The following is a 57190-nucleotide window of genomic DNA, read 5'->3' on the forward strand; positions in this document are numbered from 1 at the left end:
CGTCGAACTTGATGCGCCGCCATGCGGGATGCGCGCGTTCGACCAGTTCGTGCTCCGACACGCCCGGCGGCGGCGCGTGCAATATGCGTATGGACTCGTCGAACGGCGCCAGGCCATAGCGCTCGCGCACCGCGGGTGGCAGCGTGTCGGCAAGGTCGGCCTGCGCCAATGCTTGCCCGATGGCCTTGCGCAGCACGGTCTGGTGCAGGCCTTCGGTGGTCGGATAGACCGGTGTCAACGCGGTGGCCAGCGGCGCATCGGCGCTGGCCATGCGCGGATGCACCATTTCCCGTCCGAACAGGCCGCCGCGTATTTCGCCGCGCGCGCGCAGCCGGCGGCCCACCGCCAGCTGGCGCTGCTGGCTGGGATAGAAATTGAGCCAGCGCAATTGCAGTTCGCCGCTGTCGTCGGCGATGGCCGCCGTCAACTGGCGGCGCGGCCGGTACTGCACCTCGCAGCGCGTGATTTCGCCTTCGACCTGGGCGGCGAACCCGGGGCGCAGCGTGGCAATCGGCGTAATACGGGTTTCGTCCTCGTAGCGCAGCGGCAGGTGCAGGATCAGGTCGGCCGGTTCCACCAGCCCCAGGGCGTGCAGGCGGCGCGTGATGGCATCGCCGCGCGGCGGCGACGCGGCCTGCGCCGCGGATGCGCGCGCTTTGCCCGGGGCCGTGGCGGCAGGCATGGTGTCGTGGGATACCGTTCAGGAACTGCGAAACGTGCCCTTCAGAGAACGACGACGGCTTCCACCTCGAACTGGGCGCCCTTGGGCAGGCTGGCCACGCCCACCGTGGAACGCGCGGGATAGGGCTGGGGAAAGATATCGGCCATGATGGTGTTGACCGTGCCGAACTTGCCCAGGTCGGTCAGGAACAGCGTGAGCTTTACCACGTTTTCCTTGGTGCCGCCGGCGGCCTCCGCCACCGCGAGCATATTGGCGAAGGCCTGCTTGACCTGCCCTTCGAAGCTCTCGGACACCAGTTCGCCGTTATGGGGTTCCAGGCCGATCTGGCCCGAGAGGTAGACCGTCCTAGCGCCGGTCACGGCGACGGCCTGCGAATAGGGTCCGACGGCCTTCGGGGCGTCCTGGGTGTGGATGATCTCTTTGTTCATGTTGGCTCCGGCGCGGAAAGACATAGGAAAACTTCTATCGAAGTTTAATCATCCATAGGCTACCGTGAAAGCCCTGCATGGTGCGCGATCGACGCGATATGTTCACGCTCTCGTAACAATGTTTCATATAAAGTCTGGGCGGCCAGGGGCAGCGTGCGGCCGGTGCGCTTGACCAGATAGAGCGCCCGCGTGGGCACCTTGCCGGCCAGCGGGCGGATCGCCACGCCGGGCCGCTGGAAGTGGAACAAGGTCATCTCCGGCACGATGCTGACCCCCAGCCCCGCCGCCACCAGGCCGGTGACGGTGGCCAGGTGTTCGACCTCCACCAACGGGCGCAGCTTGCGCCGGCCCAGGGCGGCATCCAGGTGCTGGCGCACGCTGCTGTTGCGGGCCAGCTGGATCAGCGGCCATTTGGCCACCTGCGCCAGCGTCGCGGCCGGCCGGGCGGCCAGCGGGTGATCGGCGCGGCACACCAGGTGAAACCGGTCCGCATGCAGGAATTCGCTGTCCAGTTCCGCCATATCGGCGCGCCGCGAGGCCACGGCGAAGTCGACCTCGCCGTCGCGCACCATATCCAGGCAGGGGTCCAGCAACGCATCGCGCAGCGTCAGGGCGATACCGGGGTAGCGCCGGTGGAAATCGGCCAGGATATCCGGCAGCCAGCCCGCGGCCAGCGATGGCAGGGCCGCAAGCGCCACGCGGCCGCGCCGCCGCGCCGCATGGTCGCGCAGGTCCTCCATGACCAGTTCGAAGTCGGCCAGCAACCGCCGCGCGGACGTTTCCAATATGCGGCCCTCCGCCGTCAGTTCGACATGCCGCGTGGTGCGGTCGAACAGCCGCATGCCGGCGTCGTCCTCGATGGCGCGAATGAGGGCGCTGAAAGCGGGCTGCGTCAAATGGCAGCGCTGCGCCGCCCGCGTGAAGTGCCTTTCCTCCGCCAGGGCGACGAAGGCGCGCAGATGCCGGGCCGACAGATTCATGGCATTTCTCTATCAATTGATCTTTTATTTCTATTTTACGTATGAACGGCGCCTGCCTATAGTGGCCGTGGAGACCCCACATCAGCCATGCCGGATATGCCTTCACCCTCCCCCGCCGCGCCTCCTGCCGCCGCGTCCACGCTGTTGATCGGCTGCGCCTCCGGCTTTTCCGGCGACCGCACCGACGGCGCCGGACCGGTCGTCGATACGCTGGCCGCGCGCGGCGGTGGCACGCTGATCTTCGAAACCCTGGCCGAGCGCACGCTGGCCCTGGCCCAGCTGGCGCGCCAGCAGGACACGCGCGCCGGTTACGAGCCGCTGCTGGACGAGCTGGTCGGCCCCGTGCTGGCGCGCTGCCATGCGCACGGCATACGCATCGTCAGCAACTTCGGCGCGGCCAACCCGCCAGGCGCCGCGCGGCGGATAGCCGAACTGGCGCGCGCGCAGGGCCTGCCCGCGCCGCGCATCGCGATCGTCCACGGCGACGACCTGTCCTCGCCGGCGCAGCGCGCCCTGCTGCGCGAACAACTGGGCCCGCGCATGGACGACATGGACATCGTCAGCGCCAACGCCTATCTGGGCGGCACGGAGATCGCCGACGCGCTGCGCGCGGGCGCCGACATCGTCGTGGCGGGCCGGGTGGCCGATCCTTCGCTGACGGTCGGCCCCGCCCTGGCCCACTTCGGCTGGCGCGAAGACGACTGGGAAAAACTGGGGCGCGCCACCATGGCCGGCCATATGCTGGAATGCGGCACCCAGGTCACGGGGGGCTATTTCTGCGTGCCGGGCCTCAAGGACGTGGACGGCCTGCATGAAACCGGCTTCCCCATCGCGGAGATCTCGGCCAACGGCGACTTCGTCATCGGCAAGGCCGCGCATACGGGCGGCCGGGTGGACGCGCGCACCGTCAAGGAACAACTGCTGTACGAAGTGCACGACCCCGCGCGCTACCTCACGCCGGACGTGGTGGCGGACCTGAGCCGCGCGCAAGTGATGGAGCTGGGCGCCGACCGCGTCCAGCTGCGCGGCATCACCGGCCACGCGCGGCCGGATACCCTGAAGGTCAACGTCTGCCATCGCGGCGGCTGGCTGGCCGAAGCCGAGATCTCCTACGCCGGCGTGCAGGCCGAAGCGCGCGCGCGGCTGGCCGCGGAGATCGTGCGCCGCCGCCTGCAAGACGCGCTGCGGCTGCGCATCGACCTGGTCGGCGCGGTCAGCATCCTGGACAACGACGACGGCGCGCTGCGCGCCGCCCTGCCGGACCGGCACGCGCGCGATGTCAGGCTGCGGGTGGCCGGCGCGCATGCCGATCGCGCCGTCGCGGAACGCGTACTGCGTGAAGTCACGGCCCTGTATTGCTGTGGGCCGGCAGGCGGCGGCGGTGTACGCACCGCCTTGCGGCCGCGCCTGAACATGGTGTCCTGCACCATCGACCGCGGCGCGGTGCGCGGCGGCTGGCGCATGTACGATCCGGCGGAGGACGAGCAATGAATCCGGGGGCGCGGGACGACGATGAGCCTGCCGTGCGCGGCGCCGGCGATCTATCCACCGGGCAAGGACAAGCGATGAATCGATCCCTCGTGCCGCTCTATCGCCTGGCGCACAGCCGCTCCGGCGACAAGGGCGATATTTCCAACCTGAGCCTGATCGCATGGGATCCGGCGTGCTACGACGTCATCGCCGCCTACGTGACGGCCGAACGCGTGCGGGAATGGTTCGCCTACCGCCGGCCGCACGCCGTGACGCGCTACCTGCTGCCCACGCTGCATGCGATGAACTTCGTGCTGGAAGGCGTGCTGGATGGTGGCGTCAACGACGCGCTGAACCTGGATGCCCACGGCAAATCCCTGTCCTTTCAGCTGCTGGACCTGCCGGTTCCCGTGCCCGCGGAAATGGCGGCGCGCCTGCCGGACGTGCCGGGCGACCCGTGGCCTTTTCAGTCCCTTGCGCGGGACGGATCGACGGGCGGATAAAGCAGGCCGATGCAGGCAGGGGCCGGCCGCGCAAACACGTTTGCGCCCCGGGCCGCCACCGGAATCGAGCCGTGAACCCACAAGCAGCAAACCAACCACAACACACGAAAAACCAAGGAGACACACCATGAAAATCCGTACCCTGCCGGCCCTGGCCGCCGTGATCGCCGCCGGCTGCGCGCCGCTGGCGGCATCGGCCGACGACTTCCCCAGCCGTCCCGTCACCTTCGTCGTTCCCTTCGCCGCCGGCAGCGCCACCGACCAGATCGCCCGCGCCCTGGCCCAGGGCGTCACCGAGCAGACCGGCCAAGCGGTGGTGATCGAGGACAAGCCGGGCGCCAGCGCGATGATAGGGGCGCAGGATGTGGCGCGCGCCAAGCCGGACGGCTACCGGGTGCTGATCACCACCAACACCACCCATGCGGCGAACGAACACCTGTACAAGCACCTGCAATACGATCCGGTCAAGGACTTCGCGCCGCTGACCTTGCTGGGCAAGGGCAGCCAGATCATGGTGGTGAACCCTTCTTTCCCGGCGAAGACGGTGGGCGAGTTCCTGGCGATGGCGCGCAAGGAGCCTGGCAAGCTCAGCTTCGGCAGCGGCAGCTCCAGCAGCCGCATCGCCGGCGAACTGCTGCAGCAGATGGCCAACGTGAAGCTGCTGCATGTGCCCTACAAGAGCAACCCGCTGGCCGTGACCGACCTGCTGGGCGGCCAGATCAGCACCATGATCACCGACATGGCCACCGGCCTGCCGCAGGTCCAGGCCGGCAAGCTGCGGGCCCTGGGCGTGACCACGCTGAAGCGGTCGCCGCTGGCGCCGGACGTGCCGACCATCGCGGAATCGGGCGTGCCCGGCTATGAAATGGGCTACTGGTTCGCCGCCTATGCGCCGGCCGGCACGCCGGCCGACGTGGTAAAGCGGCTGAATGCGCTGTTGGTCAAGGCCACCGAAGGCCCCGCTGCCAAGCAGTTCTACGCCAGCACGGGCACCGACCCGGCGACGTCGACGCCGGCCGAACTGGCGACCTTCCAGAAAGCCGAATCGAAAAAATGGCAGACCATCATCAAGCAGGCAGGCATCGAACCTGAATAGGCCCGCCTATCGCCGGCCCGGATGACCGCGGTCGCACGGCCCGAGGAGAGGGATATCCGTGCGACCTTCCCGGCCACGCGCGAGAGACTATTTTTCGACGAAGGCCCGTTCGACCACATAGTCGCCCGGCTGCCCTACGCCGGGAGAAACGGTGAACCCGCGCTTGTCCAGCATGGCGCTGATATCCGCCAGCATGTGGGGGCTGCCGCAGATCATGGCGCGGTCGGTTTCGGGGTTCAGCGGGGGCAGACCGATGTCCTGGAACAGCTTGCCGCTTTCCACGAGGTCCGTGATCCGGCCCTGGTTGCGGAAGGGTTCGCGCGTGACCGTCGGGTAATACACCAGCTTGCCGTTGACCATGTCGCCGAAAAACTCGTTGGCCGGCAGTTCGTTCTGGATGTAGTCGGCGTAGGCCAGCTCGCTTTTCCAGCGCACGCCGTGGACCAGGACGACTTTTTCGAATCGTTCGTAGACGTCCGGGTCCTTGATGATGCTCATGAAGGGCGCCAGGCCGGTACCCGTGCCGAACAAGTACAGGTTCTTGCCGGGCTTCAAGTCATGGACCACCAGCGTGCCTACCGGCTTGCGACTGACCAGGATGGTGTCCCCTTCCTTCAGGTGCTGCAGGCGCGACGTCAGCGGGCCATCCGGCACCTTGATGCTGAGGAATTCCAGGTTTTCCTCGTAGTTGGCGCTGGCGATGCTGTAGGCACGCAGCAAAGGCTTGCCTTCGACTTCCAGGCCGATCATGACGAAATGGCCGTTATGGAAGCGCAGCGCCGCATCGCGGGTGGTCTTGAAGGAAAACAGGGTGTCGTTCCAGTGGTGCACGCTCAGGACGCGCTCGGTATTGAAGGCTGCCATAGTGATCGAAAAAGACACGCGGCGACGTCGTTCGAGGGCGCGGCCGCCGGACGGGGAATAAAGGATCCGTCCAACAGTGAGGGATAACCCGATTTTATACGGTTTTATTGATAAGGGTTCTCAACTGAGTCGGTTTTGCGCGGTTTATAGAGACAGATTCGTTGTAAGCAAATAACCGGCTGTGCCGTTTCCGACGGTCCTATATACCTTGCCGGCATGGCTGGCCGCGCCCTTTTGCCCCGAGCCACCGCGCGCCGCCAGCCTTCCGCCCCCAGCGATTTACTCCGGCTTGATGTCGCCCTGCTGTATCACGCCCTTCCACTTGGCGATGTCCGCCGCGATACGCGCCGCGAATTCCGCGGGCGTGCTGCCGACGGGCACGAAGCCCAGGGATGCCAGCTTGTCGTGCAGTTCGCCGTTGCGGGCGGCCGCGGAAATCGTGCTTCCCAGCTTATCGATGACCGGCGCCGGAACGCCCGCGGGCGCGACCAGGCCGAACAGAGGCGCGGTGTCCACGCCGGGATAGCCGGCCTGCGCCATCGTCGGCACGTCCGGCAGGGACGGCACCCGCGCCGGGCTGGTGACGGCGATCGCGCGCAGCCGGCCGGCCTTGATGTGTTCGAGCAGCGTCGGCACCGTGGCGAAGGCGAACTGTATCTGTCCGCCGAGCAGGTCGGTGAAGACGGTGCCGCCGCCGCGGTACGGGACATGGACCACCTTGATGCCGGCCTGCTGGCGCAGTTGTTCACCGGCCAGGTGCGGCGCGCTGCCGACGCCCGCCGATCCAAAGGAAAGCGCGCCCGGATCGGCCTTGGCCAGCGCGACGAAGGAAGCCATGTCCGTGGCCTTGACCGAGGGGTGGACCACCATGACGAAGGGCGCGGTCGCGATCAGCGAGATGGGCGCGAAATCCTTGACGGTGTCGTACTGCAGCCGGCTGCCGAGCAGGCCCGGATTGATCACGAAGGCGGTGTCGACCATGCCGAGGGTGTAGCCGTCGGCGGGCGCCGTCGCCACCGCGCGCGTGCCGATCACCGTGCCGCCGCCGCTGCGATTTTCGACGATGAAGGACTGGCCGTATGCCTTGGCATAGACCTCCGCCGCGAAGCGGCCCAGGGTATCAGTGGCCGCGCCGGGCGGATAGGGCACGAACATGCGCACGGGCTTGTCGGGATAGGCGCCGCCCTGCGCAAGCGCGAGCCGGGGCGACAGCGCGCCGGCCAGCATCAGCGCGCCGCCACCGGCGGCGAAGCGTCTGCGTGAAAGATCCATGGTCTTGTCTCCTCGAATTCTTTGGATGATTTATTCGCAAGTCCTGCTAAATCCCGCTACGCGGGCGTCCGCGGACGCCGGTCATGCGGCGTAGCGCCCCGCTGCCAGGTCCGCTTCGGGATCCGCGCCCAGGCCCGGCCCCTCCGGCACCTGCACCCAGCCGGCCGTCACGGGCACCGTCGCGCCATACGGCACATGCGCGAGCGCCACATACAGCCTTTCCAGCGATGCCTCGGTGCGCTGCGCCGCGAGCAGATGCAGGCTGGCCAGGTAGCCCGGCCCGAAGAACGCCACCTGCGGTGCGCACGCCACCGGTCCGCCCTCGCATTGCCGCGACAAGGCCCAGCTCGCGGTAAGGCCCAGCTTGATCACGCTGGGCTGCACGTACCGGGCGCCGCCCCGGGCTATCAGCGTGGACAGCTCGAACGCGCTGCTGGCGTTCTCGCCGACGGCCAGCGGCACGGGACTGGATGCCTGCAATCGCGCCAGGGCGTCGTGGTCCTCCGGCGGCCACAGGGGCTCCTCGATCCAGTGCGGCGCATAAGCCGCCATCTGCCCTATCGCGGCTGGCGCTTCGGCGGGAAGCCAGGCGCAGTTGGTATCGACCATCAAGGGCACCTCGCCGCCGGCCGCGTGGCGCGCCGCCTTGACGGCATCGGCGGTACGCTCGTGCAGCTTGACTTCGGTATAGCCCTCTTCCAGCGCCTGCGTGACCACCCGGTCCAGCATTGCCGCGTCGCCGTAGTACTGCAGCAGCGAGGCATAGGCGCGGATGCGCGAACGCTGCTTGCCGCCCAGCAGCTGGTGGACGGGCACGCGCTCGCGCTTGCCGCGCAGATCCCAGAGCGCGATATCCAGCCCCGCGATCGCGTGCACGACCGGACCGGAACGGCCCAGGTTGTGCAAGGTCCGCTGCACGGCGGGCACCAGCGCTTCGTCGGCCGCGTCCTTGCCATGGGCCAGCGGCGCGATCAGCGTTTCGAAAACCGCGACGATGGCGCGCGGTTCCACGCAATAGGATTCGCCCCAGCCCACGGTGCCGTCGGCGGTTTGCACGCGCACCAGCGCGCTGTCCAGCTTGTCGCGCGGGCGGCCCGCGAACAGCGGCGGCGCGGTCCAGTGATGGAAAGGCAGCCGCATCGGGATGCACTGCACGGAAACGATGGTGTTGGCGGCCATGTTGCTCGTCTCGGGAAAGGCGCCAGTCTCCCAGCCGCCCACCCTATGGTCAAATAGATAGGTTGTCTGGGTTCATATGGATTTCTTATGGTGAGCGCCCCATGGTGACGCGCCGGGAACTGGCCCTGCTGCGCGCGATGTACCAGCACGAAACGGTGACGGCCGCGGCCGCATCGATCAACATGACGCAGCCGGCGGCCAGCGCCCTGCTGCGCGACCTGGAAATCCGGCTGGGCTTCGCCCTGTTCAGCCGCGAGAACCGCCGGCTGCACCTGACCAGCCAGGGCCGCGCGCTGTTGCCCGAAGTGCTCAACGCGCTGGCTGGCATCGAAGCCGTGGACCGGCGGGCCCGCGACATCCGCCATGGCTCGACCTCGCGCCTGGCGATCGGCGCCGTGGCGATCTCGGCCTCCAGCCTGTTCCCCGCGGCGCTGGCCCGGCTGCGGCGCATGCATCCCGACGTGGCGGTCACCGTGCGGTCCGGGACCGCGCTGGAGATCATCGACATGGCCGTGGACCATCGCGTCGACCTGGGCATCATCATCGGCTCGGGGCAGGATCCGCGCGTGGACATGCGCACGCTCAGCAAGCTGAGCCTGTTCTGCATCATGCGCCCGGACCATCCCTACGCCGCGCGCAAGCGGCTGACCTTGAAGGAAGTCGCGCGCGAACAGCCCATCGTGCTGGGCACCGCCCTGCCCGCCGGACGCGCCACCGCCCGCGCGCTGGAGGCCGCCGGCATGGCCCATATGCCCACGGTGGAAGTCATGCAGTCGTCCGCCGCCTGCGCCCTGGTCGGCGCGGGCGTAGGCATCGGCATCGTGGAAAGCCTGGGCGCCGTCTACGCACGGCGCCAGGGGCTGGCCGCCCGGCGCTTGATGCGGGTGGACGACCTTGCCCTGAGCCTGGTGTGGCCGCGCCAGCGGGGGATGAGCCAGCCGGCCGAGGACATGAAGGCTTGCCTGACCGACGAAGCCCGCAGGCTGGGCCTGGACCAGGACTCGCCGCCGCAGCCCTAGCCCATGGCGGCCCACCGAACCAGGCGCGGACGCGGCGGTGCCCGCCGGCGCGCCTTGCCGCGACACTGCATTGGTAGCGGCATGCATACGGCGACGACGGAACCTTACGAAAAGTTGAACAAATTCCCGAACCTTGTTATCTTCCCCAGCCTCTGACTGAGAATAATTTTCGTTAACAGTCTGCCGGGCGCATCGCGGGCGATCCGGCCGGCCACGCTGGAGCTGACCATGAAATCCCCCCGTTTCGCCTTGCATCACCTGTTCGGCGCGCTGTGCCTGGCGGGCGCCGCCCATGCCGCCCCGGCGCTGGCCGCCGAGGAAGTCACCCTGTACACCACGCGCGAGCCCAAGCTGATCCAGCCGCTGCTGGACGCCTACACCAAGGAAAGCGGCGTCAAGGTGAATACCGTCTTCGTCAAGGACGGGCTGCTGGAGCGGGTCAGGGCCGAAGGCGACAAATCGCCCGCGGACGTGTTGATGACGGTGGACATCGGCAACCTGCTGGACCTGGTGGATGGCGGCGTAACGCAGGCGGCCCCGTCCAAGACGCTGGAATCCGTGGTGCCGGCCAACCTGCGCGGCGCGGGCGGCAGTTGGTATGCGCTGTCCCTGCGCGACCGCGTGCTGTATGTCGAAAAAGACCTTCCCGTCGGCACCTTCCACTATGAAGACCTGGCCGACCCGAAGTGGAAAGGCAAGGTATGCATCCGCTCGGGCCAGCACCCGTACAACACCGGCCTGATCGCCGCCATGATTGCCCACGACGGCGCCCAGGCCACGGAAAAATGGCTGCGCGGCGTCAAGGCCAACCTGGCGCGCAAGGCAACCGGCGGCGACCGCGACGTGGCGCGCGACATCCTGGGCGGCATCTGCGACATCGGCCTGGCCAATGCCTATTACCTGGGCCACATGAAGAACGCCGAACCGGGGTCCGACGCGCGCAAATGGGGCGATGCCATCAAGGTCGTGCGGCCCACCTTCGCCACGGCCAGGGACGCCGGCACGCATGTGAACATCAGCGGCGCGGCCTTGGCCCGGCATGCGCCGCACAAGGCGCAGGCGGTGCAGCTGCTGGAATACCTGGTGTCGGCACCCGCGCAGGCCCTTTATGCGCAGGCCAACTACGAATATCCCGTGCGCGAGGGCGTCAGGCTGGACCCGGTGGTGGCCAGCTTCGGGCCGCTGAAGATCGACGCCTTGTCGGTGGCGGACATCGCCAAGTACCGCAAGCAAGCGAGCGAGCTCGTCGATAAGGTGGGCTTCGACAACTGATGGCCTGGTCATGGGGCGCGGCCCTGATCGCGCTGATCGTCTGCGCGCCGATGGCGGCGCTGGGGTGGCAGGCGCTGGGCGCCGATGCCGGCCATTGGTCGCACCTGGCGCAATACGTGCTGCCGCAGGCGGCCGCCAACACCGGGCTGCTGCTGCTGGGCGTGGGCGCGCTGACCGCGGTGCTGGGCACGGGCAGCGCTTGGCTGGTCAGCGCCTATGAATTCCGCGGACGGCGCGTCCTGAGCTGGGCGCTGCTGCTGCCGCTGGCCGTGCCCACCTACATCGTCGCCTTCGCCTACCTGGACCTGCTGCATCCCATCGGGCCGGTGCAGGGTGCCATCCGCGCGCTGCTGGGCTACGACAGCCCACGGCAGTTCCGGCTGCCCGAGCTGCGCTCGCTGCCGGGCGCCATTTTCGTGCTCGGGTGTGCGCTGTATCCCTATGTCTACCTGACGACGCGCGCCATGTTCATGACCCAGGCCGCCAATGTGCTGGAGGCCGCGCGCACGCTGGGCGCGGGCCGCGCCGCGGCGTTCTGGCGCGTCGCCCTGCCCCTGGCGCGTCCCGCCATCGCGGTGGGATTGAGCCTGGCCCTGCTTGAAACCCTGAACGACATCGGCGCCTCGGAATTCCTGGGCGTGCAGACGCTGACCGTGTCCGTCTATACCACCTGGGTTACGCGATCGGACCTGGCCTCGGCGGCGCAGATCGCCTTGACCATGCTGGCCATCGTGGTCGCCCTGCTCCTGGTGGAACGGCATGGACGCCGGCGCCAGCGCTACGCCGCCGCACAGCGCATGCGGCCGATGCAGCCGGTGCGGCTGCGCGGCTGGCGCGCCGCGCTCGCGGCCGCGCTGGGCGCGGTGCCCGTCACGCTGGGCTTCCTCGCACCCGCCCTGTACTTGCTGTGGGAAACGCAGAAGCGCCTGCACCTGGTCGGCGGCGTATCGCGCCAACTGGCGGCGGCAGCGGGCAACACGCTGGCCATCGCCGCCGTCGCGACCGCCGTCACGCTGGCATGCGGCATGGTGGTGGCCTGGGCGGCGCGCGCGACGCGAGAGAGCGGCCGCCGGCGGCTGGCGCAGCTATATGCACGGGTGGCCGGCCTGGGCTACGCGGTGCCCGGCACCGTGCTGGCGATCGGCCTGCTGACACCCTTCAGCCTGGTCGACCGCGCGCTCTCGGCAACGCTGGGCACCGCCGGCATGGTGTGGATGGGATCGGCGGTGGCCCTGGCATGCGCCTATGCGATCCGCTTCCTGGCGATCGCTACGGGCGGACTGGAAGCCGGCCTGGCGCGCATCCCGCCGTCGCTGGAACAGGCGGCACGCCTGCTGGGCGAAAGCCCCGGCGGGACGCTGCGCCGCGTACATTTGCCGCTGCTGCGACCGGCGATCGCGGGGGCCGCCCTGCTGGTCTTCGTCGACGCCATGAAGGAACTGCCCGCCACGCTACTGCTGCGGCCCATGAACTTCGATACCCTGGCGACCTGGCTGTACGCCGAGGCCGCGCGCGGCACCTACGAGGAAGGCGCCGTGGCGGCGCTGGCCATCGTCGCGGCCGGCTTGATCCCGGTGATCCTGCTGGCACGCGGACAGGAGCGACTGCGCGCGGCGCGTACGCCCCACCCCCACCCTCGAACCATGCCGGACGGCATCGCATCATGACCGCATCGCTGGAACTGGATCGCCTGAGCCTGGCCTACGACACGCCGCGCGGCGCGGTGCGCGTGGTCGACGAATTGTCCCTGACCCTGCCCGGCGGCCATATCGGCTGCCTGCTTGGCGCTTCGGGCTGCGGCAAGACCACGGTGCTGCGCGCCATCGCGGGTTTCGAGCCGCCCGTCGGCGGGCGCATCCTGCTGGACGGCACGGTGCTGTCCAGCGCCGCGCACTGCGTGGCGCCAGAACGCCGCCGCGTGGGCATGATGTTCCAGGACTACGCGCTGTTTCCGCATCTGAACGTCGCCGGCAATGTGGGTTTCGGCCTGCGCCGGCTTGCGCGCGAGGAGCGCGTCCAGCGTGTCGCCGAGATGCTGGAACTGGTCGGGCTGGCGCGCGCGGCCGACAGTTATCCGCACGAACTTTCCGGCGGCCAGCAGCAGCGCGTCGCGCTGGCCCGCGCGCTGGCACCTTCACCTGAGCTGCTGCTGCTGGACGAACCGTTTTCCAACCTGGATGCGGATGCGCGCGAACGCCTGGCCTTCGAAGTGCGCGACATCCTCAAGCAAACCGGCCACACGGCGATACTGGTCACGCACGACCAGGCGGAGGCCTTCGCCATCGCCGACCGCATCGGCATCATGGCCGAAGGCCGCGTCGCGCAGTGGGACACGCCGTACAACCTGCGCCATCACCCTGCCACGGCATTCGTGGCGGATTTCATCCGCCGCGAAGCGCTGGCCGAACGCCGGGCCGCAGCGTATGCGCGCGGCGCACGGCCGGCCGTGGCCGCGGAATGATCGCGGACCAACGCGGCACGGACGAAGCGCCACGGCACCCGCCGGAGCGCCATCGGCCGGCCGTGTGCCGTCCAACGGAGGCCCGGACAGGACCGCGCCTATTCGCCGATGCCGGCATGCGGGATCCGGGCAGGCCCGTCACACGTCGGTGTACACCTTCATGGCCGTGGGCTTGTCCTGCGGGCGGTCCTCGGAAATCTGGATGATCTCGCAGGGCCGCGATTCCGGCTCCGGCATGCCGGGCAGCCACACCCAATAGTGATTCGTCGGCAGCCCGTTGACGGCCGCGACGTAATGGGTACCGCGCGCATCGATGGCATGGATCGTCACGCGGCTGATCAGGCCGCCCTTGAGCGCACGCATGTCGTCCACGGCTTCCTTCACGGCGCGTTCCACGCTCATGCCCATTTTCATGTACAGCACGACCGCGCGCGCCGTGCCCGCGCGTATGGTCATTTCGCCCGCGCCGGTGCAGGCGCACGCGCCGTAGCGGGTGTCGGCGTAGGCGCCGGCGCCGATGATGGGGCTGTCGCCCAGGCGACCCGGATACTTCCAGCCCCATCCCGACGTGCTGGTGCCGGTCGCGATGTGGCCTGCCGCATCGAGCGCCAGGAAAACCGTCGTGTCCTTGCCGATTTCCGGGTCAACGGCGTTCTGGCAATACGGGGTCAGCGGCACGTCCGGCCAGTTGGCGCGATCCGCGGGGCTGACCTCACCGTCAAACCATCGCTGGTACGCCTTGCGGGAATGGTCGGCCAGCAGTTCGCCCCGCTCTTCGCCGATTTCGGCCGCGAAGCGCGCCGCGCCGTCGCCGATCAGCAGTTCGTGCGGCAGGCGTTCCATCACCTGGCGCGCGACGCTGACCGGGTGGCGGAATCCCTTCAAGCCGCCGACCGCGCCGGTGCGCAGCGTGGACCCGTCCATCACCGACCCGTCCAGCTCCACTTCGCCCAGCAGATTGGGCCAGCCGCCGCGGCCGACGGTGCGCACGGTTTCATCGTCCTCGACCAGGCGCACGCCCGCCTCGATTGCGTCCAGCGCGGCGCGACCTTCCCGCAACAGCCGCGCGGTGGTGCCGATGCCGGACTTGCCTTCGTTGTTCGTCAAAATGATCATCAAAGCCATCCCTTGCTAAACCGTTGCTGGAATTCCGTCACGGGCCGTCGATGAAAATGCCATCCCGGGCCATGGCGGAAAGCCCATCACCGCCTTTGCGGTCATCCCGATCACAGTCCCTTGCAGGATTCCATCACAGGCCGTTGCGGAAATCCCTGTTCCAGAAATCCAGCATCTGGCCCTTGTGTTTCATCACCAGCGCGAAGTCCACGGGAACGATGCGTTCCAGCTCCGCGCCGGAAAAGCCGACGGCCTGCTGAAGCTCGGGCGGCAAGGCGGCGTTGGACACCGTCGGCGCATAACCCATGGTCTCGGCGAATGCCCGCTGCGCGCGCGGATCCAGCATGGCGTTCAGATACGGGAACGCGCAGTCCTGCGCCTTGCTGCCCACGGCGATGCCGGCCTCGAAGGTGGCGGGCAGCGCGCCCTCTTTCGGAAAAACGTAGTCGACCGGCAATCCCGCCTTCTTCCACTGCAGGGTGCGCGCCTTCCACGTCACCGTCACGTCGATCTCACCGCTCTTCAGGGCCGCGGCCAGGGCGTCCACCGACGGATAGACGTGAGGCTTGTTCTCCCGCAGCTGGCGCAGGAAAGCCTGTCCTGCCTCGAGATCGCCGACGGGCTTGCCCGTGGCCAGCGCGCCGGCCAGCGTCAGATAGTCGTACTGGTCGTCCACCAGCCCGACCTTGCCCTTGTAGGCGGGGTCCAACAGGACGGCCAGGCCGTCGGGACGCGTCTTGACGCGGCTGGTGTCGTAGACCAGCACCAGCGCGCTGAAGATATGCGGGATCGCATAGCCGCGCCGGAACTGCGGGATCACATGCGCCAGGTTGGGGATATGGGCCTCGTCCAGCGGGACGGTCGTTCCTTCCGCCTGCATCTGGAACATGTCGTTGTCGCGCAGCAGGGCGATGTCCAGCGTGCTGCGGCGCGCGTGTGCTTCCGAGCGCATCTTGGTCTGCCGCACCAGCGCGCTGCCCACGTCATAGACGACGGTGACGCCGGCGGGCTCGACCAGCGGGTTGATGTTTTCCTGCAGCAGGCGCTGGTAGTCGCCGCCCCAGGTGCCCACCACCACCCGGCCCGTACATGCGCCGGCCGCCTGCGCCCTGCCCGCCAACGGTCCCAGCGCCGAGGCGGCCGCAAGACCGCCCGCCGTGGCCAGGAAGCGGCGGCGACGATGATTCGTGTTATTCATTTATGTCTCCTCCTTGATGAAATCAAGCAGCCCCGCCCGGTTCATCCGGTGCGGGGCTTTTCTTTTTTTTCCGGCGCGACTTCTTGTGGCGGCGCGTCCGGTCTTGTTTACATACGCGGCGGCATTCTAGCGCGCGGGCTCCGCTGACGGGCCCAGCTCATGGGCCCAGCTCACGGAGCCAGCGCACGGGTCTGCCGCACGGGTCTAGCGCGCGGGCAACGGCGCCAGCGGCGCCCAGGCGGGCGCGGGTATGAATTCGGTGGTGTCTTCGGGCACGGTCTGTCCGAACCGGTTGCGCACCCAGTCTTCGCGCGCCTGCTCGATGCGATCGCGGCGGCTGGACACGAAGTTCCACCACAGGTAGCGGGGACCATCCAGCGGTTCGCCGCCCAGCACCGCCACGCGCGCGGCCGACACCGCCTTCAGCGTCACCGGCTTGCCGGGGGCAAAGACCACCAGGCGGCCGGACGCGAAGCGCTGGCCGTCGATTTCGACTTCGCCGCGGGCGATGTAGGCGGCCCGCTCTTCATATTCCGCGTCCAGTTGCAGGCGCGCGCCGGCCTCCAGCGCGATATCGCCCAGGAACAGCGGCGACAGCGTGTGCACGGACGACGTCTGCCCGAAGAGCGACCCCGCCACGATCTGCGCGCGGACGCCCTCGCCTTCCATCACGGCCTGCGCGCCGCGGTCGTAATGGACAAAGCCGGGATCGGTTTCCTCGTGGCTGGCCGGCAGCGCCACCCAGGATTGCAATCCCGCCAGCGGCTGTGCCTGCGCGCGGCTCTCGACCGACGAACGCTCGGAGTGCACGATGCCGCGGCCCGCCGTCATCCAGTTCACCTCGCCCGGCAGGATGGTGCGGATATTGCCTGCCCCGTCCCGATGCACGATGGCGCCCTCGTACAGGTAGGTCACGGTGGACAGGCCGATATGCGGATGCGGACGCACGTCGATACCGGCGCCGGCCGGCAGCATCGCCGGGCCCATCTCATCCAGGAAAACAAAGGGGCCGACGGTACGGCGTTCGCGCGACGGCAGCGCGCGCCGCACCTCGAAATTGCCGATATCGCTGGTGCGCGGAATCACCACGGACTCGACGGAGGAAGGTAGCGATGGGGTGAGTTGGGACATGGTGTGCTCCGTGTGCGTGCGGTGACGGGAATGGGCCGGTTCTCCTGGGTGGAGGCGGCTTCGGCCGGGGGCCGGAGCACGCGACCCCCGGGGGGCGTCCGCCTGGACCGCAAGATGCAGGCGGACGCGGCCACGTTATCACGGCAAATCGAAAACCAGGACTTCGGCGCCCTCGCCTCGTTCCAGCACGATGTCGTTCTCATCTTCCACGGCCACCGCATCGCCGGCAACCAGTTCCTTGCCGTTGGCCGTCACCTTGCCGCGGGCGACGTGGATCCAGGCACGCCGGCCAGGCTCCAGGGCGAGCGTCGCGCGTTCATCGCCGTCGAACAGGCCCGCATACAGACGCGCATCCTGATGGATCAGGACCGAACCGTCCTTGGCATCCGGCGACGCCACCAGACGCAGGCGGCCACGCTTGTCGGCTTCCTCGAAACGCTTCTCTTCGTAGCTGGGGTCGATGCCCACCACGTTGGGTTCGATCCAGATCTGCAACAGATGCGTGCCATGGTCGGGCTGCGGATTGAACTCCGAATGCAGCACCCCGCGTCCGGCGCTCATGCGCTGCACGTCTCCCGGGCGGATGGTCGAGCCGTTACCCATGCTGTCCTTGTGCGCCACGGCACCGTCCAGCACGTAGGTGATGATCTCCATGTCGCGGTGGCCATGCGTGCCGAAGCCGCGGCCGGCGGCGATCTGGTCGTCGTTGATCACGCGCAGCGGACCGAAGCCCATGTGGCGCGGATCGTAGTAATTCGCGAACGAGAACGTATGGTGGCTCTTGAGCCAGCCGTGATCGGCATAACCGCGTTCTTGGCTGCGTCGCAGGGTAAGCATGGCGTGAACTCCTTGGAAAGGTTGTCGATGAACGTCATTGTGGGCGTCCACCCGGGGCTTGCGGCTGAACAGGTTTGAAGACATCATTCAATAAATTTGAATGGCCGTTCTGCCATTCCGCTATGGCCTCGCACCCGCGGAGCCGTCCGTCCCTATCCCCGCCATGCCGCCCTCTTCCCCGCCCTCCGATGCCCTGATCACCCCCGAACTGCTGCTGCTGGTGGACGCGATCGCCCGCCATGGCAGCTTCGCCAAGGCCGCGCGGGAAATGGGCAAGGTGCCGTCCGCGGTCACCTATGCCATCCGCGGCCTGGAAGACCGCCTGGACGTGCTGCTGTTCGACCGCAGCGGGCACCGGGCGATCCTGACGCCCGCGGGCCAGGCCTTGCTGGACGATGGCCGGCTGCTGCTGCAATCCCTGGAAGACCTGACGCGGCGCGTGCGCCGCATCGCCACCGGCTGGGAGCCCGAACTGCGCATCGCCATCAACGGCGTGCTGCCGTGGCCGCCCATCTACGACTTGATCGAGGAATTCCAGGCCCTGGACAGCGCCACCAAGCTGCGCTTTTCCAGCGAGGTCCTGAGCGGCACGTGGGACGCCCTGACCGGCGGCCGCGCGGATCTGCTGATCGGCGGCGACGCCGCGCTGGCGCCCCCGGGGCGGTTCGCCACGCAGACGCTGGGCGAATTGCACCTGCTGTTCTGCGTCGCCCCACACCATCCGCTGGCCCAGGTCGACCATCCCTTGACGCCGGAGGACATCAGCGCGCACTGCGCCGTGGTCGTGGCCGATACCTCCCGCGCCCTGCCGCCCCTGACGCGCGGCCTGCTGGACACCCAGCAACGCGTGGTGATGCCTACCATGCAAGCCAAGATCCACGCGCAGATACGCGGCGTGGGGTGCGGCTATATACCGCACCTGCTCGCCGCGCCCTATCTGGACCAGGGGCTGCTGGTGGAAAAACCCACCCGCGACGGCGGGATGCAGGAGCGCCTGTCTTGCGCCTGGCGCGCGCCCGCCCGCGGCGAAGCCTTGAAATGGTGGCTGAAGAAGCTGGAATCCCCGCGCCTGCGCGCCAGCCTGGTCGACGTACCGGCCGCCGGTGGATCCGGCTCGGAGGGGCGCTAGCGCGACCGATCGATCGATCGGTCGGTTCCGCGCAACGACCCGCGCAAGCGCCTGGCCCCAGACCTACTCGTCTTCCATTCCCAGGTCGCGCAGCTTGCGCGTGATCGTATTGCGACCGATCCCCAGCCGGGATGCCGCCTCGACCCGGCGCCCCCGGCTGGCCTGTAGCGCCGTCTGCAGCAGTATCCGCTCGAACTGCCGCGTGAGGGTTGCCATGATCGCCGGTTCGCCGCGATCCAGCCGATGCCGGGCATCGCGCAGCAGGAACTCCTGCCAGCTTTGCGCCGAGACATCGGCGCCAACCGCCCCGGTTGGGACCGCCGCCGGCGACATGCTGCGCGCCACGATGGACGGCGACACGGAATGCTCCATGGCGCGGATTTCGGGCGGCAGGTCCGCGGCCTCGATGGTCTGTCCCGGCGCCATGACCGTCAGCCAGTGGCAGAAGTTTTCCAGCTGCCGCACGTTGCCGGGAAAATCGAAGCGCGTCAGCGCCGCCAGCGCATCGGGCGTCAGGCGCTTGGCCGACACCCCGAGCTGCCGTGCGCTCTGCGTCAAAAAATGCTGTGCCAGGGCCGGGATATCTTCCACGCGCTCGCGCAAGGGCGGCAGCCGCAGGCGAATGACGTTCAGGCGATGGAAGAGGTCCTCACGGAACAGCCCCTGCTCCACGCGCTGCTCCAGCGGCTGGTGCGTCGCGGCGACGATGCGCACGTCCACCCGCACGGGCTGCGCGCCGCCGACACGGTAGAACGTGCCCTCGGCCAGCACGCGCAGCAAACGCGTCTGCAATTCGATGGGCATATCGCCGATTTCGTCCAGGAACAGCGTGCCGCCGTGGGCCTCTTCGAAGCGGCCCCGGCGCAGCGTGTTGGCGCCGGTGAAGGCGCCGCGTTCGTGGCCGAACAGCTCCGCTTCCAGCAAGTCCCGTGGAATGGCGGCGGCGTTCAAGGCCACGAAGGGCCCCTTGGACCGCGCGCCATGGCCGTGCAGCGCGCGCGCCACCAGTTCCTTGCCGGTTCCCGATTCACCCGTGATGAGCACCGTCACCTTGGACTGCGCCAGGCGGCCGATCGCGCGGAAGATCTCCTGCATGGCGGGCGAGGCCGATTGCGTCATCATCCACCGCTCGCCCTGCTCGTTCTGCGCCGCGGACGGATCGCCGTCCTGCGCGCCGGCCGATTCCTGCGCCGCGCGCTGGATCAGCGATACCGCTTCGTTCACGTCGAACGGCTTGGCCAGGTAGTCGAAGGCGCCCCCCTGGAACGCCGACACGGTGCTGTCCAGGTCGGCGAAGGCCGTCATCACGATGACGGGCAGCGCCGGATGGCCTTCCTTGATCTGCCGCAGCAGGTCCAGGCCGTTGCCGCCAGGCATGCGGATATCGGACACCAGCGCCGCCGGCTCGTCGCCTTCCAGCGCGGCCAGTACGTCGCTGGCCTGGGAGAAACTGCGAGTCTCGATGCCCGCGCGCGCCAGGGCCTTTTCGAGCACCCAGCGTATCGCCTGGTCATCATCCACGATCCAAACAGGTTTCATGCGGGTTCCATCGGCAGGACCAGGCGAAATTCAGTATGCCTGGGTCGGGATTCGAATTCGATGATGCCGCCGTGCTGCTGCACGAAGTCCTGGGCCAGGCTCAGCCCCAGGCCCGTGCCGCCGGGGCGCGCGGTGACAAGCGGATGGAAAATACGGTCGCGGATATGTTCCGGTACGCCGGGACCGTTGTCGATGATGGATAGGACCGCGGCCAGCCGATGCTGCCGATGCGCCAGCATCACGCGCCGGGCGACGCGCGTGCGCAGCGTGATCTGCGGCGGCGGGACGTCGTCGCCCCCCGGCTGCACGGACAATTCCTGCGCGGCATTGCGCGCCACGTTAAGCACGGCCTGCATCAGTCGCGCGGCGTCGCCCTGCAAGTCCGGCATGGACGCATCATAGTCGCGCATGATGGCCACGCCGTCGCGGAATTCGGCCTGGATCAGCGCGGTGACGCGTTCGCAGATTTCGTGGATATTCACCGGGCGCGCATGCAGCGGCATGCGCTGCGGCCCGATAAGGCGGTCGACCAGCGCCTGCAGCCGGTCGGCCTCCGAAATGATCACCTGGGTATATTCCGCCAGCGCCGGGTCGGGCAATTCCCCTTCCAGCAACTGGGCCGCGCCGCGCAGGCCGCCAAGCGGATTCTTGACTTCATGCGCCAGGTTGCGCAGCAACTGCCGGTGCGTTTCGATTTCGTCGACCAGGCGGTGATTGCGATCGGCGGCCACGCGCAGCTCGATCTCGCGCGCCTCGATCAGCACCGGCCACGGCTGCCCCATCAGCGCCACCGTGGTCACCACCACGCTGACCGAATCGGCACCGCGCCGCAGCGAGCTCACCTGGCGAACGTCGGCGACATTGCCGGCGTTCGCCAGGTCGATGGAAGACTGCATGGCCTCGCGGTCGTCGAACAGGCCGGCGGCCGACTGGCCGGTCAGTTGCCGGCGCGACCTGCCGAAGAGATCCTCGGCCGCCGCATTGGCATATTCGACGCACCCCTGCTCGTTCACCAGCAGTACCGATGTCGCGAGCAGTTCGAAGGCTTCTACATTCATCGTCATCACCCGGGGCGGCATACAGGCGGACCGGCGCCCCGGTCCGCCCCCGCGTGCCCCGGGAAATCAGCCGGCAATCACAGGCTGTAGTACATGTCGAATTCGACAGGGTGCGTGGTCATGCGCAGACGCTGCACTTCCTGCTCCTTCAACGCCAGATAGGCGTCCAGCATGTCGTCGGTGAACACACCGCCGCGCGTCAGGAACTCGCGATCCTGGTCCAGCGATTCCAGAGCCTGCTCCAGCGACGAGCAGACGGTCGGGATCTTCGCGTCCTCTTCCGGCGGCAGGTCGTACAGGTTCTTGTCCGCCGGATCGCCCGGGTGGATCTTGTTCTGGACACCGTCCAGGCCGGCCATCATCAGCGCCGCGAAAGCCAGGTACGGGTTGGCCAGGGGATCCGGGAAGCGGGTTTCGATGCGGCGGCCCTTGGGGTTGCCGACGTACGGAATGCGGATCGAGGCCGAACGGTTGCGTGCCGAGTAGGCCAGCTTGACCGGGGCTTCGAAGTGCGGCACCAGGCGCTTGTACGAGTTCGTGCCGGGGTTGGTGATCGCGTTCAGCGCGCGGGCGTGCTTGATGATGCCGCCGATGTAGTACAGCGCGAACTCCGACAGGCCGGCGTAGCCGTTGCCCGCGAACAGGTTCTGGCCGTCCTTCCAGATCGACTGGTGCACGTGCATGCCGGAACCGTTGTCGCCGACCACGGGCTTGGGCATGAAGGTGGCCGTCTTGCCATAGGCGTGCGCCACGTTGTGCACGACATACTTCAGGATCTGGTTCCAGTCCGCGCGCTGGACCAGCGTGCTGAACTTGGTACCGATTTCCAGCTGGCCGGGAGCCGCCACTTCATGGTGGTGCACTTCCACCGGCACGCCCAACTGCTCCAGCAGCAGGCACATTTCGGAACGCATGTCCTGGAAGGAGTCGACGGGGGGCACGGGGAAATAGCCGCCCTTGACCAGCGGACGGTGGCCCAAGTTGCCGCCTTCGAACTCGACACCGGTCGACCAGGGCGCTTCCTCGGACTTGATCTTGACGAAGGTGCCGGACATGTCGGTGTTCCAGGTCACGCCGTCGAAGACGAAGAATTCGGGCTCGGGGCCGAAGTAGGCGGTGTCGCCGATGCCGGAGGACTTCAGGTAGGCCTCGGCACGCTTGGCCAGCGAACGCGGGTCACGCGAATAACCCTTCATATCGGACGGCTCGACCACGTCGCAGGTCAGGACCAGCGTCGTTTCCTCCATGAACGGATCGATACGAGCCGAGGTGGCATCCGGGATCAGCAGCATGTCGGACGCCTCGATACCCTTCCAGCCGGGGATCGAGGAACCGTCGAAAGCGTGGCCGCTTTCGAACTTGTCTTCGTCGATCGTGTGCGACGGCACCGACACGTGGTGCTCGCGGCCGGCGGTATCGGTGAAACGGAAGTCGACGAACTTGACTTCCGCATCGGCGATCTGTTTGAGGACTTCTTTAGGGCTTGCCATGTCATCTCCGTTTGATAAAGGGTCGAGCGCTGCAACTCGACTGGCACTCAGCTAAAAAGCAACATCCATGCCATGTTTTCCCCAGGGAATCCCGGGGACTACCCGGTAACTTCCTGAGCGATGGGCGAATAATGCACCATTTTTGTGCAAATGACGGCGCACAAAAGATCCAACTTGGTGCATCAGTTCAAAAACAGTGCTTGTAGGTCGTTCAGGAAGGCCCAACCCGTGGGCGTGGCCTTCAGCCGCGTGGGGTCGGCATCCAGCAGGCCCTTGCGCACGGCGGTCTCCAGCGGGTGGGCGATCGCGGCCAGCGACAAGCCGGTGCGCTCGGCGAAATACGTTGCCGGCACCCCGTCCTTCAGGCGCAGTACGTTGAGCATGAACTCGAAGGGCAGCTCATCCCTGCCGACCTCGCGCGACTCGGCGATATGCGAGCCGTCGCGCGCCATCGCTCCTGCCATCCAGCGCTCCGGGCTGCGAGTGCGCGCCTCGCGCACGATACGGTCGTGGAATGAAAGCTTGCCGTGCGCGCCGGGCCCGATGCCCAGGTAGTCGCCGAATTCCCAGTAATTCACGTTGTGGCGACAGCGCGCGCCGGCGCGTGCGTAGGCCGAAACCTCGTAGCGCGCCAGTCCCGCCTGCGCCGCCAGCGCCTCGACGGCATCCTGCATGGCGGCGGCGGTATCGTCGTCCGGCAGGCCGGGCGGCGGGTATTTCGCGAAGACCGTATTGGGCTCCAGCGTCAGGTGGTACAGCGACAGATGCTCCGTGCCGTGGGACAGCGCTTCGCGCACGTCCGCCTCGCAGTCCTGCAGCGACTGCCCGGGCAAGGCGAACATCAGGTCCAGATTGACGCGCGCCACGGCGGACTGCGCCATGGCAATGGCGCGCCGGGCCTGGTCGGCGCTATGGATACGCCCCAGGGCGCGCAGTTGGGCGTCGTCGAAGCTCTGGATCCCCAGCGACAGCCGGTTCACGCCGCTGGCGGCGTAGTCGCGGAAGCGGCCCGCCTCGGCGGTACCGGGATTGGCCTCCATCGTGATCTCGGCATCCGGCCACAGGTTCAGATAGGCCCGCAGCATGGCCAGCAGTTCGTCCAGGCCGGCCGACGACAGCAGGCTGGGCGTGCCGCCGCCGAGGAAAACCGAAAACACCTGGCGGCCCCAGATCTGGGGCAAGGCCTGTTCGAGGTCGGCGCGCAAGGCGTCCAGGTAGGCGCGTTCCGGGATATCACCGTCGGCCGCGTGCGAATTGAAGTCGCAATAGGGGCATTTGCGCACGCACCAGGGCACGTGCACATAGACCGAAAGCGGCGGCAGGCTGGTCAGCCCGGAAGCGCCGCGTGCGGCGCTCGCCGCGGTAGCCGGGGCGCCGGCTTGCCGGATGGGAATGGTGATAGGCATGGAATCGTGCCGCGTTCAGCGCGCCGCGCGGTCGAGCTTGGCCAGCAGTTCGCGCAGCGCCTGCGCGCGGTGGCTGACGGCATTCTTGTCCGCGGGCGCCAGTTCGGCTGCTGTCTTGCCCAGGGCGGGCAAATGGAAATGGGGATCGTAGCCGAAACCGTGATCGCCGCGCGGGATGTCGACGATTTCACCGTACCAGGCGCCCTCGCCCACCAGCGGGCGCGGATCGTCCGCGGCGCGCACCAGCGCCAGCACCGCGACATAACAGGCTCGCCGGTCGGGCTGTCCCGCCAGTTCGCGGACCAGCATGGCGTTGTTCGCGGCGTCCGACTTTTCGCCGCCCTTCAGGCTCGCGTAGCGCGCGGAATACACCCCCGGCGCGCCGCCCAGGGCGTCGACGCACAGGCCGGAATCGTCGGCCAGCGCGGGCAGGCCGGTCAGCCGGCTGGCGTGGCGCGCTTTTTCCAGGGCGTTTTCGATGAAGGTGCAATGGGGCTCGTCGGCCTCGGGCACCCCCAGCTGGCCCTGCGGAATCAATTCGATGCCCAGCGGGGCGAACAAGGCGGAAAACTCGCGCAATTTGCCGGCGTTGCCGGAGGCGAGCACCACGCGGGCGAGGCCGGGAACAGGGTCAGGACGCATGGTATTTGTAACCAACGATGCGGGGCGGGAATCAAACTGGTAGTGTATCGCCCGCGCGGCAAGACACAGCTTGAAACGACTGCGCAATATGAGCCGCTCACCATAGGCGCTCTTCACCCGGTGCCCAAGTATGCACGCGTCTGCACATCCCACCATGCCGGCCGCCCGCCACAACGCGGTGCTCTCTTCCATGGGGCTGCTGGACGAGATCCTGCGCTCGGGGCGCCTCAGCCCCCTCTTCCAGCCGGTCATCGACCTGGACAATGGCCGTGTCTACGGCTACGAAAGCCTGATCAGGGGGCCGAGCGACACCGACCTGCACATGCCCGAGGCCCTGTTCGGCGAGGCCCGCCGGCACGGCGTGCATCCGCTGGTGGAACATGCCAGCGCCGCCAGCGGCTTGCGCGCCTTCCAGGACGCGGCGCCGGCGGGCAGTTGCCTGTTCCTGAACATGTCCGCATCCGCCCTGCTGCATTTCTGGGTGCAGTGGGGCGCATCCATGCCGGCGCGCCTGCTGGACGCCTGCGCCATCGAGCCGGACCGCGTCATCATCGAGCTGACCGAGCATGATCCCGTCTATCCCGACATGCGCGTATTGACGGAGATCCTGCGGGCGCTGCGCGCGCATGGCGTACGCCTGGCGCTGGACGACTACGGGGTCGGCCATGCCAGCCTGCAGCTGTGGTCCGAAGCACAGCCCGACCTGGTCAAGATAGACCGCTATTTCTTCCACGGCATCGCCCACGACGAGCGCCGCCAGAAACTCGTGCGCGCGATCCTGTCGGTGGCGCAATGCCTGGGCACGCCAACGGTGGCCGAGGGCGTGGAAACGGCGGAGGACCTGGCCATCGTCCGCGACCTGGGCATACGCTACGCCCAAGGCTGGTTCCTGGGATACCCCGCCACGCGGCCGAATACCGAGGTCTCCCCGCAGGTACGCCAGGTCCTGAACGAACGCCTGCCGTCGCGCGGAGCCGCACGCGTGCCGGGCGCGACGGCCGCCACGCTGCGCGTCCAAGCGCCGTTCGTATCGCCCAGCCGCCATACCAACGACGACGTGCATCGCCTGTTCGGCGAACACAAGGGCATGCACGCCGTGGCCGTGGTCGACGACGACAACCGTCCGCTGGGCATCATCAACCGACGCGATTTCACCGAACGCTACGCCCAGCGTTATACGCGCGAGCTGTTCGGCCGCGACGCCTGCACCACCTTCATGAACAACCAGCCGGTGCTGGTGGACGTGCATGCCTCCATCGACCAGCTCAGCCACGTGCTGGTATCCGATGACCAGCGCTACCTGGTCGATGGTTTCATCATTACGCGCGACGGCAATTACGACGGCCTGGGCACGGGCGAGGCCCTGGTGCGCTCGGTGACGGAAATGCGCATCGAGGCCGCGCGCTACGCGAATCCGCTGACCTCGTTGCCGGGCAACATTCCGATCAGCCAGCATATCGGCAGCCTGCTGGACGGCGGCGTGGATTTCATCACGTGCTACTGCGACCTGAACCACTTCAAGCCGTTCAACGACGTCTACGGCTACTGGCGCGGCGACGACATGATCCAGCTGTGCGCCACGATCATCCGCCACCACTGCGACCCGCAGCGGGACTTCGTCGGCCACGTGGGCGGCGACGATTTCGTCATCCTGTTCCGCAGTCCGGATTGGCGCGAACGCGCCGAGCGCATCATCCAGGGATTCAACCAGAACGCGATCGACCTCTACGACGATGAAGGCCGCGCCCGCGGCGGCATCGAGGCGGAAGACCGCTATGGCGTCATGCGCTCATTCCCCTTCGTGACGCTCAGCATCGGCGCGCTTCAGGTCACCCCGCAATCAGGCGTGCGCATCCGCCCCGAGGACATTGCCTCGGCGGCCGCCCGCGTCAAGCATCAGGTCAAGCACGGAAACGTTCCGCTCGTCCTCGAACCCTACCTGCCGGCCGGCGCCCTCTGACGCGGCCGCGTGCCGCGGCGCGGGCTGAGGAAGGCGGTCGTCGACGCGTCCCAGGCGGAATACCGCGACGGCCTCGCTCAGGCGCTGCGCACGGCCCTCCAGGGCGGCCACCGCGGCGGCGGTCTCCTCGGCCAGCGCGGCGTTTTCCTGCGTATTGCGGTCCAGGCCCGACATGGCCTCGTGCATCGCGCCGATGCCGGCCGCCTGTTCGGCGGCGGCATGCGATATCTCGTGCACCAGCGCGGTCACCCGGGCAACCGCTTCGCGCATGGCGCCGATGGTATCGCCGGCCGACCCCACTTCACGCACGCCGGCCTCCACATGCGTCGACGAATCGGCGATCAGCGCCTTGATTTCGCGCGCGGCATTGGCGCTGCGCTGGGCCAGGGTGCGGACCTCGCCGGCGACCACCGCGAAACCGCGTCCTGCTTCGCCCGCGCGGGCCGCTTCGACGGCGGCGTTCAGGGCCAGCAGGTTGGTCTGGAAGGCTATGCCGTCCACCACGCCCACGATGTCGCCGATATGGCGTGCGCTGTCGGCGATATCGCGCATGCGGGCGACCACGCGGTCGACGGCATGCGCGCCCTGCTCGGCCAGCGCCTCGACACGTTGCGCCTGCGCATTGGCCTGCTCGGCGTTTTCCGAAGTGGCGTTCACCGTTTGCGCCAGCGTGGACATGCCCGCGGCGGTCTCCTGCAGCATGCCTGCCTGTTCGGCCGTGCGTTCGGACAACTGGATGCCGCCGGCGGCCAGGGAGCGCATATCGGCATGGATGTCCTCCACCGCCGTCCGCACCGAGCCCACCGCGCCGGACAGGCCGGCCTGCATGCGGCTCATGGCCGAAAACAGGACACCGATTTCGTTTTCCGCGCCGGCGTCGATCGGCTGCGTCAGGTCGCCATCGGCGATGCGATCGAAGTGGCCGCCCGCCTGCCGCAGCGGCTCCAGCAGCGAGCGGTGCAGCACCACACGAATACCTATGGCCAGCAGCAGCACGAAGGCCGCCAGGCCGGCCGCGCCGTACACCGCGGCATCCTGCATATGCGCGACTTCCGCGATGGCCGCCGCGCCCTGCGCTCGCGTATAGCGCTGGAAGGCATTCTCCGCCTTGACATACGCTTCCGCGGCGGCCGGCAACACCTGGTCGCTCAGGCGGTTCACTTCCACGCCGTTGAAACCCTGGATCGCCTTGCGCATCGGCGCCAAGCAATCGTCCACCAGCCTGGCATAGGCCTTCATCGCGGCATCGTAGAGCGGCTTGCCATCGGCATTGCCATACGGCTGCGATCGCAGGCGCTCGACCCCCTTGCGCGCGTCGCCCAGGAACTTATCCACCACGGCCAGCAACTGGTCCCGCTCGGCAATGCGGCCGCCTTCCATATAAGTCTTGGCGTCCACCAGCGCTGCGCGGGCCTGGAACACCGCGCTGCTGACGTTGCCCAGGTCGCTGGCGCGCTCGATGTTGTCACGCCCCAGCTCCTCGATCCATGCGCGATTTTCGCGCAACAGCGCGATGGTCGCCGCCCCGGCCACGACGAACAGCGCCACGAACAGCGCCAGCACGATCGTCAGCGCCACGTTCACACTCAATTTGTTCCGCATCACATCTCACCTACCACGTGCCCCTTGCGGGCAAAACATTTGGTAAGAATTATGTTGCGGTTAGATGACGGTTTCTTTACATCGCAGGCGCTGCGGGCCTGAAACGGCCGCCCTTGTCACATTGCCGTCATGGCCCGCCGGCGCAACAGCGGCTGGACGAAGCCCATGCGCGATCGCGCGAACGTCGGCACGGGGTTTCCAGGAATACGCAGCGGGGGAACAAGCCTGCGTTCAAGCCAACGCCTGCTTCTGTGCCTGCACCAGCCCGCCGATGCCGCGTTCCGCCAGGGCCAGCATGGCATCCAGTTCCGCGCGGGTGAAGGCCACGCCCTCGGCCGTGCCCTGTACTTCGACGAAGGCGCCCGCGCCCGTCATGACGACGTTGACGTCGGCATCGCAGCCGGAATCCTCTTCGTAGTCCAGGTCCAGCACGGGCTGCCCTCCCACCATGCCGACCGATACGGCCGCCACGTGGTCGCGCAGCGGATTGGCGGCCAGGTCGCCCCGCTTCATCAGCAGCGCGACGGCATCGGCCATCGCCACCCACGCGCCCGTGATGCTGGCGCAGCGCGTGCCGCCGTCGGCCTGCAGCACGTCGCAGTCGATATGCAATGTGCGTTCGCCCAGCGCGGCCATGTCCATGACCGCGCGCAGGCTGCGGCCGATCAGCCGCTGGATTTCCTGCGTGCGTCCGGACTGCTTGCCGCGCGCCGCCTCGCGATCGCCGCGCGTGTGGGTGGCGCGCGGCAGCATGCCGTATTCCGCCGTGACCCAGCCCTGCCCCTGGCCTTTCAGGAAGGGCGGCACCTTCTCCAGCACGCTGGCGGTGCACAGCACGTGCGTATTGCCCGCCTTGATCAGCACGGATCCTTCGGCATAGCGCGTAAAGCCGCGTGCCAACGACAAGGGCCGCAGTTCGTCGGGCGCACGGCCGGAATGGCGCGCGGGAAGGGATGCGGATGCGTTCACGGGTATCTCCAATGGGTTCGTCGGCAGCGATTGTACGGGGCCGCCCCTGCGGCCTTCGGGTTATCCTGCGGCCATTGCGTTCGCGTCGCGACCGCTCCCCTCCAGGATGTATTCACCATGATACGAAGCATGACCGCCTTCGGCAGCGCCCGCGCCGATCTGGACCAAGGCTCCTTGTCGCTGGAATTCCGCAGCGTCAACAGCCGTTTCCTCGACCTGTACTTCCGGCTGCCGGACGATTTGCGGCACCTGGAGTCGCCGCTGCGCGAACTGCTGACCGGCGGCCTGGGACGCGGCAAGGTGGAAGTCCGCGTCAGCTACACCCGCAACGCCGCCGCCGACCTGGACCGCCTGGATACGCAATGGCTGCAGCGCCTGGCCGAGCAGTTGCAGGCCGCCCGCAAGGTCCTGCCGGAAACCGAATCGCCTCGCCTGGTGGAACTGTTCAACTGGCCCGGCCAGCGCAACAACGATGCGCTGGACCCGCAAACCTGGGGAGCGGCCGGCATGCAGGCCGCGCGCGAAGCACTGGCGCAATTGCAGGACGCCCGCGCCCGCGAAGGCGAACGCCTGGCCGCGATGATGCGCGACTGCGCCGCCGGCATCGAAAAAATCGTCGAAGACGTGGAACGCCTGCTGCCGCAATTGCTGGCCGACCATCGGGAAAAACTCGCCGCCAAGCTGCGCGAAACCGTGGAAGCGGCTTTCCCCGGGGGCTTCACGCACATCACCGGGCCGGAACTCACCGAACGCCTGGCGCAGGAAGCCAACCTGTTCGCCTTGCGCATCGACGTGGCCGAAGAACTGTCGCGCCTGCGCTCGCACCTGGCCGAACTGGTCCACATCCTGGCCGATGGCAGCGCCGAAACCGCGGGCAAGTCCGGCAAGCGCGCCGGCGGCGGCAGCGCCGGCAAACGGCTGGATTTCCTGTTCCAGGAAATGAATCGCGAAGCCAACACATTGGGCTCGAAGGCCGGCAGCGTCGACGTCACCCGCGCCGCCATGGATTTGAAGCTCTTGATCGAGCAGATGCGGGAGCAGGCGCAGAACATCGAATAGCAGCCGCGGCGCTCGATGCGTTCGCGGCAATCTCGCCGCGAACGCTCACCTCGACGCGACGACCGTGCAGGCAGTCAGATGGTTTGAAGCGGCGCCTTTCGGCCAGTCCTCCACGCGGCTACAACACCCGCCCGAACCACCACAGCGAAATCAACCCCGCGCAGGCCGCCAGCAGCGCGCCCAAGGCCGCGAACAGGGCCGTGATTTCGACCATGTCCTGCTTGTCGAAGGCCAGCCGCGCGCTGAGCAGACGGTAGACCTTCTTGAGCGCCTCCGCGTCTTCGGCGCGGAAGTATTCCCCGCCCGTCATATCGGCCACCTTCTTCAGGACCGTCTCGTCGAGCCGCACGCGCGAGGACCAGCCGTCCACGGTAATCACCACGCCGTCCGGCGTGCCGATGCCCACGGTGTAGATGCGCACGCCGTGCTCGGCGGCGACCTGCGCCGCCTCGATGGCCTCCGGGCCAGTATTGTTTTCACCGTCCGACAGCAGCACGATCGCGCCGGAGTTGTCCGGCTGTGCCGCCGCGACCTCGCCTTCCCGCGGCAGCGGCCGCCCGCCCTGTCCATTGTCGGACGGCGCGCCCGGACCGCTGCGCGCGCCCTCCGGCCGCCGGGGCGGCTTGGCGTCGCGCGCCTTCGCGCTTTCATTCATGAAGCGATCGACGTCGATGCCGGCCTTCGGCAGCAGCGTCACCAGCGCGATGATCAAGCCGTTGCCCAGCGCGGTGCCGCGCTGTGGCTGCAGCCGCTCCAGCGCGGCGGTCACGTCTTCCTTCCTGCGGGTGGGCGCCTGCGCCACGGCGGCCGTGCCGGCCACCGAGACGACGCCCACGCTGACATCCGCGGGCTGCGCGGCGACGAAGATCTCGGCAGCCTGTCGCGCGGCCTGGATGCGATTGGGCTTGATGTCTTCCGCGCGCATGCTGCCCGACGTATCCATGGCCAGAATGATGGTTTGCAGGCGTGAGGGCAGCATCATCAAGGCCTGGGGCCGCGCCACCGCCAGCAGCAGCGAGGTCACCGCAAGCAGGATCAGCACAGCGGGAAAATGCCGGCGCCATCCCGAGCCGCCCTGGCCGCTCAGGCCGGTGATTTTCAATGCCGGATAGCGCGCGGCGGCGCGTCGCCGGCGCCGGTCATGCCATGCATACAGAGCAACGAGCATCGGCACGAGCAACAGCAGCCACAGCATCCTTGGCCAGAGAAAACTGATCGTCGGCAGGGAATTCATGGCACGCTCACCGCGAAATCATGGGAAGCGCCGCCCGGCGCCGAGCCCGCTTGCCGCCGTGCCCGGCCCCCTGCCGCCCATCCGCCCCGCTCGCAGATGCTGCTGCGTAACGCCAGCCGATGCGAGCGGCGCCACGGCGCCCGGCGCGTCCGCGTCCCTGCTGGCGCCGGCCAGCCCCGCGTCTTTTGCCGCGCCGCCCGGCCGCCGGCGCTCCTGGGCAAAGCGCAGCAACGCCAGGTCCAGGCGCGAATCGGTCGACAGCGACAGGCCGGCCACGCCGGCACGCGCGAAGGCCTCACGCAAGCCCGTCTCGCGCGCAGCCGCGGCCTCGGCGAATCGGTGGCGGAACGCCGCATCGTGGGTATCGACCAGCATCTGCTCGCCCGTTTCCGCATCCTGCAGCACGACCAAGCCCAAATCCGGCAAGGCGGATTCCAGCGGATCGAGCAGGCGCACCGCCACCACATCGTGATGACGCGCCAGCAGCCCCAGCGACATTTCCCAACCGGGCGCGCTGATGAAATCGGAGACCACGAACAAGGCCGAGCGCCGGCTCACGCCAGCGCGCGCATGATCGAGCAGATCGGCCAGCCGGGTCTCGCCCCGCGCGGCGGCCGGCACGGCATGCATGCGGTCCAGCAGATGCAGCACATGCCGCCGGCCCGAACGCGCGGGTACGACGGACGGCCGCGCTCCCGCGGCCCCGCTATACAGCATCGCGCCCACGCGGTTGCCATGGCGTGTCAGCAGCCGCGCCATGACGGCGGTGAAATCACCCAGCAAGGCGCGCTTGCGCACGTCACCGGAACCGAAATCCACCGACCCGCTCAGATCCAGCAGGAACCACGCGGCCACCTCGCGGTCCTCCTGGAATTCGCGCACGTAAGGCGTCTGCATCCGGGCCGTCACATTCCAGTCGATGTAGCGCACGTCATCGCCGGGCTTGTATTCGCGCAGATCCGCGAAGTCGATGCCGAAGCCGCGGAACAGCGTGCGATAGTCTCCCTGCAGCAAGCCGTCCAGATGACGGATGACGGTCCATTCCAGGCGCCGCATCAACGCTTCCGCGCGGCGCTCGCGGCCGCCGGCAGGCTCGTCCCGCGGCGCACCGGACGATGCGCCTTCGGCGGCGGTCACGCGCCGGCTAGGCTTGCGCCACGCGAACATGGGATTCCAGCGGGCGCTCGGGCGCCGGCAGGGCCTGCAGGATGCGGCCGACCAGTTGATCGGCGGTGACGCCGTCCGACAGCGCTTCGTACGAAAGCACCAGGCGATGGCGCAGGACGTCGGGCACCAGGTCGATCACGTCCTCGGGCAGGGCATAATCGCGGCCGCGCAAAAACGCCAGGGCGCGGCCACCATCGATCAGCCCTATGCTGGCGCGCGGACTCGCGCCGAAGGATACGTAGCGCTCCATCTCCGGCAGGCCGCAGCGGGCGGGCGAGCGCGTGGCCGCCACCACCCGTACCGCGTACTGGATCAGGCCGGGATCCATGTAAACATTGCGGCATTCATCCTGCAGGCGCGCCAGCTGTGCCGGCATCGCCACCGGGTTCACCGCGATCGGCGGCCCCGTGAAGCGATTGACGATGACGACTTCTTCTTCCTCCGTGGGATAGCCGACCAGCACCTTCATCATGAAGCGATCGATCTGCGCTTCCGGCAGCGGATAAGTGCCTTCCGTTTCTATCGGGTTCTGCGTGGCCATCACCAGGAAAGGCGTGGGCACCGGATGGGTTTCGCCGGCGATGGTGACCTGCCGTTCCTGCATGACCTCCAGCAGCGCGCTTTGCACCTTGGCCGGCGCCCGGTTGATCTCGTCGGCCAGCAGCAGGTTGGCGAAAACAGGCCCCAGCACGGTGGAGAATTCACCCGTCCGCTGGTTGTACATGCGCGTACCGATCAGGTCGGCCGGCAGCAGGTCCGGCGTGAACTGGATGCGCTTGAACGTACCTCGCATGGTGCGCGCCAGCGTGTTCACCGTCAGCGTCTTGGCCAAGCCAGGCACCCCTTCCACCAGCAAGTGCCCGCGCGCCAGGATGGCCACGAGCACACGCTCCAGGAAGTGGTCCTGCCCCACCACCACGCGCTTCACCTCATACAGCAGGCGCTCCATCAGATTGGCGCTGTCCAGCGCGCTCATGGGTTGGTCGTCCATACGCCTCCACGTCTCTAGAAGGGAGAAATACCCACGGCGCTGCCGGCGCTTTCTATGGTCGTGGCAAAGCCGATGCCAAGGAAGGTCTTGCTATGGGTCGGGTTCAGGATCGCGGTCACGATCCCCACCACTTCACCGTCCATATTCACGAGCGGTCCGCCGGAATTGCCGGGATTGGCCGCCGCGTCGAACTGGATCAGGTGATCGAGATCCTGCTTGCTTTCGGGGGATACGAATTCGCGATTCAGGCCGGATATCACGCCGGCGGACACCGACGGTCCGATGCCGAACGGAAAGCCGACCGCGACGACTTCGTCACCCGGCGCCAGGTTGCGGCTGGACCCCAGCGTGGCGGCCGGCAGATCGTCGGGCAGCGATGCGGCGCGGATAACAGCCAGATCCTTTTCCGGCTGCACGCCCACCACCGACGCATCCGACTCATGGCCGTCGTAGAACCGGACCTTCAAGCGGCGCGCCCCGGCGATAACGTGGTAGTTGGTCAGGATGACGCCCTTGTCGGTGATGACCACACCCGAGCCGATGTTCACGGCCTCGTCCTTGTCGTCGGGCGCTTCCTTGCCGCCGTCCGGTTTGTCGGCCTGGGGCGTGTCGGGACCAGGCTTATCCGGGCGCGGCTTGCCCGCATCCGCTCGCCGGTTGTCGGGCTTATTCGCGTCGGGCTTATTCGCGTCGGGCTTATTCGCGTCGGGCTTATTCGCGTCAGGCTTATTCGCGTCAGGTTTATTGGCGTCGGGCGGATTCGCGTCCGGGCGATTGGCCTCGGCGCGATTGCCACCGGGCGGATCGCTGCCCGGCGGCGTGGCTCGGGATCCCTGCTTATCCGCATCGGGCGCGGCCGCGGCGGCTTTTTCTTCCGGCGCCGGATAGCCCACGATTTCCACCACCGAGGCTCGCACCGCTTCGGCGGCTCGCGCGGTGCGCGACGGCAGGCTCTTGGTCTGCAGCGTGTGCAAGACGGCGGCGTCGATATCCTTTTGCGTCAGCGCACGCAGCTTGGGCTGCATCAGCCAGGCGGAGCCCAGGCCTGCAACGAAAACCAGCGCGACCGCCGCCGCTACCCATCCGTAGATCGCAACCCGTTTCATCGTTGCCACCGGAATTCCGCCTCGTCGTGGAAGTACAGTACCATCGTCGCATCCACGCGCCAAGGAGAACTGTATGCGGTTTCTCTGGCCGGAATTGCTCTGGCTGCTGTTGGTGATGCCCTTGCTGGCGGCGGCTTATTTCTACGTGCTTGCGCGGCGCAAGAAAGCGGCGGTGATTTACCCCAGCCTGGCAATCGCGCGCACCGCGATGGGGCCTGGCCAGAAGCTGCGACGGCATGTCCCTCCTTTCCTCTTCTGGCTGGCCCTGGGCGCTGCGCTGCTGGCCTGCGCCCGTCCCAGCGCCACCGTCACGCTGCCCGCCGATACCTTGACCCTGGTGCTGACCATGGACGTATCGCGCAGCATGGAGGCCGCCGACGTCCTGCCCACGCGGCTAAGCGCGGCACAGCAGGCCGCGCGCGATTTCATCAAGGAGCTTCCGGCCAGCGTGCGCCTGGGCATCGTCGCATTCGCGGCCGCCGCAACCGTGGTGCAGCCACCTACCGACAATCGCCAGGACATGCTCGACGCGATCGACCGCTTCGAACTCCAGCGCGGGACGGCAACCGGCAGCGGGCTGATCGTGGCGCTGGCCACGCTGTTTCCCGACGACCGCGTGGAATTCGAATCCATGCTGCTCAACGATCCGGCGTCCCGCTTCGGCGCCTACGCGGCGCCGCTGGGCAGCGCCGGCGCCGCCAATGACGCGCTCAAGCGCGAGCAGGAACGCCCGTCCCGGGAGCCGGGCTCATACCGCAACGGGGCGATCATCCTGCTCAGCGACGGACGCCGCACCACCGGCCCGGATCCCATCGAAATCGCCCGCATGGCCGCCAAGCGCGGCGTGCGCATCTACACCGTGGGCTTCGGGACGCCGCAGGGCGCGACTGTCGGCGGCGAGGGCTGGTCGTACTTCATGCAGTTGGATGAGCCGACCCTGCGTGCCGTGGCGAAGCTGACCGGCGGCGAATATTTCCAGGCAGGCTCGGCGGCGGATCTGAACCAGGTGTACAACAAGCTGAGCACGCGGTTCTCGCTGGAGCGGCGCGAAACCGAGATCGGCGCCTTGCTGGCGGCGGCCGCCGGCCTGTTGCTGGCCGCCGCCTGCATCCTTTCCGTGCTGTGGTTCAGGCGGTGATCCGCCCCAGGGGCCTGGTAACACTCCTTCCAGCGTTAACAGGCCCTAGTCCAGGCGATGGCGGGCGTCGGGAACCGGCACCGGGGGCCAGGCGTCGTCGCCCAGCGCTTCGCGCATCGCGCGTTCGATGTGGATGGCCAGGGCATCCAACGGCAGGTCATTGGCATCCTGGCCGAAGGGATCCTCCAGCTCTCCGCCTATGGTGTGCAGCGCCAGGAAGGCGTAGGCGATGAAGACGGAAACGACGGTTGTGGCCCATCCTGTGCTTTCGACCAGACCGAAGGGCAGCAGCACGCAGTAGAAATACGTCGTCCGGTGCAACAGCACCTCGTACGGATAGGGTACGGGCGTGGTGCGGATGCGTTCGCATGCGCCCGCGGCCTGCGTCAGCGTGTCCAGATGCGCCAGCCCGGTCGCCAGCAGGATATCGCCGATCCGCCCGTCCCGATGCCATGCGGTCATCTGCCGCTGCACGCGCATCAACAGCGAATGAGGACGATAGGCAAGCCGCATGATCTCGGCCGCCTGCGCTTCGCCCAGCAGCGTGCGCAGCGCGCCGGCCGGGTCTGTGCCGCGCAGTTGATGCTTGAGCACCTGCACGAAGGCGGTCAGCAGCATCACGAGGTGCCGGGCGTCCGGATGCGGGCTGCCTGGATGCGCGGCGTCCGAAGCGGGATGTGCGCCCGTCGCCGATGAAAGCGCATCGTCCAGTCGCGGCACCGTGACCACGTAGCGCGCCAGATCGCGCGTGGTCGCGGTCAGGACGCCCCATTGCTTGCGGCCTTCCCAATACCGCTCGTAGCAGGCGTTATTGCGGAAGCTGGCGAAGATGGCCAACGCGACGCCGATCAACGAGAACGGTACCGGACTCAGGCACAGGAAGAACGCGTCGCTGCGCCGGTAGCCCCACACCGCCGCCAGCGACAAGGCGACGATGATGGCGAGCGCCACCAGGATGGTGTTCTGCACCGAGTTTTCCCAGGCGAACAACATTCGGAACCAATGGGTTCTGGGGCGGACGATCATGGGCCCGCACCATACTGCCCATACGCCGGCATACCGCGGGCGCCTCCATATTTACGGCGAATCCGATAGCAGATTCCGCCGAATCGGTAATGAAATAATATATCATTACAAAACTGCGCCGAATCTTGTCGCGGCGCCGGGTCTGGTCGCGCGGCTGGGTAGCCGCGTCAGCCGGGCCCTCCGCCGCGCGATCGCTGCGGCGCGCACCGGCGGCGCAGGGCGGCCATACGAGCGGCCCATTCCGGCCGGCCATCATTCACGGGGAAAGAACCTTGCCGCTGGCAAACCGCGCTTTTGCCTCATCCGCCAGGCGGCCGGCCGTTCGCGCCGCGGCGCTGCTGTGGATATGGCTGACCGTGGTCTTCGCGCCGGTGGGCGCGACATTGCATGCCATGTCGCATGTGGAACGGTTCCTCGCCGTCCCCGCGGTTCCAGCGGGTATCGCGGACGCGGCACGCGATGGCGAAGGCACGCTACCCGAACGTCACGCAGGCCGCGCTCCAGGTGGGGAAGACGAACGCCAGGGCGTTCACCGTCATGGCGCGGAGGCGCATTGCCATGTCTGCGATGAATGGCAGTTCCTCGACCATGTATTACCCAGCGCGGCACTGGTAAGCGGCACGGAATCTTTCGCGGCCCCCGTCGCCGGCCGGCTGCCTGTCACGCGCCTGGCCGCGGACAGGCCATGGATCCTGCCGCGCGCCCCGCCCGGACGGCGGTCCGACTCCAGCGCATAACGCCCATCGGGGCGGCCCACATCGCTAGTCCCGCGCGCATCCGGGCGCGCCCTGACGCTGGACGACATCGCGGCGCATCGCCGCGTGCCGCACCTCATGCAGACGCCATCCTCCGACCGCCCAGCCGGCCGGCAAGCCCCCTATTCGCCTTCGTAAATACATGTCCACTTCGTCCTTCCCCAGGCCGCGCGGCACCGCCGCCCGCCGCTTCCTTCCCTCGCCATTTGCCCTGTCCGTCAGCGTCGCGCTCGCCGTGAACGCCACATCCGCGGCGAGCGCGGCATCGACGGCCAGTGCGGCAGCTGTCGCCAGTTCGGCACCGGCCGGCAGTGCCGCGCCGGCGGCCAGTGCGGCACCACCCGAGCCCGCCCCGGCCATAACCCTGCCCACCGTCATCACCACCGGCAATCCGCTGGGCAGCGCCGAAGTAGCGGCGCCCACCACGGTGCTCGAAGGCACTGGCCTGGATCTGCGCCGCGCCGACACGCTGGGGCAGACGCTGGACGGCCTGCCCGGCATATCCACCACTACCTACGGCCCCATGGTGGGCCGTCCGATCATCCGCGGCATGGATGGCGACCGCATACGCATCATGAACAATGGCCTGGGGTCGGTGGATGCCTCGTCGCTTTCCTTCGATCATGCCGTGCCGCTGGATCCCATGACGGCCGGCCGCATCGAAATCGTGCGCGGTCCCGCCGCACTGCTCTACGGCGGCAACGCCGTAGGCGGCGTGGTGAACGTCATCGACGACCGCATCCCTACCGAACCGGTCCAAGGCATCCATGGCCAACTCCAGGGCGACTGGGGCGGCGCCAACAACAGCCGCTCGGGTGCTGTGCAAGTAAAGGGCGGGGACGGCAAGTTCGCCATCCGCGCCGACGCCTTCGGCCGCAAGACCGACGCGCTGCGCATTCCCGGCTACGCCCGATCCGCGAACCTTCGTGAGCAGGACGACCCGGATACCGACCAGCCGCGGGGCCACCTGCCCAACAGCGACGGTTCCGTGCACGGCGGCGGCGTCGGCATGGCGTGGACCGGAGACAGCGGCTACGCCGGTCTTTCCTACAGCGGCTACGACTCGGATTACGGCTCGGTGGCCGAGGACACGGTACGGCTGAAAATGCGCCAGGAACGTTTCGGCGCGACCGCCAGGATCGACGACCTGGACGGACCGTTCAAGAGCCTGAAGTTCGACCTCGCCTACACCGACTACCGGCACCGCGAAGTGGACGACGGCGTCACGGGCACCCTCTTCAAGAATCACGGCTACGAAGCGCGCGTCGAAGCGCAGCATCGGGACATGGGCCCGCTGCGCGGCACGCTCGGTCTGCAGGCCAGCCAGACCCGATTTTCCGCGCTCGGCGACGAAAGCCTGGTACCCACGACGAATACGGATTCCTTCGCGCTGTTCGACCTGGAACAGTGGGACGTCTCCAATCGGCTGAGCCTCAGCCTGGGCGGCAGGCTGGAATACACGCAGCTTTCGCCATCCGCCGGCGACATCGAAAAATTCGACGCCGCCTCACCGCGCGATTTCACCGCGGGCAGCCTGGCCCTGGGCGGCATCTATAAGCTGGACAGCGTATGGTCGCTGGCCGCCAACGTCTCCTATACCGAGCGGGCGCCCACGTTCTATGAGCTGTACGCCAACGGACCGCACGACGCGACCGGACAATACCTGATCGGCGATCCCTCGCTATCCAAGGAACGCTCCTACTCCGGCGACCTGGGACTGCGCTTCAAGGACGGCCCGCACCATGGCAGCTTCGGCGTGTTCTACAGCCACTTCCGCAACTACATCACCGAGGTCAACACGGGATTGTTCGTCGACGATGAAGGCAAGGTTGTGCCGGGCGGCACGGACGATGCCTTATCGCAGGCGATATACCGCGGGGTGCCCGCCGATTTCTACGGCTTCGAAGCCGAAGGCAGCTTCCGCGTCCTGGGCCGCGACGCGCACAAGCTCGATATGCGGCTTTCCGGTGACTACACCAACGCGCGCAATAGCGATACCGGCCAACCGCTGCCCCGGATCCCACCCTTGCGGCTGGGCTGGGGCTTGGAGTACGCCCACGGCGCCTGGGGTGCCGGCGTCTCGTTCACGAAGGCGTTCGCGCAGCACCGGCATCCCGACAATGACGACGGCACGAAGGGGTACTACCGTGTGGATGCCGACTTGACCTATGCCTTCCGCATCGACAAGACGCAATGGCAGGCCTACCTGCGCGGTACCAATCTGACGAACCAGGAAATTCGCTACTCGACGTCGGTGCTGCGCGACGTCGCGCCGGAGGGAGGACGTGCGGTGATGCTGGGCGTGCTTGCCAGCTTCTAGCCCGCCGGGGCGGCCTTGAATTAAGGCCTTCGGCGCCGAACCGGTGGCTCGTGCAGGGATTGCGCCGCGAACTACGGCCAATGCCACGCAAGCCACCGATATCGCATCACCGCGGGGTCGGGGCAGCGTCGGTTGCGTCCGGGCATGCTGGCAGAGGGCTAATAACCAGGGTTAACCCGATGTACGCCGTAGGCCTGCGACCGCCCTGTTACGTGCCTGCCAAGGGATGTGACGAATTACCGCCGGGATGGACGAAATAGCACGATTTTCCCGGGACATGTAAGAAATATTTCCGTTATATAATCCGCCTCGCGAACTATTTCCGCATCCGCCGGCTTGAACGCTGTTGAAGCCACGCCACGCCATTCCACTCCGTATTCTGAAGTGCTCTATGACGCCGCCGACGAGACGCTATTCTCTTTTCCGACTCCTCCTCCCCTCCACCCTGCTGACCATCGCCCTCGCCACGCTGCCCGGCACTGCCGGCGCGATGATTTCGCCAGACGCCTTCGGCTCGCTGCAGGGCCTGTCCGCCACCGACCTGCCCACCGTTCCCTCGCTGCGCGACCGCGTCGTCGCGGCCGGCCTGGACGCCTTGGGCACCCGCTACCGCTGGGGCGGCGACGACCCCGATACAGGGTTCGATTGCAGCGGCCTGGTCACCTTTATCTATAAGGAAGTGGCCGGCCTGGACTTGCCGCGCCGTGCCCGCGACCAGCGGGCCGAAGGCCATGCCGTGAAAGCGACGCAGTTGCAGCCCGGCGATCTGGTCTTCTTCGGTATCCGCCGGAATAACCAGACTTCCCATGTAGGCATCTATATCGGCAACAACGAATTCGTCCACGCGCCTACGCGCGGCGAAAAAGTCCGCATCGATACGCTGGACAGCGCCTACTGGTCCAAGCGATTCACCGGCGCGCGCCGCTACATCGCGCCCGGCGGCGACGCCCCTTTGGCCCTGGCGTCCAACTCGCGCTAGCCACCGAAGCGCCCGCCCTGGCGGGGCCGGCGTGCTCGACCATGGCGGGCGGCAAGCACCTGCCCCGTCCCGGGCATTCCCCCGCCTAGCCGCGTCCCAGGAAGGGCATCTTGGTGGCCATGATGGTCATGAACTGCACGTTGGCGTCCAGCGGCAGCGCCACCATGGACGCCACCGCTTCCGCCACATGCGCCACGTCCATGCGCGGTTCCGGACGTACGGTATGGTCCGGCTGCAGGACGCCCGCCACCATGCGCTCGGTCATCGGCGTCGCGGCATTGCCGATGTCGATCTGGCCACAGGCAATATCGTATTGACGGCAGTCCAGTGAAATCGACTTGGTCATGCCCGTCACCGCGTGCTTGGTCGAGGTGTAGGCGATCGAATAGGGTCGCGGCGCATGGGCCGAGATCGAACCGTTGTTGACGATGCGACCGCCACGCGGCTGCTGATCCTTCATGATGCGGATCGCCGCCTGGGCACACAGGAACATGCCCGTCAAGTTGGTATCGACCACGCTGCGCCAGGTCTCCACCGGCAATTCCTCGATGGGCACCGCCGGCGCGCCGCGGCCGGCGTTATTGAACAGCACGTCCACCCGCCCGAAAGCACGCTGCGCCTGGGCGAACAGATTGTGTACGGACACCTCGCTGCAGACATCGGTGGGCACCGCCAGGGCGCGCTGCGCATCCGCGCCGGCGGCGGCGCGCGTCTCCTCCAGCGCGTCCGGCCGCCGCCCCGCCAGCGCGACGCAGTAGCCTTCAGCCAGCAATTGCAGGGCGACGGCGCGGCCAATGCCGCTTCCCGCGCCTGTCACAACCGCCACTTTGCCCTCGCCGCGCCTGCCGTTCTGATTCATGCCCGTCTCCCGTCGGAACCTGTAGGAAAATATCGGGCATCCTACTCCATGGCGCCAGCCTGCGACGATTTGTTATCCTTCAGCTCCTGCCTGCCGATTCCCGTTCGCGGCCCGATGCCCGCGCCGGCCTCCAGGCAGACCGCCCGCCTTTTAGACTGCCGATCATCATGCCCGCTTCCGCCGGAATCTCCGCCACGCCTGGAAATGTTTTTATGGTCGTCGCGCCCAGCGGCGCGGGAAAGTCCAGCCTGGTCCGTGCGCTGCTTCAGCGCGACCCGGCAATCCGGCTGTCCGTTTCCTGCACCACGCGCGCGCCGCGGCCCGGCGAACAGGATGGCCGCGAGTACCGCTTCATCAGCGTTGCCGACTTCGAGCGCATGCGCGACGAACAGACGCTGCTGGAATGGGCCGAAGTGCATGGGAATTACTACGGCACGCCGGTCGACGGCATCGCCCAGGCCACCCGGCAGGGACACGACGTGCTCCTGGAGATCGACTGGCAGGGCGCGCGCCAGGTCCGGCAGCGCTTCCCGGCGGCGATCGGGATTTTCATCCTGCCCCCTTCCATCGACGAACTCGAAAGCCGCCTGAAGGCCCGTGGCCAGGATTCCGACTACGTCATCGCACGCCGGCTGCTGGCGGCGGGCGGTGAAATCGCGCACGCGCCGGAATGCGAATATGTTATTATTAATCAAGAATTTAGCATCGCGTTGAATGAACTTACCCAGATCGTCAACGCCGCCAGGTTGCGCTTCTCCTCTCAAGCAGTCCGCCACGCCCAGCTGTTCTCCCAATTGGGTATCTCGGCGCCCCACTGAGCTCGCGGGCGCAGCCTCGCTCCTTTTGATCCATTCGTCGTATCTCAGGTGACCCACTATGGCCCGCATTACCGTTGAAGATTGTCTGACCCACATTCCGAATCGCTTCACGCTGACCCTGGCCGCCACCTATCGCGCCCGCGAGCTGGCGCAGGGCCACGCCCCGCGGCTCGATAGCAAGGACAAACCCACGGTGACCGCGCTGCGGGAAATCGCCGGGGGGCTGACCGGCGCCGAGATGCTGCGTAAAGTGCCGACCTGATCGCGGTCGGGAGGTGGCGCGCATGGCCTTCCCCGCACTGAAATATGCCTCTACCGGTTTGCTGGCTGCCCTGCGCGCCGGCTCACGGCTGGGCCGCCGGCCGGGGCGCAAGTCCGGAAAAACCGCGCCCTCGCCCATCGCCGCCGCGGTCCAGCAGGCTGCCGAGACGCCGGCATCGGCACCTATCGCTTCGCTGGCGCCGCTGACGGAAATCATCAGCAAATACCTGGACCCCAAGGATGTCGAGCGGGTTCGGGAAGCCTATCGCTTCGCGGACCAGGCGCACCTGGGGCAATTCCGCGCCAGCGGCGCGCCCTATATATCCCATCCGATCGCCGTCACGGAAATCTGCGCGGGCTGGAAGCTGGACGCCAACGCACTATCGGCCGCGCTGCTGCACGACGTCATGGAAGACCAGGGCGTCACCAAGCATGAACTGGCTGAACGCTTCAGCCCCGAAGTCGCCGAACTCGTGGACGGCCTGTCCAAACTGGACCGGCTGGATTTCGCCACCAAGGCCGAACAGCAGGCGGAAAGCTTTCGCAAAATGCTGCTGGCCATGGCCCGCGATGTACGGGTCATCCTGATCAAGCTGGCCGATCGCGTACACAACATGCGCACCCTGGATGCCGTGGCGCCGGAAAAGCGCCGCCGCATCGCCCGCGAAACGCTGGACATCTACGCGCCCATCGCGCATCGCCTTGGGCTGAACCTGCTTTTCCGCGAACTGCAGGATCTATGCTTCGCGGCCATGTATCCCAACCGCTACCACGTCCTGTACAAGGCCGTCCTGGCGGCACGCGGCAACCGTCGCGAAGTCATCGGCAAGATCGAGGACGCCGTGCGCGCCGCCCTGCCCGCCGCCGGCATCGAAGCCGATGTCAGCGGACGCGAGAAGACCCTGTATGGCATCTACCGCAAGATGGTGGACCAGAAGAAAACCTTTTCGGAAGTCCTGGACATCTATGGTTTCCGGGTCATCGTCCATACGCTGCCGGAATGCTATCTGGCGCTGGGCACCCTGCACCAGCTATACCGTCCGGTGCCGGGCAAGTTCAAGGACTACATCGCCATCCCCAAGGTGAATGGCTATCAATCGCTGCATACCACGCTGGTAGGCCCCTACGGCACGCCGGTGGAATTCCAGTTCCGCACCCGCGACATGCATCACGTGGCCGAGGAAGGCGTCGCATCGCACTGGCTGTACAAGAGCGCCGATGTCTCGCTGAACGATCTGCAAAAGCGCACGCACCAGTGGCTGCAGTCCCTGCTGGACATCCAAAGCCAGACGGGCGATTCCGGCGAGTTCCTGGAACACGTCAAGGTGGACCTCTTCCCGGACGCGGTCTATGTGTTTACGCCGCACGGCAAGATCATTTCGCTGCCGCGCGGGGCCACGCCGGTGGACTTCGCCTATGCCATCCATACGGACATCGGCAACCAGGCGGTGGCGGCCAAGGTTAACAACGAATTCATTCCCTTGCGCACGGAACTGTCCAGCGGCGATACGGTGGAAATCATCACGTCCCCGGCATCGCGCCCCAATGCACAATGGCTGAACTACGTGCGCACGGGCCGCGCGCGTTCGGAAATCCGCCACTACCTGCGCACCGTCAAGTACGCGGAATCCGTGGCCTTCGGCGAACGCCTGTTGACGCAAGCCCTGCAGGAACTGCATCTATCGCTGCCGCCGGGCGACGATCCTGAATGGGAAAAGCTGGCGCGCAGCTCCGGCGCCAGTTCGCGCGACGAAATCCTGGCCGATATCGGCCTGGGCAAGCGTCTGGCGGCCGTTGTCGCGCGGCGCTTTGCGCCGGAACACGAACTCATCGCCACCACCGCAGCCGCGGTGGACGAAATCACCGCGGCGCGCAGTGCGCCCATCCTGATCCAGGGCAACGAAGGCCAGGCCGTGCAGCTGGCGCCTTGCTGCGGCCCCCTGCCCGGGGACCCCATCATCGCCGGCATGCGGTTGGGCCATGGGCTGGTCGTACATACCTCGGACTGTCCCGTGGCTGCGCGCCAACGCGCGCGCGAACCGGAACGCTGGATCAACGTGGCCTGGGATACGCAAACCGCCAAGCACTTGTCCACGCGGCTGGACATCGTCACACGCAACGAGCGCGGCGTACTGGGGCGGCTGGCGGCGGAAATCACGGCCACCGACGCCAATATCGTGCATGTCACCATGCACGATGACGCGGTGGCCACGGTTTCCCTGCATGTCACCGTGCAGGTGGACAGCCGCAAGCATCTGGCTCAGGTCATACGGGCCATCCGCCACGTGCCCCAGGTGCAGAAAATCGTCCGCGTGAAGGGCTGACCTGGGCGTCAAGGCACCCGGTAGACAGGCTTGACCAGCTTCGCCAGTTCCGGATACTTGGCGATCGCCGATTTCGAAAGCGAGCGGCAGAAAAAGCAGTGGATACGGGTATACCGGTGACCTTTCAAAAGCAGGTCCTTGATCAGCTCGGATAGCATCACATGATCGCTCGGGCCGCGCACGGACGCTTGCTCTATGGTGACGATGTCATATAAGGGCAGGCAGTTCCGCACCTTGTCATAGCTTTCGGGCGGGCCCTGAAACTTGCTGAGCGCGTAATCCACATAGGCCTGTCCGTCGGACTTGATTTCGTATGGACGAGCAATCACCTTGTCGTTCATGAACGCTTGGTGAATATTGAAAGTCGAAATCGGCGCGTAATCCGGCCCATAGAAATGCAGGGCCATACCTGGCGGCACAAGGTTCTTGAACTCAGGGTTGTACCTGTTGCGTTCGCCGGCCAACGAACGGCTGCCATGAGAAGAAATAATCAGGTCGGCATTCCTCGTTCCCTTCCACAGGATATACCTTCCGTAATGCAGGGGATGCGTGCGGATATATTTGCCGTCCGGCAGAGGCTGGGCCGGGAAGTGGTCCTTGAAGTAAGCCTCATAGGAAGGAGGCCGGGGCACGGATGGGTGCGTGTTTAGATGACTCGTGATACGAGGCTTGAACACGGGCTGATTGGGCATACTGGGAATATCCTGACACAAGGCCACGGTCCAGGTCGCGCCAGTATGACGTTGACTCAGGCAACCCCTTCAGGAAAGGAAATGCGCTTGGACGCGGGCGGGATTCCCATACTGCAGGGCGCGGAAGATTCCTAGAATGCGAAGAATCTCGCACGCGCCCCACCCGCGACTGCGCGGCTGCCTGGTGTCAGGCGACGTGCTGCAGGAAATCCTTCAGGCGCTGGCTGGGCGGGTTGGACAGCAGCGCTTCCGGATTGCCGTCGTGCGCCACCTTGCCCCCGTCGATGAAGATCAGGCGACTGCCGACGCGGCGCGCGAACTCCATCTCGTGGGTCACCACCACCATGGTCATGCCCTCTTCCGCCAGGTCGCGCATCACCTTCAAGACCTCGTGACGCAGCTCGGGATCCAGGGCCGACGTAGGCTCGTCGAACAACATCAGCTTCGGCTTGATGGCCAGCGCGCGCGCGATTGCCACCCGCTGCTGCTGGCCGCCGGAAAGCTCGGACGGATAGTGATCCATGCGCTGTTCCAGCCCCACCTTGGCCAATAGGGACTGGGCCTCGGCACGCGCCTGCGCCCGGGACACACCACGCGTATGAACGGGGCCGAACATGACGTTTTCCAGCGCCGTCATCTGCGGGAACAGATTGAACTGCTGGAAAACCATGCCCGCTTCGCGGCGGATCTCACGCACCTGGGCGGGATCGCCCTTGACGCTCAACCCATCGACCAGCAGATCGCCATCCTGGATGGTTTCCAGCACGTTGATACAGCGCAGGAAAGTCGACTTGCCGGACCCGGAGGGGCCGACCACCACCACGACTTCGCCCGCCTCGATATTGAGGGAGATGCCGTTCAGGACGGTAGACGCGCCAAAGCGCTTGGTAACGTTCTTGAATTCAACCATGCTCATAGGATGCGCATCCTTTTCTCGGCAATCCGCAGGCCCACGGCCATGAGGCCCGTGATGATCAGATAAATGACGGCCACGGCGGACCAGATTTCGACCGCGCGGAAGTTGCTGGCCATGATCTCCTGCCCCTGGCGGGTCAGCTCGGCCACGCCGATCACGATGAACAGCGACGAATCCTTCAGGCTGATGATGCACTGATTGCCCATGGGCGGAATCATGCGCCGTACAGCCACGGGCCCGATGATGTGCGCAAGGATCTTATAAAACGGAAGACCCATGGCCTGACCGGCCTCTTTCAGCCCTCGCGGCACGGACAACAGCGCGCCGCGTACGATCTCGGCGATATAGGCACCCGAATTGATCATCAGCGTGAGGATGGCCGCCAGTTGTGCATCGATGCGCAGGCCGTGGGCGATCAGTGGCAAGGCGAAATAGATGAACATCACCTGCACGATGATGGGCGTACCGCGTATCAGCGCAACATACAACACCGCGATGCAGGTAAGCACACGCGCGACCAGGGCACGCACGTAACGCACCAGGTAGGCACGCGCCGCACTTGCACCGTCGTTCGGCAGCAATCTCCCGATTGCGCGCCAGAACGTCATGTTTTCTATCGGCAACGTTGCTGCGGCCGGCGCATAGGCGCGAATGACACCCGCCAGCGCGCCCAGCGCGAACCCGCCCAACAGGCCCCAGAAGGTGATCTTGATCGTCATCACCGTTCCGTCGAGCAGATTGGGCAGGGCCGCCCAGATCACGGACCAATCGAAATTCACATGTTTCCCCTGTAGATAGGAACCCGCGCCCGGATCGGCGTGGCGATCCGGACAGGCGGCGCAGCCGCGGCGGGTGAAACGGAAGAATCAGCGGGTCGCCGAAAAGATGCGCGCGGTGCGCGCCGGACAGACCCGCGGAAGAGGCTTTATTACGGCTTCTTGCCGAACCACTTGGCGTAGATGGCGTCGTATTCGCCGTTGGACTTCAGCGTGGCAAGCGCCTTGTTCACGTCGGCGACCAGCGGGCTGCCCTTGGGGAAGGCGATGCCGTAGAAGTCGCCGCTCTTGACGTTGCCGACGACACGCACGCGCCCCTTGCCGGCGGTATTGGCGTAGTACTGGACATTCGGCGTGTCATGCACCGCCGCGTCCACGCGGCCCGTGGCCAGTTCCAGGTAGGCGTTGTCGATATTGGGGAACAGCTTGAGCTTGGCGGTAGGGACGTTCTTCTGCATGTAGTCCACGGTCGCCGTGCCGGTCTTGACCGCCACCGTCTTGCCGGCCAGGTCGGCCGCGCTCTTGATGTCGGTGTTGCTCTCGTTGACCAGGATGGACAGGCCGCTTTCGTAATAGGGATCGGAGAAGTCGATCACCTGCTTGCGGTCGTCGCGGATGGTGATGCCGGCCAGGGCGGCGTCGATGTTGTTGGTCTGCAGGCCGGGGATGATGCCGTTGAAATCCATGGGCTGCAGCTTGTACTTCAGGTGCAGCTGCTTGGCGATGGCGGCCCACAGGTCGACATCGAAGCCGGTGTAGGTATTGCCTTGCTTGAACTCGAAAGGAACGAACGCCGTGTCGGTCGCGACCACCAGTTCCCTGTCGCCTTGCGCGGAGGCGGGCGCGGCCATGGCGAACCAGGCCACCGATACCCCGGCGAGCATCGCGGCGAATTTCTTATTGAGCATGTTCCACTCTCCTTTGTTGAGCTGCGCCCGGGATACGGGCTGCGGGACGTGCCGCGGGTTGGCGGCACGTCGGAGGGGAGGATGTTAACGCAGCACACCCCGCCTGTACCCCTACAAAGGAAGGGCGGCACCGTTAAATTTTTCCGAAACCTCCTCCTCCTGGCGTCTCGACGACGAAGATATCTCCGGCGTTCAGGTCAGTGCTGTCCTGCGGGCCCAAGGGCTGGATGCGGCCATCCGCGCGCTGTACATAATTGCGGCCGACCTGCCCCGGTTCGCCGCCCTGCAGGCCGAAAGGGGCGTAGCGGCGGTTGTTCGACAGGATCGCCGCCGTCATGGGCTCCAGGAAACGCAGCTTGCGGATGCCGCCGTCGCCGCCGCGATAACGGCCCTTGCCGCCGGAGCCGTGGCGGATTTCATAGGATTCCAGGCGCACCGGGAAGCGCAATTCCAGGACCTCCGGGTCAGTCAGGCGCGAGTTCGTCATATGCGCCTGCACCACCGACTGCCCATCGAAGCCCTGGCTGGTATCGGTGGGCGCATCGATGCGCAAGGGACCCGCGCCGGTACCGCCCGAGATGGTCTCGTAGTACTGGTAGCGGGCATTGCCGAACGTCAGGTTGTTCATGGTGCCCTGGCTGGCCGCCAGCACGCCTAGCGCGCCATAGAGCGCGTTGACGATGCACATGGACGTCTCGACGTTGCCCGCCACCACCGAGGCGGGCGGGTTGGGCCGCAGCATCGAGCCCTGCGGCACGATGATTTCGAGCGGCTTCAGCCCCCCGGCGTTCAAGGGGATTTCGTCATCCACCAGCGTGCGGAAGACATACAGGACGGCCGCGACCGCGATGGCGCCCGGGGCATTGAAGTTGTTGTCCAGCTGCGGCGACGTGCCGGTGAAATCGACCACGGCACTGCGGGCGGCCTGATTCACGCGGACGGCAACGCGGATCACCGCGCCATTATCCAGCGGGTATTCGTAGCTGCCGTCCTTCAGCACCGAGATCACACGCCGCACGGCCTCTTCCGCGTTGTCCTGCACGTGCCCCATGTAGGCGCGCACGACGTCCAGGCCGAAGTGCTCGCACATGCGCAGCAGCTCCTGCACGCCCTTTTCGTTGGCGGCGATCTGCGCCCGCATGTCGGCGATGTTCTGGTCGGGATTGCGCGCCGGCCATTTGCCCGAGCCCAGGATGTCGCGCGCCTCCCGTTCACGGAATTCGCCGTCCCGCACCAGTTGAAAATTCGTAAAAAGAACGCCCTCGTCTTCCACGGTACGCGAATCGGGCGGCATCGAGCCCGGCGTGGTGCCGCCGATGTCCGCGTGATGCCCGCGCGACCCCACGTAGAACAGGATCTCGCGTCCCGCGCGGTCGAATACGGGTGTAATGATGGTCACGTCCGGCAGATGCGTGCCGCCATGATAGGGATCGTTGACGACGTAGGCATCGCCGGGCTTCATCCGCCCCGCATTCGCGTGCATCACCGTCCGGATGGATTCGCCCATGGAGCCCAGGTGCACCGGCATATGGGGCGCATTGGCGATCAGGTTGCCCTGGTCGTCGAAAATGGCGCAGGAGAAATCCAGGCGTTCCTTGATATTGACCGAGTACGCGGTGTTCTGCAGCCGGTAGCCCATCTGCTCCGCGATGGACATGAAGAGATTGTTGAAAACCTCCAGCATGACCGGATCGGCTTGGGTGCCCACCGCTCGCCGTTGCGGGCGCGCCTGTACCCGGCGCAGCACCAGATGGTCGCGCTGCGTCAGTTCGGCGCGCCAACCGGGTTCCACCACGGTGGTCTGGTTCTTTTCGGAGATGATGGCGGGACCGTCCACCAGGTCGCCTGGCGTCATATCGTCACGCACGTACAGCGGCGTATCGTGCCAGGCGCCCCCGCTATACATGCGCACCTTGCGGCGCGGCGCCAGCGGCCCCGCGCGGCGCGCGGGGATCGCGGCTTCCGCCACCGGTTCGCCGCCGCCGGTGGCTTCCACCGAAATGGTTTCCACGACGAGTTCGCGGCCCGGCATCAGGAAGGAATAACGCTGCCGGTACGCCGCCTCGAAATCGGCCCGCGCCTGCGCGGCCGAGGTGAACGGCACGTCCAGCGCGGTATCGGTGCCGCGATACTTCAGGTGCAGGCGACGCTGTACCGCGATCGCCTCCGGCGCCACGTGCTGGCGCCGCAGTTCGGCGACGGCGTCGCCGGCCAGCGCGTCCAGCTCTTGCGACAGGACGCTCACCAGCGCATCGTCCAGCACTTTTTCGATCGTCTTCTGGCGCATCTCGGTCTGGTCCGCCAGGCCCATGCCATAGGCCGAGAGCACGCCCGCCAAGGGATGGGCAAAGACGGTTGTCATGCCCAGGGCGTCGGCCACCAGGCAGGCATGCTGGCCGCCCGCGCCGCCGAAGACGGTAAGCGCGTATTCGGTCACGTCATGGCCGCGCTGCACCGAAATGCGCTTGATCGCCTCGGCCATATTGCCCACGGCGATTTCCAGGAAGCCTTCGGCCAGTTGCTCGGGCGTCATATCGCGGCCGGCCTCGGCCTTGACGCGAGCCGCCATGGCGGTGAATCCCTGCTCCGCGGCGGCGCGGTCCAGCGGCTGGTCAGCCTTCGGCCCGAACACCCGCGGGAAGAAATCCGGCTGGATCTTGCCCAGCAGCACGTTGCAGTCCGTCACCGCCAATGGACCGCCGCGCCGGTAGCATGCCGGGCCGGGGTTGGCCCCCGCCGAGTCCGGCCCGACGCGCAGGCGCGCGCCGTCGAAATGCAGGATGGACCCGCCGCCGGCGGCCACGGTGTGGATACTCATCATGGGCGCGCGCATGCGCACGCCGGCCACCCGGGTTTCGAACTCCCGTTCGAATTCGCCTGCGTAATGCGACACGTCCGTGGACGTACCGCCCATGTCGAAGCCGATGACCTGCTTGAAGCCCGCCAGTTCGCTGGTGCGCACCATGCCGACGATGCCGCCGGCCGGTCCCGACAGGATGGCGTCCTTGCCCCGGAAGCGATGCGCGTCCGTCAGGCCACCGCTGGACTGCATGAACATCAAGCGGATACCAGGCAGTTCGCTGGCCACCTGCTCCACGTAGCGCATCAGGATGGGCGAGAGATAGGCATCGACCACCGTGGTATCGCCACGCGATACGAATTTGATCAGGGGGCTGACCTCGTGCGATGCCGACACCTGCGTATATCCGATTTCACGTGCCAGCGCGGCGGCGCGCTGTTCGTGCCGGGGCTCGCGCCATGCATGCATGAACACGATGGCGACGGCACGGATACCTTCATCGTAGCGGGCCTGCAGATCCCGTCGCAGCGCCGCCTCGTCCAGCGGCGTGACGACTTCGCCGTCCGCGCCGATGCGTTCGCCGGCCTCGATGACGCCGTCATACAGCATTTCCGGCAGCACGACGTTGCGGTCGAACAGGCGCGGGCGGTTCTGGTACGCGATGCGCAGGCCGTCGCGAAAGCCGCGCGTGGTCACCAGCAGCGTACGTTCGCCCTTGCGTTCCAGCAGCGCGTTGGTCGCCACCGTGGTTCCCATCTTGACGCAGTCCACCTGGTCGGCCGGTACGGGCTGGCCGGGCGCCAGGCCCAGCAGCCTGCGGATACCGGCGACGGCCGCGTCGCGGTATTGCTCCGGGTTCTCGGAAAGCATCTTGATGGTGGTGGTGGTGCCGTCCGGCTGCCGTCCCACGATATCCGTGAACGTGCCGCCACGGTCTACCCAGAATTGCCACTTCATAGCGATCCCCATGCTGTATCGCCGGTCTGGCGCGCGCCGCCGGCGGCTAGAACGTTGAAAAACAAAAACCTAGAGCGACGTGGCCGCGCGGGCGGCCTGGTCATACACGCCCGACAGGCCCCGCAGCAGATTGGCGAGATCCTGCGAAAACTCCAGCCCGCTGCTGGCCGCGGGCAGCCCGTCGATCAGGCAGCGCTCGCGTACCTGGACATAGCGGGCAATGACATCGCCTCCCTTCGGGGTGACCGAATAGACCACTTCCTTGCCGCTGCGCTGGCCCTGGACCACGCCCAGGCGCTCCAGCTTTTTCAGGGAGTAGTTGACGATGTGGGTGTCCTCGATATTCAGCGTGAAGCAGATGTCCGCCAGCTTTTTCCCACGCTGCCGGTGGTACACGTGATGCAGGACGATCACGTCGATGGACGTCAGGTCCGGCAGGCCCGCCGCCGCCATGCAGCGAACGATCCAGCGGTTGAAGGCGTGGCCGGCGATCATCAGGCCGAACTCGACCGAGGAAAGATCCGGCGCGCGGTCCGAGACAAGATGCGAGGACGCCGCGATGGGCGGCCTGGAGTCGTGAGAGACGCTCATGAAGGTCCTGGACGTGGACGAGGGAACATCGCGCCGCGGCAGGCCCGTCCACGCAACGCCCGCCTGGGACCAGGGAGGGCCAGGGAGGCGCCGTGCGCGCGCGTGCACCGCGATGCGATCACGGCGCGATACTAATATTTTGTTGATAAATTATCAACGAAATATCAAGCGAATCGGGTTTTCCCCAAGCCTTCCCCTGACGCCTTACTGCGGCTTGGCGCCCGCGTTGGGATCCAGTTGTACGCCTTCCACGCCCTTCAGCGTGGGCTGCGGCGGACGCGGATCTGCCGTGGGGGCGCTTGCCGGCGGCGCGACAGGCGGCAGGCCGGCCGCTCCTTGCCCAGCGGGCGCTTCAGTAGGCGCGGATGCCGGAACGGTAGGCGTTGCGCCACCGCCCGCCGTGCCGCGCAATTGGGCCTCGTGCTTCACCGCGGCCTGCGTCAGGGCCGTCGCCAGCTCCTGGTGCTGGGCCGAGGCGGCCCAGGCGGCCGCGTCCAGGCCCTGCAGGTTGCGCATGGTTGGATCGGCGCCGGCCTTCAGCAGGAAATCCACCATCTCGCGGCTGCCGGACAGGCCCGCCATCATCAGCGGCGTGGTGCCGTCCGGCCCGGGCGCATTGACAATGGCCTCGTGCGCCAGCAGCAGCTTGGCGATATCCATCTGCCCTTTCGACGCGGCGTAATGCAGCGGCGTCCATCCCAGCCGGTTGACCTTCGCGCCGCGCGCGATCAGGGCGCGTGCCCGCTGGGTCTGCCCCTGGATCGCCAGGTACATCAACGGCGTTTCGTCGTGGTCGTTGGCAGCGTTGACGTCCGTACGGCGGTCGGCGGCCAGCACGTCGTACACGTGCCAGGCACCGTCTCGCACGGCTTGCATGATCGCCGGCTGCCCCTTGATGCGGGTATTCGGATTCCAGCCCTGGGCCAGCAGCGCGCGTATATCGTCCGCCCGGTCGTTCGCAACGATAACCGGCGCGTTGGCAGGATCCGCGGCCCGCGACACGCCGGGCACGGCCAGGGAGACGAGCGCGGCGGCGCCCAAGGCGACGACATAGCGCGGTTTCTTGAGATATTGATCTTTCATTTCAACCCCTTATGCAGGAAAGTGAAAGGAATTGCTGAAGTATTCCGCGACCGCCCGAGCGACGGCCGGATGAGGAACAGGCAGGCGCCACCCGGCGGAGAAACACCGGCGCTGGGCGTGGCGCCAAATCCGAGCCCCATTTGTGGGGAAGGGCCGCCGTGGCGGCAAACGAGGCGGGACGACGCAGCGGCCAGCCGGCAATGTTGAAGTGAATTCTGCCTTATCGCTCTATCTTGCTGAATAAGCTGAAGAAATTCTCTGTCGATGCGGCGGCGACGTCCGCCACGGGCAGCCCCTTCAGGTCAGCGATCTTTTCCGCCACGTGGATCACCTTGGACGGATCGTTTACCTTGCCGCGGTACGGCACCGGCGCGAGGTACGGCGAATCGGTCTCGATCAACAGCCGCTCCAGCGGCATGCGGGAGGCCACGTCATGAAGCACGGCGGCGTTCTTGAACGTCACGATGCCGGACACGGAAATATGGAAGTTCAGATCCATGGCGGCCTGCGCCACGTCCCAGGACTCCGTGAAGCAGTGCATGACGCCGCCCACCTCTTCCGCCTTTTCCTCGCGCAGGATCCGCAAGGTGTCCTCAGCGGAGGAACGGGTGTGGATGATCAGCGGCAACCCTGCATCGCGCGCGGCGCGGATATGCGCGCGGAAACGATCGCGCTGCCAGTCCAGGGGCTCGCTCAGGCGGTAGTAGTCCAGCCCCGTCTCGCCGATGGCCACCACTTTGGGATCGGCGGAGAGTTCGACCAGTTCCTCGGGCGATGGGTCCTGCGTGTCTTCGTAATCCGGATGTACCCCCACCGACGCCCAGAGGTTGCGGTGCGGCTTGACCAGCGCCATCAGCCCGGGCCAGTCCGGCATGGCCACGCTCACCACAAGGGCGTGGGTGACCTGGTTCGCCGCCATGCGGTCCAGGATGTCCGGCAGGTTTTGCGCCAGCTCGGGAAAATTCAAATGGCAGTGAGAATCGACGTACATAGCAGTGGCCCATGGCGCCGCGCACCACGCGCATCGCATGAAACGGGTATGGCGGGATCGGGAATGCGGCGGAGCCGGCTTTGCCGGTCCGCCAGCGTCGCGCCTTTTGAGGGGGAAGCGCGTAGCGCTTCGGGAGTGGGTTTCATCCTAGGCCTGGCAGGATAGCACCACGCGCTGCAGCGCGGCATGGGCAAACAACTTGGCGTTCAACGGGTGGCCGGCCAAGGCGCGCTGGCGCGTCAGCCAGCGCGCGCCCTCCGCCATTTTCGCCGCGTCGGCGCGCGCGGCCGTGCGGGCCACCGCGGGCCCCAGCGCGGGGAAATAACGGGCCGGCGCGCCGGCGCCGGCCAGCATCAGGTCCACGTAGAAACGCTGCAGCGCATCGATCCACTGCACGGCGGGCAGCTTGTCCAGCAGATCGGCCAAGGCCCCGACGTCGGGCGACTGGCCCTGCGACAGCGGTCCGGCCAGCTGTTCCAGCCATGCGGGGCACGCGCTTTCCTCCGTCTGCGCCAGCCGCAACGCGCCCAGGGGCGCGCCGCCCGCGGCCGCCAGCCAGGACGCGGCATCGCCGACATCCTGCGCCGCCAGCCATTGCAGCGCCTCCTGCCGCCCCGGCGTGGCCAGGGGCAGGCGCCGGCAGCGTGACAGCAAGGTGGGCAGCAGGCGGTCCGGCGCGTCGGCCACCAGCAGGAAAATCGTATGCGCGGGCGGCTCCTCCAGGACCTTCAGCAAGGCGTTCGCCGAGATCACGTTCAAGGCCTGGGCCGGATACAGCAGCGCCACCCGCCAGCCGCCGCGATGCGTCGCGGTGTTGAACCAGGACTCCAGCGCGCGGATCTGATCGACCCGGATATCCTTGGACGGCGCCCGCTTGGCGCCCGCCCCGGTCGAGGCGCCGGCCGCCGCGTCGGCGTCTTCCGATTCCGCCGCGGCTTCGGCCCCCTCTTCCAGTGCGACGGCCTCCGGCCGGATGCGCCGCAGATCGGGATGGTTGCCGCTGGCCACCCAGACACAGGCGGCGCACTCCCCGCAGGCCAGCCCCTGCCGGGGAGACTCGCACAACAGGCTGGCGGCCGCCGCCGAGGCGAACTGCAGCTTGCCGATGCCGGCCAAGCCGTGGATCAGCCAGGCATGGGCGAAACGATCGCGCTGCGCCAGCCAGGCGCGTGCGGTTTCCGTCTGCCAAGGCAGGAATTGCGCCAGGCTCATCGCGATGCGTCCACCAAGGCGCGGATTTCGGCTTCCAGCTGCGCGCGTATCGCCGGGATATCGCGGCCCCCATCGACCACCCGGATGCGCGAGGGATATTGCCCTGCCCTTGCCAGGTACACGTCGCGCGTACGCTGGAAGAAGGCGGCGCCTTCGCTTTCGAAGCGGTCGGGGGTGCGAGCATCGGCCAGCCGCGCGCGCGCGACTTCCAGCGGCACGTCGAACAGCCAGGTGCGATCCGGCTGCAGCCCGGGATGCACCCAGTCCTCCAGCACGGCCACGCGTTCGATGCCCAGTTGGCGGCCGCCGCCCTGGTAGGCATAGGTGGCGTCGGTGAAACGGTCGCAGACCACCCAGTCGCCGCGCGCCAGGGCGGGTTCGATGACCTGGCGTACGTGTTCGCAGCGCGCCGCGAACATGACCAGGGTTTCCGTATCCAGGCCCATGGGTTCGTGCAGGACCAGCTCGCGCAGGCGCTCGCCCAGGGCGGTGCCGCCCGGCTCCCGCGTGGTGACCACGCGCGCGCCATGGCCGCGCAGCGTTTCGGCGATCCAATCCGTGTGCGTGCTTTTGCCCGCGCCGTCCACACCTTCCAGCGTGATGAATGTGCCCCGTATCGTCATGGCGCGCGGTCCTTGCCCAGTATGTAGCGCGATACGTTGCGATTGTGATCCGACAGCGTCGCGGAAAACTCGCTGGTGCCGTTGCCCCGCGAGACGAAATACAGGTAATTGTGATGCGCCGGCCGCACGGCGGCCAGCAGCGCCGCCCGTCCCGGGCTGGCGATGGGCGTGGGCGGCAGGCCTGCCCGGGTATAGGTGTTCCACGGCGTGTCGGCCTGCAGGTCGCGGCGGCGGATGCGACCCTGGAAGGTATCGCCCATGCCGTAGATCACGGTGGGGTCGGTCTGCAGCGGCATGCCGT

50 protein-coding genes (2 of these 50 only partly in view) are annotated in these 57190 nt (G+C 67.1%); 16 read left to right on the forward strand and 34 right to left on the reverse strand.

Translation table 11 applies throughout. The annotated features are described in order from the left end of the window. The 3 genes in view from recG to AKI39_RS13810 are tightly spaced (at most 59 nt apart) and all read right to left on the reverse strand, a layout consistent with a single transcriptional unit that may run on beyond the window. Positions 1–682, reverse strand: the beginning of a protein-coding gene (gene recG / locus AKI39_RS13800; protein ID WP_076879700.1) for an ATP-dependent DNA helicase RecG. 1412 nt of this gene lie to the left of the window's left edge; only the first 682 of its 2094 coding nucleotides appear in the window; the start codon lies at positions 680–682; the stop codon falls past the left edge of the window. Positions 683–723: 41 nt separating this feature from the next. Further along, positions 724–1110: a Rid family detoxifying hydrolase gene (locus AKI39_RS13805; protein ID WP_066636933.1), complete on the reverse strand. Its 387-nt coding sequence runs from the start codon at positions 1108–1110 to the stop codon at positions 724–726. 59 nt (positions 1111–1169) lie between these two features. Next, complete coding sequence (locus tag AKI39_RS13810; RefSeq protein WP_066636935.1) at positions 1170–2090, reverse strand: LysR family transcriptional regulator; 921 nt, start codon at positions 2088–2090, stop codon at positions 1170–1172. 96 nt (positions 2091–2186) lie between these two features. Between AKI39_RS13810 and AKI39_RS13815 the strand changes: the two genes are divergently transcribed. The 3 genes from AKI39_RS13815 to AKI39_RS13825 all read left to right on the forward strand — a co-directional run bounded on the left by AKI39_RS13815 (position 2187) and on the right by AKI39_RS13825 (position 5159). Further along, entirely contained in the window at positions 2187–3581 is a 1395-nt protein-coding gene (locus AKI39_RS13815) for an acyclic terpene utilization AtuA family protein (protein WP_066642979.1), read from the forward strand. A 74-nt stretch (positions 3582–3655) separates the two neighbouring features. After that, entirely contained in the window at positions 3656–4063 is a 408-nt protein-coding gene (locus tag AKI39_RS13820) for an AtuA-related protein (protein ID WP_066642982.1), read from the forward strand. A gap of 127 nt (positions 4064–4190) precedes the next feature. Continuing rightward, positions 4191–5159 (forward strand): Bug family tripartite tricarboxylate transporter substrate binding protein, encoded by a 969-nt coding sequence (locus AKI39_RS13825; protein WP_066636937.1) that lies wholly within the window; start codon positions 4191–4193, stop codon positions 5157–5159. Between the two features lie 87 nt (positions 5160–5246). On the opposite strand, the gene AKI39_RS13830 is transcribed toward AKI39_RS13825, so the two are convergent. From AKI39_RS13830 to AKI39_RS13840, 3 genes are all read right to left on the reverse strand, one after another. Next, positions 5247–6023, reverse strand: a complete 777-nt coding sequence (locus AKI39_RS13830; protein WP_066636939.1) for a ferredoxin--NADP reductase — start codon at positions 6021–6023, stop codon at positions 5247–5249. Positions 6024–6302: 279 nt separating this feature from the next. Continuing rightward, positions 6303–7295, reverse strand: coding sequence for a Bug family tripartite tricarboxylate transporter substrate binding protein (locus AKI39_RS13835; protein WP_066636942.1), 993 nt, complete (start codon positions 7293–7295; stop codon positions 6303–6305). Between the two features lie 81 nt (positions 7296–7376). Beyond that, positions 7377–8474: a mandelate racemase/muconate lactonizing enzyme family protein gene (locus AKI39_RS13840; protein ID WP_066636945.1), complete on the reverse strand. Its 1098-nt coding sequence runs from the start codon at positions 8472–8474 to the stop codon at positions 7377–7379. Positions 8475–8575: 101 nt separating this feature from the next. Between AKI39_RS13840 and AKI39_RS13845 the strand changes: the two genes are divergently transcribed. The 4 genes from AKI39_RS13845 (at position 8576) to AKI39_RS13860 (ending at position 13226) form a co-directional block, all read left to right on the forward strand. Next, a complete protein-coding gene (locus AKI39_RS13845) occupies positions 8576–9493 on the forward strand; it encodes a LysR family transcriptional regulator (protein WP_066636948.1) in 918 nt (305 codons plus the stop codon). A 228-nt stretch (positions 9494–9721) separates the two neighbouring features. After that, positions 9722–10765: a Fe(3+) ABC transporter substrate-binding protein gene (locus AKI39_RS13850; RefSeq protein ID WP_066636953.1), complete on the forward strand. Its 1044-nt coding sequence runs from the start codon at positions 9722–9724 to the stop codon at positions 10763–10765. Beyond that, a complete protein-coding gene (locus tag AKI39_RS13855) occupies positions 10765–12432 on the forward strand; it encodes an ABC transporter permease (protein ID WP_066636955.1) in 1668 nt (555 codons plus the stop codon). Before AKI39_RS13850 ends, AKI39_RS13855 begins: the two co-directional genes overlap by 1 nt. Further along, entirely contained in the window at positions 12429–13226 is a 798-nt protein-coding gene (locus tag AKI39_RS13860) for an ABC transporter ATP-binding protein (protein WP_066636957.1), read from the forward strand. Before AKI39_RS13855 ends, AKI39_RS13860 begins: the two co-directional genes overlap by 4 nt. Positions 13227–13364: 138 nt before the next feature. Here the strand turns inward: AKI39_RS13860 and AKI39_RS13865 are convergent, their stop codons facing one another. The 4 genes from AKI39_RS13865 to AKI39_RS13880 form a co-directional block, all read right to left on the reverse strand. Continuing rightward, complete coding sequence (locus AKI39_RS13865) at positions 13365–14342, reverse strand: N(4)-(beta-N-acetylglucosaminyl)-L-asparaginase (RefSeq protein WP_066642986.1); 978 nt, start codon at positions 14340–14342, stop codon at positions 13365–13367. Positions 14343–14475: 133 nt separating this feature from the next. Continuing rightward, on the reverse strand, positions 14476–15540 hold the full coding sequence (locus AKI39_RS13870) for an ABC transporter substrate-binding protein (RefSeq protein ID WP_066636960.1): 1065 nt from the start codon (positions 15538–15540) through the stop codon (positions 14476–14478). Between the two features lie 204 nt (positions 15541–15744). Beyond that, positions 15745–16671, reverse strand: a complete 927-nt coding sequence (locus AKI39_RS13875; RefSeq protein ID WP_066636962.1) for a pirin family protein — start codon at positions 16669–16671, stop codon at positions 15745–15747. Between the two features lie 138 nt (positions 16672–16809). Further along, positions 16810–17508 carry a pirin family protein gene (locus AKI39_RS13880; protein ID WP_066636966.1) on the reverse strand — a complete coding sequence of 233 codons (699 nt, stop codon included), beginning with the start codon at positions 17506–17508 and terminating at the stop codon, positions 16810–16812. A 163-nt stretch (positions 17509–17671) separates the two neighbouring features. On the opposite strand from AKI39_RS13880, the gene AKI39_RS13885 reads away from it, so the two are divergent. Beyond that, on the forward strand, positions 17672–18637 hold the full coding sequence (locus AKI39_RS13885) for a LysR family transcriptional regulator (protein WP_066636969.1): 966 nt from the start codon (positions 17672–17674) through the stop codon (positions 18635–18637). Positions 18638–18700: 63 nt separating this feature from the next. Here AKI39_RS13885 and ntrC read toward each other — a convergent pair whose 3' ends face one another. From ntrC to rdgB, 5 genes are all read right to left on the reverse strand, one after another. Next, positions 18701–20176, reverse strand: a complete 1476-nt coding sequence (ntrC, locus tag AKI39_RS13890) for a nitrogen regulation protein NR(I) (protein ID WP_066636971.1) — start codon at positions 20174–20176, stop codon at positions 18701–18703. Beyond that, a complete protein-coding gene (gene glnL / locus AKI39_RS13895) occupies positions 20173–21255 on the reverse strand; it encodes a nitrogen regulation protein NR(II) (protein ID WP_145925276.1) in 1083 nt (360 codons plus the stop codon). The genes ntrC and glnL overlap by 4 nt, the downstream gene beginning before the upstream one ends. A 56-nt stretch (positions 21256–21311) precedes the next feature. Beyond that, on the reverse strand, positions 21312–22724 hold the full coding sequence (glnA, locus tag AKI39_RS13900; protein ID WP_066636974.1) for a type I glutamate--ammonia ligase: 1413 nt from the start codon (positions 22722–22724) through the stop codon (positions 21312–21314). Between the two features lie 182 nt (positions 22725–22906). Continuing rightward, positions 22907–24130: a radical SAM family heme chaperone HemW gene (hemW, locus tag AKI39_RS13905; RefSeq protein ID WP_066636977.1), complete on the reverse strand. Its 1224-nt coding sequence runs from the start codon at positions 24128–24130 to the stop codon at positions 22907–22909. Positions 24131–24145: 15 nt separating this feature from the next. After that, positions 24146–24772, reverse strand: a complete 627-nt coding sequence (gene rdgB, locus AKI39_RS13910; protein ID WP_066636979.1) for an RdgB/HAM1 family non-canonical purine NTP pyrophosphatase — start codon at positions 24770–24772, stop codon at positions 24146–24148. Between the two features lie 190 nt (positions 24773–24962). Between rdgB and AKI39_RS13915 the strand changes: the two genes are divergently transcribed. Beyond that, the gene (locus AKI39_RS13915; protein ID WP_066642991.1) at positions 24963–26732 is read left to right on the forward strand and encodes an EAL domain-containing protein; all 1770 of its coding nucleotides are present in this window, start codon (positions 24963–24965) and stop codon (positions 26730–26732) included. Here the strand turns inward: AKI39_RS13915 and AKI39_RS24940 are convergent. Continuing rightward, entirely contained in the window at positions 26613–28334 is a 1722-nt protein-coding gene (locus AKI39_RS24940; protein WP_076879701.1) for a methyl-accepting chemotaxis protein, read from the reverse strand. The two genes, AKI39_RS13915 and AKI39_RS24940, sit on opposite strands and share 120 nt — an antisense overlap. A gap of 231 nt (positions 28335–28565) precedes the next feature. Next, positions 28566–29303, reverse strand: coding sequence for a ribonuclease PH (rph, locus tag AKI39_RS13920; RefSeq protein ID WP_145925277.1), 738 nt, complete (start codon positions 29301–29303; stop codon positions 28566–28568). A 117-nt stretch (positions 29304–29420) separates the two neighbouring features. Between rph and AKI39_RS13925 the strand changes: the two genes are divergently transcribed. Continuing rightward, complete coding sequence (locus tag AKI39_RS13925) at positions 29421–30362, forward strand: YicC/YloC family endoribonuclease (protein WP_066636984.1); 942 nt, start codon at positions 29421–29423, stop codon at positions 30360–30362. A 118-nt stretch (positions 30363–30480) separates the two neighbouring features. Here the strand turns inward: AKI39_RS13925 and AKI39_RS13930 are convergent, their stop codons facing one another. From AKI39_RS13930 to AKI39_RS13945, 4 genes are read right to left on the reverse strand one after another with little or no spacing between them, the layout of a single operon-like run. Continuing rightward, positions 30481–31596 (reverse strand): VWA domain-containing protein, encoded by a 1116-nt coding sequence (locus AKI39_RS13930; RefSeq protein WP_066636986.1) that lies wholly within the window; start codon positions 31594–31596, stop codon positions 30481–30483. 18 nt (positions 31597–31614) lie between these two features. Then, positions 31615–32763 (reverse strand): DUF58 domain-containing protein, encoded by a 1149-nt coding sequence (locus AKI39_RS13935; protein ID WP_083228846.1) that lies wholly within the window; start codon positions 32761–32763, stop codon positions 31615–31617. Then, positions 32741–33754 (reverse strand): AAA family ATPase, encoded by a 1014-nt coding sequence (locus tag AKI39_RS13940; RefSeq protein WP_066636993.1) that lies wholly within the window; start codon positions 33752–33754, stop codon positions 32741–32743. Before AKI39_RS13940 ends, AKI39_RS13935 begins: the two co-directional genes overlap by 23 nt. Before the next feature lie 14 nt (positions 33755–33768). Then, positions 33769–34860, reverse strand: a complete 1092-nt coding sequence (locus tag AKI39_RS13945; protein ID WP_066636996.1) for a S1C family serine protease — start codon at positions 34858–34860, stop codon at positions 33769–33771. Between the two features lie 73 nt (positions 34861–34933). Here AKI39_RS13945 and AKI39_RS13950 point away from each other — a divergent pair, with 73 nt between their 5' ends. Continuing rightward, a complete protein-coding gene (locus AKI39_RS13950; RefSeq protein WP_066636999.1) occupies positions 34934–35998 on the forward strand; it encodes a VWA domain-containing protein in 1065 nt (354 codons plus the stop codon). A gap of 45 nt (positions 35999–36043) precedes the next feature. Here AKI39_RS13950 and AKI39_RS13955 read toward each other — a convergent pair whose 3' ends face one another. Continuing rightward, positions 36044–36967, reverse strand: a complete 924-nt coding sequence (locus AKI39_RS13955) for a bestrophin family protein (protein ID WP_235610649.1) — start codon at positions 36965–36967, stop codon at positions 36044–36046. 954 nt (positions 36968–37921) lie between these two features. Here AKI39_RS13955 and AKI39_RS13965 point away from each other — a divergent pair. Then, positions 37922–40099 carry a TonB-dependent receptor gene (locus AKI39_RS13965; RefSeq protein ID WP_083228847.1) on the forward strand — a complete coding sequence of 726 codons (2178 nt, stop codon included), beginning with the start codon at positions 37922–37924 and terminating at the stop codon, positions 40097–40099. 391 nt (positions 40100–40490) lie between these two features. Then, the gene (locus AKI39_RS13970) at positions 40491–41078 is read left to right on the forward strand and encodes a C40 family peptidase (protein WP_066637008.1); all 588 of its coding nucleotides are present in this window, start codon (positions 40491–40493) and stop codon (positions 41076–41078) included. An 85-nt stretch (positions 41079–41163) separates the two neighbouring features. Here AKI39_RS13970 and AKI39_RS13975 read toward each other — a convergent pair whose 3' ends face one another. After that, on the reverse strand, positions 41164–41937 hold the full coding sequence (locus tag AKI39_RS13975) for an SDR family oxidoreductase (RefSeq protein WP_066637011.1): 774 nt from the start codon (positions 41935–41937) through the stop codon (positions 41164–41166). Between the two features lie 212 nt (positions 41938–42149). On the opposite strand from AKI39_RS13975, the gene gmk reads away from it, so the two are divergent. The 3 genes from gmk to AKI39_RS13990 are packed head-to-tail and all read left to right on the forward strand — an operon-like array spanning position 42150 to position 45340. Beyond that, positions 42150–42755: a guanylate kinase gene (gene gmk / locus AKI39_RS13980; protein WP_066637013.1), complete on the forward strand. Its 606-nt coding sequence runs from the start codon at positions 42150–42152 to the stop codon at positions 42753–42755. A gap of 58 nt (positions 42756–42813) precedes the next feature. Then, a complete protein-coding gene (gene rpoZ, locus AKI39_RS13985) occupies positions 42814–43017 on the forward strand; it encodes a DNA-directed RNA polymerase subunit omega (RefSeq protein WP_066637014.1) in 204 nt (67 codons plus the stop codon). Positions 43018–43039: 22 nt separating this feature from the next. Further along, positions 43040–45340 (forward strand): RelA/SpoT family protein, encoded by a 2301-nt coding sequence (locus AKI39_RS13990; protein WP_066637015.1) that lies wholly within the window; start codon positions 43040–43042, stop codon positions 45338–45340. An 8-nt stretch (positions 45341–45348) separates the two neighbouring features. Here the strand turns inward: AKI39_RS13990 and AKI39_RS13995 are convergent, their stop codons facing one another. The 11 genes from AKI39_RS13995 to mltG form a co-directional block, all read right to left on the reverse strand. Continuing rightward, the gene (locus tag AKI39_RS13995; protein ID WP_066637022.1) at positions 45349–46032 is read right to left on the reverse strand and encodes a putative adhesin; all 684 of its coding nucleotides are present in this window, start codon (positions 46030–46032) and stop codon (positions 45349–45351) included. 187 nt (positions 46033–46219) lie between these two features. Then, the gene (gene glnQ / locus AKI39_RS14000) at positions 46220–46948 is read right to left on the reverse strand and encodes a glutamine ABC transporter ATP-binding protein GlnQ (protein ID WP_066637024.1); all 729 of its coding nucleotides are present in this window, start codon (positions 46946–46948) and stop codon (positions 46220–46222) included. Next, on the reverse strand, positions 46945–47727 hold the full coding sequence (locus AKI39_RS14005; protein WP_066637026.1) for an ABC transporter permease subunit: 783 nt from the start codon (positions 47725–47727) through the stop codon (positions 46945–46947). Before AKI39_RS14005 ends, glnQ begins: the two co-directional genes overlap by 4 nt. A 149-nt stretch (positions 47728–47876) precedes the next feature. Further along, positions 47877–48632, reverse strand: coding sequence for a glutamine ABC transporter substrate-binding protein GlnH (glnH, locus tag AKI39_RS14010; RefSeq protein ID WP_066637029.1), 756 nt, complete (start codon positions 48630–48632; stop codon positions 47877–47879). A 133-nt stretch (positions 48633–48765) separates the two neighbouring features. Continuing rightward, a complete protein-coding gene (locus AKI39_RS14015) occupies positions 48766–52389 on the reverse strand; it encodes a hydantoinase B/oxoprolinase family protein (RefSeq protein ID WP_066642998.1) in 3624 nt (1207 codons plus the stop codon). Positions 52390–52458: 69 nt separating this feature from the next. Further along, positions 52459–52980 (reverse strand): winged helix DNA-binding protein, encoded by a 522-nt coding sequence (locus tag AKI39_RS14020; RefSeq protein ID WP_066637030.1) that lies wholly within the window; start codon positions 52978–52980, stop codon positions 52459–52461. Positions 52981–53184: 204 nt separating this feature from the next. Further along, positions 53185–54063 (reverse strand): ankyrin repeat domain-containing protein, encoded by an 879-nt coding sequence (locus AKI39_RS14025; protein WP_066637031.1) that lies wholly within the window; start codon positions 54061–54063, stop codon positions 53185–53187. Between the two features lie 220 nt (positions 54064–54283). Further along, positions 54284–55054: a TatD family hydrolase gene (locus AKI39_RS14030; protein WP_066637033.1), complete on the reverse strand. Its 771-nt coding sequence runs from the start codon at positions 55052–55054 to the stop codon at positions 54284–54286. A gap of 147 nt (positions 55055–55201) precedes the next feature. Continuing rightward, positions 55202–56266: a DNA polymerase III subunit delta' gene (holB, locus tag AKI39_RS14035; RefSeq protein ID WP_066637038.1), complete on the reverse strand. Its 1065-nt coding sequence runs from the start codon at positions 56264–56266 to the stop codon at positions 55202–55204. After that, a complete protein-coding gene (gene tmk, locus AKI39_RS14040; RefSeq protein ID WP_066637048.1) occupies positions 56263–56889 on the reverse strand; it encodes a dTMP kinase in 627 nt (208 codons plus the stop codon). The genes holB and tmk overlap by 4 nt, the downstream gene beginning before the upstream one ends. Then, positions 56886–57190 carry the end of an endolytic transglycosylase MltG gene (mltG, locus tag AKI39_RS14045; protein WP_066637050.1) on the reverse strand. The gene runs 718 nt beyond the window's last position, so only the last 305 of its 1023 coding nucleotides appear in the window; its start codon lies beyond the right edge, outside the window — the gene reads right to left on this strand; the stop codon is at positions 56886–56888. The genes tmk and mltG overlap by 4 nt, the downstream gene beginning before the upstream one ends.

This window comes from Bordetella sp. H567 (genome assembly GCF_001704295.1).
Lineage (GTDB): Bacteria > Pseudomonadota > Gammaproteobacteria > Burkholderiales > Burkholderiaceae_B > Bordetella_C.

Bases quoted from the DNA above. Each gene is read 5' to 3' on its own strand.
- AKI39_RS13930 (WP_066636986.1), bottom strand. From the start codon at position 31,596: ATGAATTCCCTGCCGACGATCAGTTTTCTCTGGCCAAGGATGCTGTGG.
- AKI39_RS13995 (WP_066637022.1), bottom strand. From the start codon at position 46,032: ATGCCCAATCAGCCCGTGTTCAAGCCTCGTATCACGAGTCATCTAAAC.
- glnH (WP_066637029.1), bottom strand. From the start codon at position 48,632: ATGCTCAATAAGAAATTCGCCGCGATGCTCGCCGGGGTATCGGTGGCC.
- AKI39_RS13860 (WP_066636957.1), top strand. From the start codon at position 12,429: ATGACCGCATCGCTGGAACTGGATCGCCTGAGCCTGGCCTACGACACG.
- ntrC (WP_066636971.1), bottom strand. From the start codon at position 20,176: ATGAAACCTGTTTGGATCGTGGATGATGACCAGGCGATACGCTGGGTG.
- AKI39_RS13845 (WP_066636948.1), top strand. From the start codon at position 8,576: ATGGTGACGCGCCGGGAACTGGCCCTGCTGCGCGCGATGTACCAGCAC.
- AKI39_RS13990 (WP_066637015.1), top strand. From the start codon at position 43,040: ATGGCCTTCCCCGCACTGAAATATGCCTCTACCGGTTTGCTGGCTGCC.
- AKI39_RS14030 (WP_066637033.1), bottom strand. From the start codon at position 55,054: ATGTACGTCGATTCTCACTGCCATTTGAATTTTCCCGAGCTGGCGCAA.
- AKI39_RS13820 (WP_066642982.1), top strand. From the start codon at position 3,656: ATGAATCGATCCCTCGTGCCGCTCTATCGCCTGGCGCACAGCCGCTCC.
- AKI39_RS13840 (WP_066636945.1), bottom strand. From the start codon at position 8,474: ATGGCCGCCAACACCATCGTTTCCGTGCAGTGCATCCCGATGCGGCTG.
- hemW (WP_066636977.1), bottom strand. From the start codon at position 24,130: ATGCCTATCACCATTCCCATCCGGCAAGCCGGCGCCCCGGCTACCGCG.
- AKI39_RS24940 (WP_076879701.1), bottom strand. From the start codon at position 28,334: ATGCGGAACAAATTGAGTGTGAACGTGGCGCTGACGATCGTGCTGGCG.
- AKI39_RS13870 (WP_066636960.1), bottom strand. From the start codon at position 15,540: ATGAATAACACGAATCATCGTCGCCGCCGCTTCCTGGCCACGGCGGGC.
- AKI39_RS14015 (WP_066642998.1), bottom strand. From the start codon at position 52,389: ATGAAGTGGCAATTCTGGGTAGACCGTGGCGGCACGTTCACGGATATC.
- AKI39_RS13815 (WP_066642979.1), top strand. From the start codon at position 2,187: ATGCCTTCACCCTCCCCCGCCGCGCCTCCTGCCGCCGCGTCCACGCTG.
- AKI39_RS13855 (WP_066636955.1), top strand. From the start codon at position 10,765: ATGGCCTGGTCATGGGGCGCGGCCCTGATCGCGCTGATCGTCTGCGCG.
- AKI39_RS13835 (WP_066636942.1), bottom strand. From the start codon at position 7,295: ATGGATCTTTCACGCAGACGCTTCGCCGCCGGTGGCGGCGCGCTGATG.
- AKI39_RS13880 (WP_066636966.1), bottom strand. From the start codon at position 17,508: ATGCTTACCCTGCGACGCAGCCAAGAACGCGGTTATGCCGATCACGGC.
- AKI39_RS13965 (WP_083228847.1), top strand. From the start codon at position 37,922: ATGTCCACTTCGTCCTTCCCCAGGCCGCGCGGCACCGCCGCCCGCCGC.
- gmk (WP_066637013.1), top strand. From the start codon at position 42,150: ATGGTCGTCGCGCCCAGCGGCGCGGGAAAGTCCAGCCTGGTCCGTGCG.
- AKI39_RS14025 (WP_066637031.1), bottom strand. From the start codon at position 54,063: ATGAAAGATCAATATCTCAAGAAACCGCGCTATGTCGTCGCCTTGGGC.
- AKI39_RS14020 (WP_066637030.1), bottom strand. From the start codon at position 52,980: ATGAGCGTCTCTCACGACTCCAGGCCGCCCATCGCGGCGTCCTCGCAT.
- AKI39_RS13805 (WP_066636933.1), bottom strand. From the start codon at position 1,110: ATGAACAAAGAGATCATCCACACCCAGGACGCCCCGAAGGCCGTCGGA.
- AKI39_RS13935 (WP_083228846.1), bottom strand. From the start codon at position 32,763: ATGTTCGCGTGGCGCAAGCCTAGCCGGCGCGTGACCGCCGCCGAAGGC.
- AKI39_RS13945 (WP_066636996.1), bottom strand. From the start codon at position 34,860: ATGAAACGGGTTGCGATCTACGGATGGGTAGCGGCGGCGGTCGCGCTG.
- AKI39_RS13915 (WP_066642991.1), top strand. From the start codon at position 24,963: ATGGGGCTGCTGGACGAGATCCTGCGCTCGGGGCGCCTCAGCCCCCTC.
- glnA (WP_066636974.1), bottom strand. From the start codon at position 22,724: ATGGCAAGCCCTAAAGAAGTCCTCAAACAGATCGCCGATGCGGAAGTC.
- rdgB (WP_066636979.1), bottom strand. From the start codon at position 24,772: ATGCGTCCTGACCCTGTTCCCGGCCTCGCCCGCGTGGTGCTCGCCTCC.
- AKI39_RS13970 (WP_066637008.1), top strand. From the start codon at position 40,491: ATGACGCCGCCGACGAGACGCTATTCTCTTTTCCGACTCCTCCTCCCC.
- AKI39_RS13925 (WP_066636984.1), top strand. From the start codon at position 29,421: ATGATACGAAGCATGACCGCCTTCGGCAGCGCCCGCGCCGATCTGGAC.
- AKI39_RS13830 (WP_066636939.1), bottom strand. From the start codon at position 6,023: ATGGCAGCCTTCAATACCGAGCGCGTCCTGAGCGTGCACCACTGGAAC.
- glnL (WP_145925276.1), bottom strand. From the start codon at position 21,255: ATGCCGCCCCGGGTGATGACGATGAATGTAGAAGCCTTCGAACTGCTC.
- AKI39_RS13885 (WP_066636969.1), top strand. From the start codon at position 17,672: ATGCCGCCCTCTTCCCCGCCCTCCGATGCCCTGATCACCCCCGAACTG.
- AKI39_RS13865 (WP_066642986.1), bottom strand. From the start codon at position 14,342: ATGATCATTTTGACGAACAACGAAGGCAAGTCCGGCATCGGCACCACC.
- AKI39_RS13825 (WP_066636937.1), top strand. From the start codon at position 4,191: ATGAAAATCCGTACCCTGCCGGCCCTGGCCGCCGTGATCGCCGCCGGC.
- AKI39_RS13850 (WP_066636953.1), top strand. From the start codon at position 9,722: ATGAAATCCCCCCGTTTCGCCTTGCATCACCTGTTCGGCGCGCTGTGC.
- AKI39_RS13810 (WP_066636935.1), bottom strand. From the start codon at position 2,090: ATGAATCTGTCGGCCCGGCATCTGCGCGCCTTCGTCGCCCTGGCGGAG.
- rpoZ (WP_066637014.1), top strand. From the start codon at position 42,814: ATGGCCCGCATTACCGTTGAAGATTGTCTGACCCACATTCCGAATCGC.
- AKI39_RS13975 (WP_066637011.1), bottom strand. From the start codon at position 41,937: ATGAATCAGAACGGCAGGCGCGGCGAGGGCAAAGTGGCGGTTGTGACA.
- AKI39_RS13950 (WP_066636999.1), top strand. From the start codon at position 34,934: ATGCGGTTTCTCTGGCCGGAATTGCTCTGGCTGCTGTTGGTGATGCCC.
- AKI39_RS13940 (WP_066636993.1), bottom strand. From the start codon at position 33,754: ATGGACGACCAACCCATGAGCGCGCTGGACAGCGCCAATCTGATGGAG.
- glnQ (WP_066637024.1), bottom strand. From the start codon at position 46,948: ATGAGCATGGTTGAATTCAAGAACGTTACCAAGCGCTTTGGCGCGTCT.
- tmk (WP_066637048.1), bottom strand. From the start codon at position 56,889: ATGACGATACGGGGCACATTCATCACGCTGGAAGGTGTGGACGGCGCG.
- holB (WP_066637038.1), bottom strand. From the start codon at position 56,266: ATGAGCCTGGCGCAATTCCTGCCTTGGCAGACGGAAACCGCACGCGCC.
- AKI39_RS13875 (WP_066636962.1), bottom strand. From the start codon at position 16,671: ATGTCCCAACTCACCCCATCGCTACCTTCCTCCGTCGAGTCCGTGGTG.